This is a genomic window from Marinomonas ostreistagni (assembly GCF_016461785.1).
GTDB classification, from domain to species: domain Bacteria; phylum Pseudomonadota; class Gammaproteobacteria; order Pseudomonadales; family Marinomonadaceae; genus Marinomonas; species Marinomonas ostreistagni_A.
Window position 1 is genome coordinate 1 of record NZ_JAEMUH010000017.1, and the last position, 57,671, is coordinate 57,671.

Genomic DNA, 57,671 nt, shown 5'->3' on the forward strand with positions numbered 1-57,671 from the left:
ATACAACAACGGTTCAGTCTTTTATGTATCAATACGACGCAATTGACCAGCAGCTAGTGGAAGAGCGTGTGGCACAATTTCGCGACCAAACTCGCCGCTACCTGAATAAAGAGCTAAAAGAAGAAGAGTTTCTTCCTTTACGCTTACAAAATGGCCTATACGTTCAGCGTTATGCTCCTATGCTACGTATTGCTATTCCTTACGGAATGGTTTCCAGTACGCAACTTCGACTTTTAGCAGATATTACTCGTCGTTACGACCGTGGCTATGGTCATTTTAGTACTCGCCAAAACTTGCAATTGAACTGGCCTAAGCTTGAAGATGTGCCAGACATTCTTGCTGAGCTAGCAACAGTTCAAATGCATGCAGTACAAACCAGCGGTAACTGTATCCGTAATACAACAACAGATCAGTACGCAGGCGTTATCTCTGATGAGGTGGCTGACCCTCGCCCATATTGTGAACTGATTCGCCAGTGGTCTACTTTCCACCCAGAATTCGCATTTCTACCACGTAAATTCAAAATTGCCGTTTGTGCAACGGATTCTGCTGACCGTGCTGCAACTCAAGTGCACGATATCGGCCTTCACATCAAGAAAAACGAAGCTGGTGAGATCGGCTTCAAAGTCATCGTGGGTGGCGGTCTTGGACGTACACCTATGGTAGGTGTGACAATTTCAGAATTTATTCCTCGCGCAGACCTATTGACATATTTAGACGCTATCATCCGCGTTTACAACCAACAAGGTCGTCGTGATAACAAGTACAAAGCGCGTATTAAGATACTAGTTAAAGCACTAGGTATTGAAGAATTCCGTAAGCGTGTAGACGCTGAATGGGAGCATTTACGTGGTACTGAAAGCACAGTTCCGATGAGTGAATTCGATCGTCTAGCAAGCTTCTTTACTGAGCCAGAGTATGAAGTACTTGAAGATCAGCCTGCTGAGCTAGCGACAAAAATTGCGGAAAGCAACGGTTTTGCTCGTTGGTACGAGCGCAACACATTCGAACATAAAAAACCTGGCTACCGCATTGTTACGCTTTCATTGAAAAAACCTGGCATCGCACCTGGTGATGCAACAGCAGATCAAATGGAAAAAGCAGCGAACCTTGCTGATCAATACAGCTTTGGTGAACTTCGTGTAAGCCACGAACAAAACCTAGTACTGGCTGATGTTCGTCAAGACCAGTTGATCGAGCTTTGGGAAGCAGCGAAAGAAAATGGTTTTGCGACACCTACTCTAGGTCTATTAACAGATATGATCTGTTGCCCCGGTGGTGATTACTGTGGCCTTGCAAACGCAAAATCGATTCCGATTGCAGAGCAAATCCAAGAAACCTTCGACAACCTAGATTACCTATTCGATATCGGTGATGTTGACCTTAACATCTCTGGTTGTATGAATGCTTGTGGTCATCACCATGTGGGCAACATCGGTATCCTGGGTGTTGATAAAAAAGGTGAAGAGTTCTACCAAGTATCACTAGGCGGCGCGTCTGGTCACGATGCTTCAATTGGTAAGATCCTTGGCCCCTCTTTTGCACAAGAGCAAATTGGTGGCGTAATCCAGAAAGTTATTGGTGTTTACGTTTCAGAACGTACGGAAGAAGAACGCTTTATTGATACATTCCGCCGTATTGGAATTGCACCATTTAAAGAGGCCGCATATGCCAAAGATAATTAAGAACGGCGAGATCGTCGAGAACACTTACGTTTGGCAACAAGATGCCGAAGCTACTGCCAATGAAAACTCGATCGTGTCAATGCAAAAGTGGCTAGACAACCAAGATAGCGTCGGTAAAGTTGCTGGCATTTGGATCGATGCAGGTGAAGGTGTTGAGCCTCTTGCAGGTGTTGACTTAAACCAATTTGACGTAATTGGCGTAAACTTCCCAACGTTTATGGATGGCCGTGGTTTTAGTTACGCTCGACTACTACGTGAACGCCTAAACTACCAAGGTGAAATTCGTGCGCTTGGTGCATTCATGGCTGACCAGCAAGGCTACTTGATTCGTTGCGGCTTCAACAGCTTTGAATTTGCAGAAGACGTTAACCTTGATATCGCGTTAACTCTGAACAAACCATTCAGCGTTGCTTACCAAGGCGATGTAGCGGATCCACGCCCGATCTTCTTACGCCGCGGTTAACTAAAACGTTAGCCTGAAATGAAAAAAACCGAGCTTAATGCTCGGTTTTTTACTGCCCGTCGACCCGATTCCATCGGGGAAGCAAACTTTCAATCGCCATCAGGAGATGGCTCGTAGACCCAATTCCTATCAAGACCGTAAGATTAATCTGCTTCGCACAGCGAAGTCCTACAACAGCATCATCTCACAAAGTAGGACCGCGCTTTGCGCGGGAAAAGCATGCTCGCAACCTCTAGGGAGAAATAGACGCTTAATCGCCCTTCATATGTTCACTGTTGACCACGTGGTAAATAGGGTAAAGCACATCAGCACCTAGGATCTTAGAGCGCTCAGGTGACCAGCCAACAACTTCGTCAGGTAAATTCTGATTGTCTTTAAATGGCATTTCTAACGTTAATGACAAGCAGCGGTAGGTATTGCCAACCCATTTAGAAGCCACGGTCAGTGTTTCTTCACCGTATCGTACTTTTTCATAGCCGATTTCGTTTTGGAAATCAGGACTAACCGCAGTGAAAATTTCTTCGAATATGGATTCCATATCAGCAATACGTTGATCGAAGTTTGGCACACCTTCACAGCCATCAACGAAGTTTACTGGCAGCGTTTCATCACCGTGAATGTCCAAGAATAAATCAACGCCTGTTTCCGCCATTTTCTTCTGCACAGCCAGTACTTCTGGGCTACGCTCTTCTGATGCACGCTTCCATTCACGATTCAGGTTTACCCCTTTACTGTTCACACGCAAATTACCGTGTACGGCACCATCAGGGTTCATGTTTGGTACGATGTAGAATCGACATTGTTCCAACAGAGCACGTGCAACAGGGTGTGACTCGTCGAAGATACGTTCCAATAGCCCTTCCATAAACCATTCCGCCATGGTTTCACCAGGGTGTTGACGTGCGATGATCCAAATATTCTTCGCTAAACCTTGAGTCTTACTAATCTCAAGCATCGTGATATCACGCCCTTCAGCGGTTTCACCAATGTGGTGGGTAATGCAATCTTCGTAACTGGCTGCCCATGCCACCATATCTAAGTGACGTTCATAACTGTAAGGAGCAAAGTAAGCATAATACACACTGTCTTGCTCAGGTGTATGAGTGACTTCCAATACCCCCTCAACATATTCAGTTGGCACACGAAACCAGTGCTCTCGATCATATGAGGCGACCGCTTGGTAGCCTTCCCAACCGTCTGCAAAGGCCGCGTCAGAAGCATTCTCAAAACGGATGACACATTGCTCACCCATTCCACCTTGTAAACGGAAATAGAACCACTGGAAGAAATCAGAGTTTGTATCTTTCGGTATATTTACTCTAATATTGTCGGGCTCTGTGGCGTCGATTACTTCGATATTACCGCCATCAAAGAAACTGCTGATTTTGAGTCGGCTAGTCATTCACTCTTCCTTAACGCTAGGCTGTTAATTTTCATTATGGCAAGTTTACCCATATTCATAAGCGCTGTCGCTAACTCTACGGACGAACCACACTTTCCACTGTTATTTACTTGGTCCACACACGACGGTCAGATCAAAGAAGTCTTGGTAACCCCAGACGATGACTGGCTTCACGAGCATTCAATTGAGCCCAATCTACAAAACCTAGACGAGCAACAACTTTACGAATTTGGTTATGAAGCTCAGGACATTCTCAATGAATGGGCCGCTGAACTAGATACTGACACGATGTATGCAGTCGATGCAGAGTCGGTAGAGGCTTTAGTTGAAACACTTTACGATACAAAAGGGTTAGATCCTGCCTTTGAAATCGTATCCATTGAACAATGGTTTAATGAGCGTGATATCAACCTTCATCGCGCTCGCGAAGAACAAGGCGATAACACCCCTTTGCATCTGTTAAGCCCAGACGAACAAATCATGAGCCTGTTACAACTTGCAGCAGGCCATGACCTCCTTGATTTAAGTGATTTAGAAACCGAATAGTTTCAAAAGGCACTTTAAATATCGAACATAAACGAGGCGCTATAGCGCCTCGTTTCATATGCTTCTAAAGTGATTGTCATGACTAACTCGTACGACCCGACTCCGTTCGGGGAAGCTAAGTTATATCGCCATCAAGAGATGGCCCATAAAAATCAATTTTGATTAGGAACAGCTATTTTCATTACTTTGGAATTTCACTATGAAAGACATTCTGCCAGACCTGTGCGACCTATATCCTAAGCATGTACAAATTGCCGAGCCTATTTTTCAGGACTTTGGTGGCCGTGATAACTTCCATGGCGAAGTCGTTACAGTGTACTGCTTTGAAGACAATAGCCGAATTCGAGAACTTGTCCAAACCCCCGGTAAAGGCAAAGTCCTTGTGGTAGACGGTGGTGGAAGCCGACGAAGAGCGCTACTAGGTGACATGCTTGCAGAGAAAGCTGCAGCCAACGGTTGGGAAGGTGTGGTCATACATGGTGCAGTTCGTGATGTCGCTGCGCAAGCACAAGTTAATCTTGGCCTAAAAGCCTTGTGTGCTCACCCGATGCCAACCGAGAAAAAAGGCTTGGGCGAAGTAGGTAAAACACTGTCTTTTGCTGGTATCGTTGTCGCAAACGGTGATTACATCTATTGTGATGCAAATGGTATTTTGGCTGCCAAGCAACCTTTAGCCTTACCTTAAACAGGTAATAAAAAAGGGGAAGCACATCGCTTCCCCTCAAGTTCACACTAGGTGAATAAGCTCTGCTGAACAGCAGACTAACCTAAAGATAGTCCAATCGGTAAGGTTTCGCCAACCAATTTAGAAAGGTCGGCATCTGTGAGCTCAGAACTGTTCTGCTCTAGACGCTGAGACCATTGGGCGGGACATTTGTCTTTCTTAAGCTTATCGAGTACCTTTTTACGTAATGGCTTCAGTTCTTTACTTTCCTCATCAGCACTCAATTGAACCATCAAAACAGCAGCCAATCCCGCCTGCTTGCGTTTTTTCCAATCTTCTTTTAGCGCTTCTTGAGTCAACTTGATCGCCAACGCTTGGTCTAATTTGTTAGCCTCTTCATCCAGTAGAAGTCGGCGTGATGCTAGACGGCCTACCGACCACCATGCCGTGTCTGGCTCAGATGATTTTTTAAGGCGCTTAGAAAGCCAATCAATCGTTTCAAGCTTGCGCTCTTTAGGAAGTCGTTCGAGTGCTCCCACCATACGAATCATGTCATCACTGGATTTTGTGGTAAGCGCTTTTTGCTTTTCGCGAGAACGCTGCCCTGTAGGTGAGTAATATTGAGCAAACTGTTTGTATAGGCTTTCCTGCATCGATACAGAAAGCCCACCGGCAATTCGTCGATACAAGGTCCAATGCTGCCCCCATACCGGTGCTTGATCATGCTTAGGGCCTTGCTTCGTTGCATTCATCGTCTGCTCAACCCGAGCTTCATCGCCTAAAGCACCATAGCCTGGACGTAAGCAGAAACCAATCAACTGCAACCACTGACGCTCATGTTGTGGGGACTTGGTACGACCACTTTTTACGGCCAGCAATTTATCTGCTAGACGGCGTGACGTTGCCAAGTTCCATTCTTCGCGATCGCCAAGCAAGCGGTCTAAATCCTGCTTAAGGGACTTTACTAAATCTGGGTATTCTTTTTGGCCAGCAGTAGAGAAACATTTCACTAAATGCTCCTCAGCTTGACCCATATTGCTGTGTAACGGACCATCTTGATCGTTTGCAGCACTCTCTTCTGATGACTTAGCCACACCAAAATGCAGCACCCACTGATCTTCCGGTGCCTGCGAAAGCAGCTCTACTTTAAGAATACCCACTTCCGTCATGGTAGCAGACAAAGCCACTTCAACAGTATCGCTCGAGGCATTGCCATCTAGCTCAGTTACCAAGTTTGAGACAAAATGAAGGCCTGATTCATCAGACTTCAACTCCCCCACATCACAAGATAAATGGTCATCACAACGATACAGAGGAAATTGAACCTGTTCACCCATTTTCACTTTAAAGGTTTGCGATAGCTTGATTTGCTCTTCTTTTGGCGTACCTTTTGGCAGCAGTCCAAGGAACTGACCATCAGCAAGCTTCAATAACAAACTGTGAGCCACACCACTTTCGATCCGTTCAGACTCACCTGCTAAAGAGCGTAGGTACTGGGCGGCACCTTTCGCAACCGCATCGTTTGGCTCTGAAGCATCGCAGACAATAATAGGGCTATCAGACCATTGGTTAAGTTGCTCTAAAACACGATTTTTTAGAAGATCACTGTTAAACAAACCACCGTTAAACAACACCACATCAGGCATATTGGCGCCTGTTGCAGCGTTTATTTCATCTCGGTGGGAAGCAAGAAAAGCCGCTAAATGGCGGGTAAAGGCTGCATCACTTTCATAAGGCAAACCCAGAGTGTGAACAGCGTAGTCGCTTTTCTGTACTTTGGTATCAAGTGCCTCTAGCGGTAGAAACCCTGTTTCCACTTGCTCAACCAATTGAGCACGTTCAACCGTGAATTTCTGTGAGCCGCCAATCAAGCGACTGCCGCCACCTAAAACCGTTAAAGTAACGGATTCTGGTGCATCTTGCCCTAACAAAGACTCTTTAGCTTTACGGGTTTGCTGTACCAACGCCGCCAAACGAGAAGCAGACAATGCAGAGATCTGACGAGGGTCTAATTGGTAAGCAAGCGCCTGATCAAGATTGTCGCCACCCAACAGTAGATGATCCCCTACCGCGACACGTTTGAGACTAGTCTTATTCTGGCCAGTAGTATCAATACGAACCAAGCTAAAGTCCGTGGTACCACCACCAATATCAACCACTAAAAGCATTTTGCCTTTCGCTAAGACATCCAGGTTATCTTGATTGCGAATAAAGTGATAACACGCAGCTTGCGGCTCTTCGAGCAAGTACAACTCGCCAAAGCCTGCTTGTTGGGCAGCTTCAAGCGTCAGAGCTCGTGCTTCTTCGTCAAACGAAGCTGGTAGTGTCAACGCAACATCTTGCGCTTCAATTGGGCTAGCAGGAAAAGCATGATTCCACGCCGCTCGAATGTGCGACAAAATAAAGGCACTGGCTTGTAGCGGACTGACTTTACGCGGTGCTTCACTACCCCAAGGAAGGATCGCTTCGCGACGGTCAACTTGGCGATGGCTAAGCCAACTCTTAGCACTTTGAACCAATTGACCAGAGCGACGCTGACCAAGCTCTAATGCGCCGTGCCCCACAATCAAGTCTGTGGCCTGTCCACGCCATGGAAGAACAGGCTCGATTTTGCCTAGTTCATCTTTGGCTAATAGGTAAATCGCACTCGGTAAACGCGTGGATGGGCGAACCGTCCCATCCGCCATAAACTGAGGTATTTCCAATAATTTGGGCTCTGTCTCGCCCGCCGCAAGGTAAGACACCACACAGTTGGTGGTGCCCAAATCAATACCAATACGATATCGAGCGTTTGACATTAAGACTCCCTAACTTGGAATTCGATTGTCCATACTAGATCTGATGTCACATCGTGTGCTTGAAGCAGTAGAAGACCAAGCTCTGTCACACGAGCTGACAAGCAAACACGTACCATGTCGCCTTCTTGGTAATGTCCAGCGTCCAAAGCAATAGACAGAGGGCTAAGTTCACTTAAGGCCGGAACTGAGAAAGACGGAATAACTTTACCGAGCGTATCGACCTCAGCACCTTGTGATTGGAAGAAACGGAAAGTAACCGTTTCCCCTACCACAAGGGAAAACTCGTTTGGCAACATCTGCTCGTCAGAGCCTTCCTCTAGCCCAAATGGCGCCACACACAACGCATCAACGGGTGGAGCCATGCCTGGGATCGCAGGCATTGGACTTGCAACACCAATGTAGTAATTCGCCGCTAAGCCGCTTTTTACTTTAACGCCGCCTTCTTGCTGAACTTTCTCATAGAAAGCCGCACCTTTTGCTACTGCATAATCAAGGTGCGCAGGCGTTAGCATCGTTAATTCTGTGTGCTCACCAAGCATCTCCTGAAGACGCTGCTCCAGTAAATCACGGATTGGTTTCGCGTTAAACACACCACCGTTTAGCAGTACTTTATTAGGAACTACTTCAACGGTTGCAAGGAATTCTGAGATGTGGCGTGTGATCGCAGGGTCCGCTTCATAATCTAGGTTAATGGCAGCAAAACCTGAGCGTTGAGCAGCTTGAGCACGTTCACCTAAAGTGACTACTGGAAAGAAACCAGCCAACAATTGTTGCTGAACATCTTGCTGGGTCAACGTTGATTTAATGCTGTTATTAAACAAGCTACGACCACGACTGGGTACCACTACAGTGGCATCCACTAAATCTTGATTACCTAACAAGCGCTCTTTTGCTTCACGACAAGCTTGCGTTAAACCTGTAATTTGCCAAGGTTCAAGTTGCGTGCCTTGTTGCGCTAGTTGCCCCGCCAAATGGTACGTCAACGTCATGTCCATATTGTCACCACCCAGAAGGATATGACGACCTACCGCAACACGCTCAAGACCTAGACTACCGTCTTGATCAACCGCTTGAATCAATGACAAGTCAGTGGTACCACCACCTACGTCAACTACCAAAATATGATCGTCAACGTTTAGTGCATCCGTCCACTTAGGTTGATCTGCCAACCAAGCGTAGAAAGCCGCCAACGGCTCTTCGATAAGACGCGCACGAAGACCTGCTTTATTCGCAGCATTTTCTGTAATCGCACGAGCAGCAGGATCAAACGAAGCCGGCACGGTAATAACCACCTGTTGCTCTGCCATTGGGGCGTCAGGGAACTTATGATTCCAAGCATTTACTAAATGCTCAATGTACCATTCAGTGACTTGTGCAGGGGAAACTTTTTCGACTTCTTCGAGTGCATCAACAGGTAACACCTGCTCATCAGCGTTCACTCGTGAATGACACAACCAACTTTTCGCGCTCTGCGCCATACGACCTTGTGATTTACCACCTAGCTCTCGCGCTAAGGCACCAACGATAACGTCTACTTTGCCCCAAGGAAGCTGACGATCACTTTCTAGAAATTCCGTTGCGTGCGGGAAGTAAGCAAAAGATGGCAGCAATGCCAATTCTTCCACTCGACCCGCAGCGGTAAGCTGAGGAATCAATAACTGCTGAAGACTTGCATCTTCGCCCTGCTCTGCATAAAACACTGCTGAGTGAGTGGTACCCAAATCGATACCAATAAAATACTGTGCCACTTAAACCTCTACTTCCGCAGGCGCCAAAATATGTAGGCTGTCTGTGTTAGAAACTTTTGGTAGGTTGGTTGCCGTTACTTGCCAACCTGGATGAATCAAGGTACCTGCGTATGGGCCTTCACCCTGCACGCGACCTTCAAGCTTGATTGCTTTTGGATCATAGTCCGCAGCCACTTCAACACGGCTGTTTTCAGGTGCACCATTTACCACATCAACGGTAAAGTATTGACTAACCACCTTTGAACAACCTGCATGAATCTGACGAGCTGCTGCACCAACGTCAGCATCGCTGTAACCATCGATACTCTCTTTTACGAAGTCGATAAAGCGTGCTTCTTGTTGTAAAAGTTGGAGCAATTGAAGTGCACCGTCTTCATTAACGGTATCAAGTTTAGGCGCTTGAACTTCAACCTCCTTCACCACTTCAACCGTTTTCGTGATAACTTCGGGTTCTACTTCTGAGGCAAACTTTTGGCCTTCGCCGACCGCTGAACAGCGGGCAGCGTATTGACCATTGCCCATATATTTAAAAAATTGGCCGAACGCGCCAAAGAAGCGCGAAACAAAACCAATCGATTTGATTTCATCTGACATAGTATTTATCCGTTCTGCATTTCTTCAAGCTCGACCCAACGTTCCATCGCGTCTTCGAGCGCTTGTTCTGTTTCGCTAAGTTTCGCCAGAGTAGCTTGAACCTTTTCTTGGTCGCCCGTGTAAAAATCAGCTGATGAAGTCACTTCATTTAGTTCTTCTAGCTGCTGTTCTAAATCGGCTAATAGGTCAGGCATCGAATCAAACTCACGCTGAAGTTTGTAGCTTAGTTTGCTCTTTGTTTTGGCTGGTTCCGCGACTTTTTTAGGTGCTTCGGTTTTCTTTTCAGCCTTTTCCGGCTTTTCTACTTCTGCGGTCGATTCATCAGGGAATTTACCACCTTGACGAATCCAATCTTCGTAGCCACCGACGTATTCTTGAACATTACCTTCCCCTTCAAAAGCAATCGTACTGGTGACTACGTTATCTAGGAATGCACGGTCGTGACTGACTAGTAGCAAAGTCCCATCGTAGTTCATCAATAGCTCCTCGAGAAGCTCCAGTGTTTCTACGTCTAGGTCGTTGGTCGGTTCGTCCAATACCAATAGATTGGCTGACTTTGTAAAAAGCTTCGCCAGTAGTACACGGTTGCGCTCACCACCTGATAAAGCTTTTACCGGTGTACGCGCGCGTTCTGGCGGGAACAAGAAATCTTGTAAGTAACCAATGATGTGGCGGTTCTGACCATTGATTTCAATGGTATCTTTACCTTCGCCCACGTTATCTGCGACCGTTTTTTCAGGGTCTAGCTGATCACGTAGTTGGTCAAAATACGCAATTTCAAGCTTAGTACCTTGACGGACAGCTCCTTGGTTAGGCGTCAGCTGGCCAAGAAGAATCTTTAGGAAAGTACTCTTACCACATCCGTTAGGACCGATTAGACCAATGCGATCGCCACGGCCTACAACAAGATCCATTGGTTTAAGAATGACTTTGTCACCGAATGAATGGGCAACTTGAGTAAATTCAGCCACCAACTTACCGGATTTCTCTTTGCTATCCAGTGTCATTTTCGCCGTACCTTGACGGTTCACGCGCTCTTTACGTTCTTCACGCAATGCTTTCAAAGCACGAACACGACCTTCATTACGGGTACGACGCGCCTTGATACCTTGTCGAATCCAAGCTTCTTCTTCGGCTAATTTCTTATCGAATAATGCATTGGCACGCTCTTCTTCTTCCAAAAGCTTTTCTTTGTAATCTAGGAAGGCTGACAAAGAGCCAGTGAAAGACAACATATTGCCGCGATCAAGCTCAATAATACGGTTGGCTAGGTTTTCCAAGAAACGACGGTCGTGGGTGATGAACAGAATCAAGCCACGGAACTGTTTCAACTGACTTTCCATCCACTCAATGGTCGGAACGTCCAAATGGTTGGTTGGCTCGTCCAACAGCAATACATCTGGATTCGACAACAAAGCTTGAGCCAAGATAACGCGACGGCGCCAACCACCTGAAAGTTCTGACATGAGTTTGTCAGCAGGTAATGCCAAGCGTTGAATCATATGGTTAACTCGCTGATCAAGGTCCCAACCTTGGCGCTTATCCAATTCGTTTTGGATGCGTGCTAATTCATCATGATGGGCTTCGTCAAAATCGGCGAGCAGCTCATTGTAGCGTTGCATCAATTGGTGGATGTCACCACCACCTTCGCTAACAACTTCACGTACTGTCTTGTTATTCGCTGCTGGCAATTCTTGCGGCAACTGAGCAACGCGCATGCCGCCTTCTACGCGAATTACACCTTCATCAGGAATAATCTCACCCGCAATAATTTTTAGAAAGGTAGACTTACCTGCGCCATTGCGGCCGATGATCGCTACTCTTTCTCCGGCTTCTGCAGAGAAGCTAACTTTACTTAACAACGGATGATGGCCAAACGCCACGCTCACTTGGTCGAGTGTTAATAAACTCATAGTATTCCGTAAAAACAGGGTCAATTTAGTGTCGACATGTTACCACTGTTCGACAATAAAAATTAATAAAAGGCATTATGTTTGCTTTGTTTTTTAATGAAAAAATCAATAATCGACAGTAATTTTGAAATCTCACGACCTGTGCTGACATCATAAGATATCAATTAATGTAATATTGGTATGTCATGATTATTGCTTAGAGGCTTATAATCCCATAAAAATAATTATCATGGAGTGAGACATGCAGATCAAAAACAAACTTGGTCCAGCATTAGCTGTAGTAATCGTTGCAACAACAATTGTATGGATGCTAAGTGGAAGCAATGGCATCACTCACGCTCAGTCAGAATCAAACACACAAGATTCTTCCTCACCCGAAAGCGATCATGCTGATCAAGCATTTTTTGTCAAAGCCACAACGTCACAAGCCGTACCTGTAACTGAGTCTATTACTTTGAGTGGTCAAACCACCGCAGACAATATAATCACTCTCACAAATAGGATTGCTGGATATGTTACGGATGTTTTCGTTACGAAGGGTCAGAGCATCGAAGCAGGTAAAGTCTTATTCAAAATTGATGATCGCTCTTTGAAGGCTAGCCATCTTTACGCCAAAGCCCTTGTAAAACAACGTACACTTGAACTCCAAGGAGTTCTGCGTTTAAACAATCAACAATTAACCTCTCAGGTAAGTGTTGCGGAAGCAGAAGCAGCATTAGCAAGCGCAAAAGCAAACCTAATAGATCTAGAATTAGATATTGAAAAAACCTCTATGACGTCACATTCATCTGGCGTATTGAACAAATTCGCGATTGAAAAAAATCAGTGGTTAGACATAGGCTCTGACGTTGCACAAATCGTTGATGTTTCCCCTCTAAAAGTAACGACATTAATACCTCAAAAGTATATTGGGAAAACATTGGTTGGTAGCCCCGTTAATCTAAAGGGACCTAACAACATTGAGATAACAGGTATCATTACATTTATTGATACGATCGCTGATGAAGCGACACGCTCATTACCTGTTGAGATCACACTAGATGACGCTAAAGGACTCCCTGCAGGAATATCTGTTGATATCAACCTTCCTTTAAAAGAGTCCAATGCACACCCCATTTCTCCGGCTTTACTTTCTATCAATGATGATGGAGATATGTCGGTAAAAACCCTTGAAGGTAATACTGTCGTCAGTCGAGCGGTTTCAGTTATTAAATCTGATCGCAATCACGCCTGGGTTTCGGGCTTACCCAATACTGTAACCATCATTACCTCTGGGCAAGGATTCGTAAAGGATGGCGACTTCGTTAAAGCAGAAGTAACGGACGGAGTACAGGCTCAATGAGAACTATAATTGATGCTTCACTAACCCGATCTCGAACGGTTCTTCTTATATTTGTACTGATTATTTTATCTGGCGTTGTTTCATACATTGAGATACCCAAAGAAAGCACACCGGATATTACGATCCCAATGGCTTACGTGTCAGTCTCACTTGAGGGGATTGCTCCTGAAGACTCTGACAGTTTACTCGTTCACCCACTTGAACAAGAGCTTAGAGGCGTGGAAGGGCTGAAAGAAATACGTAGCACCGCTTCAGAGGGCCATGCCTCCTTAATACTCGAATTTGAATCAGGTACAAATATTGATCAAGCGATTATCAACACTAAAGACAAAGTGGATCGTGCCAAAAGTGAATTACCAAGCGATGCAGACGAGCCTACTGTCACGGAAATAAACCTATCTACCTTTCCTGTCTTGCGTATTAATTTATACGGTGACATAGATTTTCCACAACTAAGCCGTATAGCCAATAACCTACAAGACGACATTGAAGCTGTAAAAGGCGTACTTGAGGCCAATATTCAAGGTGACAGAGAACAACAAGCTGAAATCATTATCGATCAGCAAAAACTAGACAGCTACGGACTTTCATTGACCGATGTGTTGAATCTCTTAAGCAGCAATAATCGATTAGTGGCAGCGGGCAATTTGGACACTGGAGCAGGTCGCTTCCCCATAAAGGTTCCAGGCTTACTCCAAACTAAGGAAGATATTTTAAATTTACCCCTTAAGGTATCAGGTACAAACATCGTACAGATGAAAGATATCGCCACAGGAGAATTAACCTTCAAAGACGCCACTAGTTATGCACGTGCAAACGGCAAATCTAGTATTACACTTGCGGTTTCCAAACGAGTAGGCGCCAATATCATTGAAACCATTGATGCAGTCAAGGATGTCATAAATAACAATCAAGCAACATGGCCTGAAGAACTTCACTATTCTTTGACTCAAGACGAATCAGGACAAATTGAAACGTCTTTGAATGACTTATTTAATAACGTTCTGGCGGCTACACTTCTGGTGATGGTTGTTATCGTTTGGGCATTAGGTATTCGTTCAGCGATACTTGTCGGATTAGCCATTCCAGGGGCATTTTTAACCGGAATACTATTTCTAAACCTTCAAGGCTACACCATTAATATGGTCGTTCTCTTTGCGTTAATCCTTAGTGTTGGAATGCTAGTCGATGGAGCGATCGTTGTCACAGAATACGCGGATAGAAAACTGGCTGAGGGGCAAACCAAACAACAAGCTTATGCTAGCGCAGCTAGGAGAATGGCATGGCCTATCATAGCCTCTACAGCAACCACACTGGCAGTATTTATGCCTTTACTATTCTGGCCAGATATTGTCGGTGAGTTTATGCGCTATATGCCAATCACAGTCATCGCTACGCTTTCAGCTTCACTGCTCATGGCACTCATTTTTTTACCAACTATGGGCGCAATTTTTGGGAAAAGAGGCGCTTACTCTGACACTACCCTAGCCTCATTAAAACTCACAGAAGAAGGCAATCTAAATGACTTACAAGGGTTAACAGGTCGATATGGCAGACTATTAACCAAACTTGTAGAACACCCTATTAAGGTTCTTTTTATCGCAATTGCGGCGTTAATTGGGGTGATTACATTGTATTCACAGTTTGGTAAAGGTATAGAGTTTTTTCCCAATATCGAACCAGAAGTTGCCAACATCGAAGTACGCGCTCGAGGTGATTTATCTTTAATTGAAAAGGATCAAGTGGTTCAGCAAGTTGAGCTGTTAGCGTTGAATGAACCAGACTTTAAAAGTGTCACAACCACTACCTATAGTTCAGCGCCAGATAATGGATCTCCAGATGCTGTAGGCATCATCACACTTGAGTTTACTGATTGGTTTTCAAGGCGTCCAGCCTCTGAAATATTACAAGATTTTAGAGATAAAGCTAAAAGTATACCTGGCATTCTTGTTTCTACCGTTGTAGAACAAGGCGGTCCACAGTCTGGTTCCGATATTGAGTTACAACTTAGCTCTAATTATAGTGCTGTAATCAATGAATCGGCAGATCGAATTATAGAAGAGCTTAGAACCCGCCCTGAAATAGTCTCCGTTAATGACGATCGATCATTACCTGGTTTAGAGTGGCGACTAGAAATTGACAGGGCGGAAGCAAGCAAATTTGGCGTCAATGTAGACATGCTTGGCAACGTTGTTAAATTGGTGACAACGGGCATTACACTTGGCGACTTTCTACCGGATGGCGCTGAAGATAAAATCGATATTGTGGTGAGATTCCCGACATCGCAGAGAAACCTAGAACAATTAGATCAGCTCCATATACCAACAAATTCGGGGATTGTCCCAATTAGCAATTTTGTTCGTACTATTGCCGCACCAAAACAAGGTTATATTCATCGAGTTGATGGTAAAAGAGCTGTAAAAATTTCCGCAGACGTTAAAGATGGTCTAGTTGTTGACCAAGTTATTAAACAAATCCAACAAAAATTATCCAATTCGGATCTTCCTACTTCTTTAGATTACGAGTTCAGAGGTAATACAGAAGATCAGCAAAAAGCGGGTGCATTTTTAATGAAAGCTTTTGCAGTTGCCTTCTTTATCATGACAATCATTCTAGTCACCCAGTTTAATAACTTTTTTCAATGTTTACTCATTCTAAGCGCAGTTATTTTTTCAACTATCGGAGTCTTTGTGGGTTTGATGCTGAAAGGTGAACCTTTCGGCATCGTGATGAGTGGTGTTGGTGTTATTGCTTTAGCGGGTGTAGTAGTGAACAACAACATTGTATTAATCGATACGTTTAATGGCCTAAAACAACAAGGCATGGACGTAAAAGAAGCGGCTATCAGAACAGGGGTTCAACGTCTTCGCCCAGTCATGTTGACGACTATCACCACTATATTGGGCCTCCTACCAATGGTATTTCAGCTTAACATTGATTTTATTCACAGAGAACTCAGTATTGGAGCGCCCTCTTCACAATGGTGGACTCAACTCTCAACGGCCATAGCTGGGGGCCTTGCATTTGCAACGCCACTTACTCTTATATTGACACCTTGTTTGTTAGTATTGGGCCAAAAGAAAAAACGAAAAGAGATTTAGTCACATCAAAAATGACAAAAATCGTACAAAAATGCATACAAAAAACTGACAATTAGCTTGTGGTCAATGTATTGCATCGACATAATGAAATGACATTTTTTGCAAAAGTTAGGTAGTTTGATCAATGGATTTTGCATCGTTTATCGGTATTATTTCGGGTATTGCACTAATTGTTTCTGCAATTTTCTTAGGCAGTAGCGATTTTTCAATTTTCATAAATATTCCCGGCATAATGATAGTTATTGGTGGCACCATTGCTGCCACACTTCTTACTTTTCAATTCAAAGATACCATGGCAGCCCTGCGAGCTATGTTTATTGTGTTTGCTCAAGACAAGCAAGATCCACAGGCCATGATTTCTACAATGTTGCAACTTACCAAGATTGCACGACGCGAAGGCTTGGTAGCATTAAGCCGCGTAGAAGCCGACTCACCTTTTTTGAAACGAGCACTTGGTATGGCTTCAGATGCCTCTGATGAAGAGTACATACGCAAAACGCTTCAAGCGGACATTGACTCTTTAAAGATGCGTCACTTTGTTGTTCAGGATGTATTTAAGAAAATGGGCACTTATGCTCCAGCCTTTGGGATGCTGGGTACATTAATTGGTTTGATCCAAATGCTGTCGCAACTTGACGACCCAGAAACCATCGGCCCATCTATGGCCGTAGCACTTCTTACAACGTTCTATGGATCCCTATTAGCAACTGTTATCTTTAACCCTATTGCAGGTAAGCTAAAAGCCAGAACGATACTTGAAATCCAAACCTTAGAAATCATTAGGGACGGAACTGTTAGTCTCTTGGGTAGCAATAATTATTTGGCTGTATACGAACGCCTTTCATCTTATATCCCTGCGCATCAGCGTAAGCCAGCTGGAATCGGTGGAGAATAAAGCATATGACAGACCCTTTTCTAGAGGATGATGATACCGCAGGCTGGATATTCACCTTTGCCGACTTAATGTCATTATTGCTGGTTTTTTTCATTCTGCTTTACAGCTTATCCCGAATGACTGAAACAACCCTGGTTGCAGCACTTTCTTCTATCCAAATAGCACTTAACAGTAACGGCGCATTAATTAGGCAGGAACCCGTTCGTTATTCTGGCGGCGGCACTGAGACCATCAAACCCGCCGAACCGCAAATGGCTACAAATCAAGAACTGGTGTATGCAAAAGATCCTGTTGACGAGGAAGTGAGAGAAGAAGTCAATGAAATCGCTAATGATGTAGTCAGTAAATTTGTAGCCAATAATCTAGAAAGCCAAGTCATGGTTTTTGAGGACGGCGAAAAAATTACTATCCGAATTGATGGTCACTCTCTATTTGAATCAGGTGAAGCTGAGATTCTCTACAGCGCAGAACCCATCTATGAAACCTTGCTAGGTATCTTTAACCGTTACCCTGATTACAATATTAATATAAAAGGCCATACGGACAACATTCCCATTAACACTACGCGTTTTCCGAGCAACTGGGAGCTATCTGCCATTCGGGCAACCACAACCCTTCGTTACTTTTTAGAAAACGGAATTCCTCCAGAGAGAATGACTGCAACTGGCTATGCCGACAGTATTCCATTAGTAAGGAATGATTCAGAACAACATAGAGCAATGAATCGTAGAGTTGAATTTGTCTTACAGCGAGATAAAGATAAACCAATTGATAAAAGTAATAATTAATATGTTGCTTGGACTTGCACGGAGTACTGCATGACTGATGACAAAAACATTGAGTACTCATCTTCTGAGCGTAGAAATGCCATAAGAGTCGTCCCGAAAGGTCATAAGCTTTCGTTTACTCATAACACGGTGACAACACTCGAATGCATTGATATCAGTATGGACGGCGTCGCACTTATGAGCGATTTGGACTTAGCCATTAATAACAATGATCAAGTTGCTTTTATACTTGATCAAAATGATGTAGTGATTGGTAAAGTTAACGCTCGACTTGTATACAAGCAACCAAGTCGTTCTGGCTGGCAATTTACAGCCATGGAAGAAGAAGTTAGAGAATTTATTGATCAACTTGTTCTTGAGACACAAAAGAAAGCCCTCAGAAAAGCCGCACATGAACGCATTGTTAAAAATGAAAAGAAGCTATTAGATTTAGCTGATGATGAATATGATATGTAAACTTAGCTAAGCTACGCTTTTTAAAATGATAACGGGAGCTAAATCGCTCCCGCTCTTATTCAATACAACCTAAACTTTTTCTAGTGCTTGCTCAACATCAGCAATAATATCCTCGATATCCTCTAAACCAACAGAGAGGCGAACAAGGCCTTCTTTTATACCAGCGGCCAACTTCTCTTCATCAGTTAAACGCCCGTGTGTAGTGGTTGCAGGATGAGTAACAAGGCTCTTTGTATCACCTAGGTTACCTGTTATAGACATTAATTTAACATTATCAATAAATGACCAAGCTGCTTCACGACCGCCGTCTAGTTCAAAGGACATGACACCGCCAAAGTCTTTTTGTTGTGTTTTTGCTAGTTGATGGTACTTATGCGAAGGCAAACCACCGTAATTCACCTTCAACACTTTTGGATGCTTCTCAAGGAACTCTGCTAACGCTAACGCATTAGCAGAATGGGCTTTCATACGAAGCCCAAGCGTCTCCAGTCCATTCAAAAGCACCCAAGCATTAAATGGGCTCATTGCGGGACCCGCACTGCGCATAAATGCCACAAATTGCTCTACAATTTCTTTCGAAGAAATAAGTGCGCCACCTAAACAGCGACCTTGTCCATCGATAAACTTCGTTGCTGACTGCATCACAATATCAGCACCTTGAGTCAGAGGATTCTGCAATGCAGGTGTTGCCAGAACAGTATCAACACAAAGCAAAGCATTTTTGGCATGAGCAAGCTCCGCAACTTTGGCTACATTGACTACCTCATACAATGGGTTTGATGGGGTCTCAAAGTAACAAAGGCGTGTATTTTCATCGATTTCACGTTCCCATGCTTCGTAATCTGTCGCATCGACGTAGGCGATTTCAACATTGTACTTAGCCATGTACGCATTGAAAAATTTAACGGTTGAGCCAAATATATTGCGTGAACAAACAACCTTATCGCCAGATTTTAAAAGTGAGTACCCTAGCGTCATTAAAGCCGCCATACCTGAAGACGTTGCAATGGCCGCCTCCCCTTTCTCAAGAGCAGCTAAACGCTTCTCGAACATCTCGACAGTTGGATTCGTAAATCGTGAATAAATATTACCATCAAGTTCACCACCAAACTTACCAGCCGCCTCAGCAGCACTAGAGTATGCAAAGCTCGAAGTTATAAAAATAGCTTCGCTGTTCTCTTGCTCTAGGGTTTGACGAATACCCGCTCGAATAGCGAGCGTTGCATCTTTATATTCAGACATAGGTCACTCCAAGTTGACACTTTAAAAACAACTAAGCCAGGTCAGAGCCTGGCTTAGTATGAGCAATAACAAGCACTAAGCCAATGGTGTTACATTGGGTGCATTAGGTCGCTGTTTGAAGCTTCTTCAGTAGAAGCTTTCTTTGAATCACTACGCGCATCAGCCAAACCTTGTAAATAAGCTTGGTCAATATTACCTGTGATGTATTTACCATCAAATACAGACGTATCAAATTCACGCACATCAGAATGTTTCTCATCAATACACGCAGCAATCAAGTCATCTAAATCTTGGAAGATCAAACGATCAGCGCCAATTAATTGACAGATTTCATCTACGCTACGTTCATGCGCAATCAACTCTGTCGCTGCAGGCATATCAATACCGTAAACGTTAGGGTACCGCACCTCTGGCGCCGCTGACGCCAAGTAAACTTTCTTAGCGCCTGCTTCACGAGCCATCTCAATAATTTCTTGGCTTGTTGTACCGCGAACAATCGAGTCATCGACTAGAAGAACATTCTTATCTTTAAACTCGAATGGTACTGGGTTTAGCTTCTGGCGAACAGACTTCTTACGTACAGTTTGACCAGGCATAATAAAGGTGCGACCGATATAACGGTTTTTCACCAAGCCTTCACGGAATGGAATATTTAGCTCTTGGGCAATCTGTAGCGCAGCGGTACGACTCGTATCAGGAATTGGAATCACTACATCGATGTCATGATCAACCCATTCACGCTTAATTTTAGCCGCAAGACGATCTCCCTGATTGATACGTGCTTTGTATACAGAAATACTATCTATCACTGTATCAGGACGTGCAAAGTAGACGTATTCAAACAGACATGGACGGGGTGCTTTCGCTTCTGTACATTGACGTTGATAAACGTTGTGCTTCACATCAAAGAACATGGCTTCGCCTGGACGAATATCACGCTCAATTTTAAAGCCCGCTGCATCAAGCGCTACACTCTCAGAAGCGACCATGTACTCTGTGCCATTTTCCGTTTCTTTTGAACCATAGATAAGAGGACGAATCCCATCTGGATCACGAAACGCCAAGATACCGTAGCCAGTGATCAAAGCCACAACTGCGTATCCACCTTCGATACGTTTATAAACACGCTCTAATGCGTTAAAAATATCTTCTGGTGTCGGGACAAGCTTACCTTCTTCATGAAGTTCATGAGCTAATACGTTAACCAAAACTTCGGAATCAGATGTTGTATTGATATGGCGAAGATCCGATTCGAACACCTCTTGCTTAAGTTTTGCTGTGTTCGTTAAGTTTCCGTTGTGTGCCAACGAAATACCGTAAGGAGAGTTCACATAAAACGGCTGAGCTTCAGCTGAACTAGACGTACCCGCTGTTGGGTATCGTGCATGTCCAATGCCGATATTGCCGTGCAGTTTTTTCATGTGTCGTGTACGAAACACTTCACTCACTGGACCATTATCTTTGCGCAAGCATAATAATCCGTTATGGCTTGTAACCATACCAGCAGCGTCCTGACCGCGATGCTGAAGAAGCGTGAGAGCGTCAAAAATGGTTTGGTTAACCATAGACGTGGCTACGACACCAACGATACCACACATGTATATATACCTCGTGATTTGGGGAAAACGACTTCGCCGTCTATTTTTTACTTCGCAAAAATGCGATTAACTACTAAAAGTACGATCAATAAGAGAGGTGTCGAAAACATCCCCCCCTTTGCCTAAAATCTCACGTACCCAATCTTTCAAAACAACCAGCTGTGGAACTAACTGTGACGACTTCCACATATCCGACTTTTCAATTGCCGGACTTAAGCTTAATAGGGATATAAATGCTACGACGATCAAAGCACCCCGAACAAAGCCGAATAACATTCCAATGACTCTGTCGGTACTGCTTAAACCTGTCGCCTGCACTAAGGACCCAAGAATAAAATTAACTAGAGCACCAATCACTAATGTTGCTATAAATAAAGCTATAAACGCTACGATATAACGAATTTGATCATTCTGTACCTGGTCAACTAACAAAGATTGAAGCGGACTTGTAAACTTTACCGCTACAATAAAAGCAACAACCCAAGTCACTAATGACATGACTTCTTTAACGAAGCCTCGCTTTAAGCTCAATAGAGTCGATAAAACAACGACTGCAATGATTAACCAGTCAAGAGTTGTGATGGACTGAATCTGATCCATACCTACCTCTAAAATATGCTGCGCAGTTTACCAAAAGTTGCCAGTATTCCAAGCAGCAAGCTAAAAACAATTAAGAATTAGGAGCGTACTTCACAACGATGCCGCTGAGTTTAAACTCTTTCAGCACCTTTTGTTTCATCTTTTCTGACTCTTCACGCTTCAGCTCTGGCCCTACAAATACTTTGAAGAGCGAATTTGTGGTAATTACATAAGCTGAATAGCCGGCATCCTGTAACTTTTTTAAGGTACGCGCAGCATTTTCTTGCTTACCAAATGTCGCCACCTGTAAAGTCCAACGGTCTGCAATGGGCACAGGTTCTTTAGTCACTTTTACAACTTCAGGAGCTGTAATATTACTCTCTTCAGACTTAGCAATGACTTCTGATACTGTTTTAGGCTCTTGGGTTGGCACTACTTGAGCCTTGGTTTCTGAAGGCAGCAGCTCTATTTCGTTCACATCTACTGGCTCGTCTGCCATGTCCATTTCAGAAATAGGCTGCACCGGAGCAATCGCTATTTCAGGAAATTCTGGGCGCTCTGGAACGCTAATTTGAACATCCAATGAGTCAGGCCTTTCACCATCCAATATTAATGGAAGTAAGACTGCTGACGATGCAATAAGTAAGCCTGCACCAATTAAGCGATATTTCGACTTTGCATCCAACATTCAGTCACCTACTTAACAACATGTGTTGACAGGTATTCTGACACAGTTAAGAAAGAGCCAAATACGATAACAACAGAATCCTTTGTCTTTGCCATCTGTTTAGCCTGATCTAACGCTTCAGACATAGACGGATGACAAAGGACATCACCTTCCACATAGCGTGACAACTCCTCACCTTTGGCACCTCTTGGCCCAGGTAAATCGATAAAATTCCAAGCTATAAAGGAATCTTTTAACGTATCCATTACACTGGCTATATCTTTATCTTTTAACATGCCACAAACAGCAATCGCAGACTGTTCAAGTTGAGATATTTGCATTTTAAGTTGACTCGCTGCCTCTGGATTATGAGCGACATCGATATACACGCAGGGGGCTTCTTCAACTCGTTGAAAACGCCCCAAGAGAGTGGCGGACTCAAATAAAGCAACAAGGTCCACATAATTTACTTCTACATCCAGTTGGAGTAATGCTGCGATCACTGTTGCAGCGTTTTCCAAAGGGAGTTTTGGCAGTGGCAACTCAGAAAACTCTAACCCCAAGCCTTTCCATGTCCACTTTTTACCATCAATACTAAATGTGAAGTCTTTATGTTTTTGGAGAAGTGAAGCACCAACCTCTTCGGCAGTTTTGGCGATCGTTGCAGGTGGATTGACCACTCCTGATACCAAAGGCTTAGCTTTTCTGGCAATACCGGCTTTCTCATAGCCAATGCCATCAATCGAGTCACCCAGCCAGTCAACATGATCAAGCGCGATAGAAGTGATCACAGCTAGATCTGTATCGACCATATTAACGGAATCTAATCGGCCACCTAAACCTACTTCTAATACCCAGTAATCTAAACCAAGATGATCAAACACCCAAAGCGCAGCCAAGGTTGAAAACTCGAAGTATGTTAGGGGTGTATCACCACGTATCGCCTCAATAACTTCAAATGCTTCACAGAGTAAAGCATCTGAACATTCCTGAGCATCAATCTGAACGCGCTCATTGAAGTTGAGAAAATGAGGGGATGTGTAAGTACCAACTTTAAAGCCAGCATTCACCAAGTACTGGGTCAACATGGTACAAGTTGACCCCTTGCCGTTTGTTCCAGCAACAGTGATGACTTTTGCTTTTGGTCGACCTAGGTTCAAGGCATTTAAAACCTTTAAACCACGCTCCAGCTCGAGTTCGATCTCAGCTGGATGCTGGCTCTCAATGTATGAGAGCCATTCAGATAAAGACTTAGCGGACATTAATTAGGCTGCTTTGTTCGTCAAAATAGACAGGATACTATACAAACGATCACGCATTTCATGACGTGTAATAATCATGTCCAATGCGCCTTTATCCAGAAGGAACTCAGAACGCTGGAAGCCTTCTGGCAGTTTTTCACGTACTGTTTGTTCAATAACACGTGGGCCTGCAAAACCAATCAACGCATTTGGCTCAGCCACATTCAAATCACCTAGCATAGCAAGCGACGCAGACACGCCACCGAACACTGGATCTGTCATAGCAGAAATGTAAGGAATACCTTGTTGCTTCATTCTCTCAAGACCTGCACTGGTCTTCGCCATCTGCATTAAAGAGATTAAGGCCTCTTGCATACGTGCGCCACCTGATGCAGAGAAGCAAATCAATGGAATACGTTTTTCAAGACAGACATTGACAGCTTGGATGAACTTCTCACCGACAATTGAGCCCATTGAGCCGCCTAGGAAGTTGAACTCAAATGCCACCGCTACTACGGGCATACCATTCAAAGTACCTTCCATAGCAACCAAGGCATCTTTTTCACCGGTTGCTTTTTGCGCCGCAAGCAGACGGTCTTTGTATTTTTTGGAGTCTTTAAACTTCAACTTATCTTCTGGCTCAAGGTGAGCTGCGATTTCTGAGCGCCCTTCTTTATCAAGAAAAATATCCAAACGGCGTCGTGCATTCACACGCATGTGGTGTTCACACTTAGGGCAAACGTCTAAGTTTTTTTCAAGCTCTGGACGATACAAAACATTGTCACATTTTGGGCACTTTTTCCAAAGACCCTCAGGGACTCCGCCTTGTTGTGCACGCTTCGATTCACTGCGCATAATCGAAGGAACAAATTTATCTAACCAACTGCTCATTTAACTCTCCAAATTAATTACTAACTGATCGCTTTTGCTTATTTGTCCATTTCCGAACGCATCGGAGACAAGATTGAACGTAGCGCATCAGCAACTTGATCTTGTGAACTTTCCTTCGCTTGGGCGATGGCATTAACTAAAACACTACCGACGATGACACCGTCTGAACACTGGCTAACTGCATGGGCAGTTTGTGCGTCACGGATACCAAAACCAACACCTATCGGCAGACTTGTAATTTCTCGTAATGATTGAACATGTGACGCAACACTATCAACGTCTAATGTTGCCGAACCTGTCACCCCTTTTACCGATACGTAATAGACATATCCAGACGCCAAATCACAAATCTTTTTGGCACGCGCTGGGGTTGTTGTTGGCGATAAAAGGTAAATCAAATCAATGCTGTTACTGCGGAAGCATTCTACAACATCTGTCGCCTCTTCTGGAGTCAAATCTACCAATAAAATGCCATCAACACCGGCTTCTTTTGCTGCATCAGAGAAAGCTTGATAACCGAAGAACTCAATTGGATTCAAATAGCCCATTAAAACAACAGGTGTTTGCTGATTAACCTGACGAAACTCGGCAATAATTTCAAGCACTTTACGAATCGTCATGCCCGCTGCAAGAGCTCGCTCGCAGGCCAGCTGAATCACTGGACCATCAGCCATCGGATCAGAGAATGGCATACCTATTTCTAATATATCTGCACCAGACTCAACTAATGCATGCATCAACTCAACAGTATATGACGGGGTTGGATCGCCTGCTGTGATATATGGAATTAATGCCTTTTTGTTATCAGCCTTCAGCTGCTCAAAACAATGTTCGATACGGCTCATAATTACATCTCCAAACCATCAATTTCTGCAACTGTGTGGATGTCTTTATCACCACGACCCGAAACGTTGATCACAACAATTTTATCTTTCTCCATGGTTGCCGCCAGTTTCATACCATACGCAACAGCATGACTGGATTCTAATGCAGGCATAATCCCTTCAAGACGAGTTAGCTCACGAAATCCATGCATCGCTTCATCATCGTTAATCGCTACATAATTAGCACGACCTACATCTTTTAACCAAGAATGCTCAGGACCAACACCTGGGTAATCAAGACCCGCTGAAATAGAATGTGTACCAAGGATTTGACCATCTTCATCAGCCATGACATAAGTCCGGTTACCATGCAAAACACCAGGACGACCAGCACTTAGAGGTGCCGCATGACGACCTGTTTCAATACCATCGCCTCCGGCTTCAACACCATACATCGCGACACTTTCATCTTCGATAAACGGATAAAACATACCGATCGCATTAGAACCACCGCCAACACAAGCAACGACAGCATCAGGCAAACGCCCTTCTTGCTCTAGACATTGAGCTTTAGTTTCACGACCAATAACTGCTTGGAAGTCACGCACCAATTTTGGGTATGGATGAGGACCGGCTGCAGTACCGATAATGTAGAACGTATCATCAACATTACTCACCCAGTAGCGCATGGCTTCATTTAATGCATCTTTTAAGGTTTTTGTACCCGATTCAACGGGAATAACTTCAGCACCTAAAAGCTTCATACGATACACATTGAGTGCCTGACGACGAATGTCTTCAGATCCCATAAACACTTTACACTTCAAACCTAAGCGAGCCGCAACGGTCGCCGATGCAACGCCATGTTGGCCAGCACCTGTTTCAGCAATAATGTTCGGTTTACCCATGTGTTTGGCAAGTAAAGCCTGACCTATGGTGTTGTTGATCTTATGAGCACCTGTATGGTTTAAGTCTTCTCGCTTCAAGTAGATCTTAGCACCACCCACTTTTTCTGTTAGGCGTTCGGCAAAATATAATGGAGAGGGACGACCAACATAATGCGCTAAATCTTTATCAAAGGCCGCTTGAAACTCAGGATCATTCGACAAAGTTTCATATACTTCGGCCAAATCTTCCAATGCTGACATGAGAGTTTCAGATACAAACACGCCACCAAACTGGCCAAAGCGGCCGTGTTCATCTGGTAAATTCAAGGAAATTTTTGACTTATCCACGTTTAGCTCCATTTATAAACTGCATCACTTTAATGGGATCCTTGACCCCTTTCTGCTGTTCTACACCACCGCTCACATCTACGGCGTAAGGTTGAACTGTATTTACAGCGTCCTCAACATTTTCTGGAGTTAATCCCCCAGCCAAAATCAGGGGCTTTGACAATTCATCTGGAATCAAATGCCAATCGAATACTTCACCTGTACCACCTGGGACACCCGCCTTGTAAGCATCCAACAGCACTGCTGTTGCGCTGGCATAACGACAAGCCTCACTTAATATATCCATTTCAGGCTTCATACGAATCGCTTTGAAATATGGACGCTGCCATTGCTGGCATTGCTCAGGAGACTCATTGCCATGAAACTGCAGTGTCCAACGAGAGCTACCTGATACAACAGACTCAATTAAGGCATCCTCTGCATCAACAAACAATGCGACAGGTGTAATAAATGGCGGTAACTGAGCTACGATTTGGTTTGCTTCTTCTGGAGATATATAGCGAGGACTTTTGTCATAAAAAACAAAACCTAACGCATCTGCACCACAATCCGATGCATGCAATGCGTCCGCTAGATTTGTAATACCACAAATTTTAACGCGGCAAGACATAAGGCGGCTCCTCTTTAAATGGTAAAAAGTGAGGACCTAATGCAGGTTTTGGCACACCGAAATGGTCTGGAAATTCTGCATCCACAAAATACAAGCCATAAGGCGGTGCAGTGACCCCACCTTTTGCACGATCTTTTGCATCAAGCACTTGCTTTGCCCAATCAACAGGTTGCTCACCAGCACCAATCGTCATCAAGACACCTGCAAAGTTACGAATCATATGATGTAAAAATGCATTAGCACGAATATCCAACACTATGTACTGACCAAACTGATCAACCGAAAAGTTTAAAATTGTTCGAACTGGGCTATGTGCTTGACACCCCACCGCACGAAAAGACGTAAAATCATGTGTACCAATAAAATACTCACAAGCAGCTTTCATTGCTTCGACATTTAACGCTTTGTACGTCCAAGTCACGCCCTTGCCCATCACAGCTGGACGAAATTCCGATTGATATATAACGTAACGATATCGGCGACTAACCGCACTAAACCTAGCATGAAATTCTTGAGGGACATTCGCTGCGGCTTTCACTGAAATGTCGGGAGGCAGATGGGTATTCACACCTAGAGTCCAGGCTCTTAAAGGACGTTGAGCACTTGTTTCAAAATGCACCACCTGAGCACTAGCATGAACACCAGCATCGGTTCGACCCGCGCAAATCACACTGACAGTGTGATTTGCAATTTTTGACAGGGCAATTTCTAAATTTTCTTGGACAGTGGCTACATCAAACTTCTGAGCTTGCCACCCTTTATAAGCTGCTCCGTCGTACTCGACGACAAGAGCCAATTTATGTTTACTCACTTGGGAACATTCGCTCCATCATACTACTGGCTTCGGCAACCTGGCTTTCATTACCAGAATTGATTACGTCCTCTAGTATAACACGTGCACCCTCTTCATCACCCATATCCATATAGGCACGAGCTAAATCTAATTTCGTTGCAACCTCATCACCACTTGCATCAAAGAAATCGATCGGCTCTTCATCATCGTCTCCTTCGGATTCGAGATCTTCAGCTGCTTGTTCGGCACCAAATTCTGGTACATCTAAACCGCCAAAATCCTCTTCATTGGCTTCTGCCAACACTTCATCAATGCTTTCTGCCAATGCAGCATCAGGCTCAGCATCGAAAACGGCCGATTCATCTGCATCCTCTTGCTCATCGTCGGTTAAAAGGCTATTTACAAAGGACTCTTCCTCAGAGTAATCAGCATCATCAGATTCAACATCCGAGGCATCGTTAGACTCTTCTGACTGAACATCTAACTCAGATAATGTGTCTTCTAAATCAAAACCATCATCAGAGACCGATTCTTCGACTAAAGGATCTTCCCCCATTAAATCTTCGACAGGGTCAAGGTTTGTCTCTTCTACTTCAAATTCTGCAAATGGATCTTCATTCTCTTCATCCGCTAACTCATCCATCTCGGCACCAAGAGCATCATCAAAACCAGAGTCTGCTGCGACATCATCAAGCTCTGGTACCTCAAACTCATCAAAGGCATCGTCCTCTGGATTCACAACAGGCTCTACTTCTGAAGAGGCCACCGCTTCATCAAAGCCGCCAAAATCATCTTCTTCTGGAACATCAACCTCAAAGTCAAATGCAAAAGGATCTTCTTCCTCAATATGCTCTTCTGGCTCATCAAATGGCTCAGGCTCTTTTTGAGTCACCGTTTCTGCAACGGCTGCAGCGACAGGAGCGGCGGCTGCCGCAGTTGCAACTGGAGCAATATCAAATTCGTCATCGCTTTTGGATTCACTTTCTTTTGAAGGCTTATTTCGACCTGAGCGCTTTATTAACATGCCGACAAGTAAGCCGAGTAATAGAAGAACGGCACCCGCAATGGATAAGATGATGGGATTTCCGAACACCTTATTTGTCCATGAAGCCTCTTCAGCCGCCTCTTGCTCTCGACGAAGCTGGTCTGCTTCAAGCAACTGATCGACGGTATTTTTTTGCTCCTGCATAGCTTGTTGAGCGCTTGTAAATTGCCTCTGGAGCTCAGCCATTTGTTGATCTTTAAGAGTAATTAAGCGCTCTAACGTAGCAAGCTGTTCATTTAGCTCGCCAAGCTTATCGTTTAATTCAGCCTTTTCCCTGACTTCCTTATCTAAAAGCTCATTGGTTGCAGAGAGCTCTGACTCTAGCTCACCAATACGTTGAATATCCGCTTCATTCGAGCTTGCATTCTCTTCCGGCAAAACACTCTGACCCGAAGCTAAACGCAAAGTATCAGTCGCGACTTTGGCATCAGCAGGTTTGACATTACTCATTGCCTGAGTATTCATTTGCTCTTTGCTGATCAAATCATTTAAAGAACCAGCTTGTTTCAGCGCCATCCAAGCGGCATGCTGACGCTCAAACTCTTCTTCTGAAGTGGCCTTATTGAAAAGCGCAATTTGCTCTCTCGTTGGTAAGCGAAGCACCGCTCCTTCACGGAGCAAATTGATATTATTGGCATAAAACGCATTTTTATTTAGCGCTTGTATAGCCATCATTGTTTGGTAAATGGTTAGCTGATTGTTAGGTCGATTGGCGCCAGCAATGGACCAGAGTGTGTTTCCTTTCTCAACATTCAGTTCACCTTTTATTGGCATCTTCGCGGCTTGTTGAGATTCATTACGAAACACTTGATTGGATGAAGCTTGAGATTCAGAAGGTGTTACTGATTGAACCACCTCTGGTTGTGCTTTTTCTACTAGAGCGGAGCGATTTAAGGGCTCTCTGTACTCTCTAACTACCTGCCCGTTTGGCCACCCAGCAGCAAGAACGAAATTTAATTGTTCAACATCTAGAGGAGCTTGAGATTGAATCGCGACAGACAACTGTCCATTTTCACGAACTACATTAAAGCGAAGTTGTGACAAGGTCCTCGTCAGAGGTAATCCTGCTTGTCTAAATTCACTTTCCGAACCTAAGCGAATGGAAATGTCGTTTGGCGTTAAGCCATCTACATCAGTAAGTTGAATCCTACCACGGTATGGCTCATCAAATTGAGATTGGGAAGTCAGTTCACCTAATTCCAATGCATATCCGTTGGACATATACAGTGCGCTGGAAACGGCTAAACTAATCAGCGTTTTTTTGAGCATAAGCTTCCCTTTCTTGTTAAGAACTGACGACAAGTTTAGCTCAAGTATCTTATACAGGTGATCATTTATCAATAGCTTTAGAATCAATGGTTTGGCTAATGTCAGACTTTGACCATCGTCTAACATACAATTGGCAATCAATGAATAGCCACAAATCCTGCTTTTAACCTATAACATCAGAAATAGAAATGTTAAAAAGCCCTATCTATTATCTAACAAACACAAAAAAAGCCCTACAAATGTGTAGGGCTTTTAAAAGATATTACGCTGAAATCAAGAAGCAAATGCAATCCCTAGGATCACATCATGCCGCCCATTCCACCCATGCCGCCCATATCAGGCATAGCTGGAGCGCCACCTTCTTGTGGAATGTCAGCAATCATTGCTTCAGTTGTGATCATTAGTCCAGCAACAGACGCGGCTGCTTGAAGTGCTGAACGAGTAACTTTAGCTGGATCAAGGATACCCATTTCGATCATGTCGCCGTAAACACCCGTTGCAGCGTTGTAACCGAAGTTGCCTTCGCCCTGCTTAACTTTGTCTACTACAACAGACGCTTCGTCTCCCGCATTTGAAACGATCTGACGCATTGGCGATTCCATTGCACGAAGGGCTAGCGCGATACCAACGTTTTGGTCTTCGTTGTCGCCTTCAAGAGTAGACAGCTTAGACAGAGCACGTACAAGTGCAACACCACCACCCGCTACAACACCTTCTTCAACTGCTGCGCGAGTTGCATGAAGAGCATCGTCTACACGAGCTTTTTTCTCTTTCATTGCTACTTCAGTCGCTGCACCAATCTTGATAACGCCAACACCACCAGCAAGTTTTGCAACACGCTCTTGTAGTTTCTCTTTGTCGTAATCAGACGTTGAGTTAGCCATTTCTGCACGGATCTGTTCAACGCGAGCAGAGATAGAAGCATTGTCGCCTGCACCATCAACAATCGTAGTGTTTTCTTTTGTCAATGTAACACGCTTAGCAGTACCTAGTTGATCAAGAGTTGTACCTTCTAGCGTTAGGCCAACTTCTTCAGAGATAACTGTTGCACCTGTTAAGATAGCGATATCTTGAAGCATTGCTTTACGGCGGTCACCGAAACCAGGTGCTTTTGCCGCAGCAACTTTCACGATGCCACGCATAGAGTTAACAACCAAAGTCGCCAACGCTTCGCCTTCTACGTCTTCTGAGATAATTAGCAGAGGACGTGACGCTTTAGCAGACGCTTCCAAAGTAGGTAGCAAATCACGGATGTTAGAGATTTTCTTATCAACTAGAAGGATGAATGGGTTTTCAAGTTCCGCACTCATTGTTTCTTGGTTGTTGATGAAGTAAGGAGATAGGTAGCCGCGATCAAACTGCATACCTTCAACCACAGCTAGCTCGTCTTCGAAACCAGAACCTTCTTCTACAGTGATCACACCTTCTTTACCAACGCGCTCCATTGCTTCAGCAATGATCTTACCAACTGAGCTGTCAGAGTTTGCAGAAATTGTACCTACTTGCTCAATCGCACGAGTGTCAGCACAAGGTGTAGAAAGGCTTGCGATCTCAGCTACAACAGCAGTAGTCGCCTTGTCGATACCACGCTTAAGATCCATTGGGTTACGACCTGCAGCAACAGCTTTAAGACCTTCTGTAACGAAAGCTTGTGCTAGAACTGTTGCTGTTGTTGTACCGTCACCTGCTACATCGTTTGCTTGTGAAGATACTTCTTTAACCATTTGAGCACCCATGTTCTCAAAACGGTCTTCAAGTTCGATCTCTTTAGCAACCGTTACACCATCTTTAGTCACTAGCGGCGCACCGAATGATTTTTCGATAACTACGTTGCGACCTTTTGGTCCAAGTGTAACTTTTACAGCGTCCGCTAGTACGTTAACGCCTTTCAGCATTTTTTGACGTGCACTGTCTGAGAATTTTACTTCTTTAGCCATTTTCTCTAATCCTAAATTTATTAATTTACGCTAATCGTTGATTAAACAAACAAGACTTAGGCTTCGATAATGCCGTAGATTTCGTCTTCTTTCATGATAAGTAACTCTTCGCCATTTAGCTTAACTGCTTGACCAGAGTACTGACCGAATAAAACGGTATCACCTACTTTTACTGCAAGCTCGCGTAAGTCACCGTTAGACTGAATACGACCCGTGCCCACAGCCAAGACTTCACCCTGAGTTGGTTTCTCAGTGGCAGACCCTGGTAGAACGATACCAGATGCAGTAGTTGTTTCTTCTTCTTTACGGCGAACAACAACGCGATCGTGCAAAGGACGAATATTCATTGATCTATATCTCCAAAGTTAATCAATACCAGGACTCCCCTGGCCGGATTAGCCCCACTCTTCTGGCGGGATTCGTTATCGAATTGATTTATGCGGCTAGCCCATTTTTTTTCAAGGGCCAAAAACAACTATTTTTTCTCAATGTGATCTTTTTTTTCGGTTTCAGAGCGGTATTCACCATCGATGATATCCTCTCGTGTGTAATGACCTTGTGAATCACGGGTAGACCATGCCGCACGCATGTTCATGCGACTTTTTAGAAAATCTAGAGATACCTTAGCAGCAACTGCTTTTCGTAAGGGTGAAATCAACAGCAGTGCACCAATAGCATCCGTCACAAAGCCAGGAATTAACAGACAGACGCCGGCAAAAGCCAGCATGATACCTTCTGCCATTTCGGAGGCAGGCAGTTCACCTCGGCGCATTTTCTCTTGCGCACTGCGATGGGTTTCAAAGCCTTGGCGACGAATTAACGTAATACCGATAATGGCGGTCAAAAACACAAGTGCAATGGTGGTCAAGCTGCCGATTTGTGAGCCAACTTTTATCAATACGGAGAGCTCAACCACAGGAATTAATATAAAAAGCAATAATGCAAAACGCATGGTAACCTTCTTTCTTTCTGATTGTATCTTTGACTATTTAGGGGTGATTCTTGGCGAATCAAGAGACAGAGGCATTTAAAACACGTGTTCTATTTGTTCTTGCACACTTAGAGGAAGGTGAAATCACTTCATACGGTGAACTTGCAAGACAAGCCGGCAATGCGCGCTACGCACGGTTAGTCGGGCAGATTTTAAAAAAATTGCCCTCGGACACTCATCTGCCTTGGTATCGAGTTGTAAATAGCCAACACAGGATTAGTTTCATCGAAGGAACAGATGCTTACGAACGACAAAAAGTGAAATTAGAACAAGAAGGCTGGATTGTGGTAGGTCAAAAGCTCATGCAAAAAGAGGCGCACTAGGCACCTCTTCGAAAACATCATCTTGCTATGTTCATCACACAGTATCAGTCACGGAAGTTATTGAACTGCACTGGCAAATCAAGGTCCGCGCCACGCAATAACTGCATCACTTGCTGCAGATCATCACGTTTTTTACCTGTCACACGCAACTGTTCACCTTGAACTTGCGCCTGCACTTTGATCTTGCTGTCTTTGATCATTTTAACGATTTTCTTCGCTTCAGCCTGATCGATACCTTCTTTTAGCTTAATCTCTTGAGTCGCGCGTAAATTACCTTCAACCACTGGACCACGATCCAATGTCTTAAGGTCGATACCACGATTGACCAATTTCTGCCCCAAGATATCCATCATCTGACGCAATTGCATTTCTGCCTTGGCTTCAAGGACAACAGCTTGCTTATCTTTTACAGTAAAGCTCGCATCAATTCCTTTAAAGTCATAACGTGTTGAAACTTCACGATTTGATTGGTCTACTGCGTTCGTTACTTCGTGCCAGTTCAGCTCAGAAACGATGTCAAAAGATGGCATTTTGGCCTCCTCCATTCGATATTTACTCTTTGGGGCGGCATAATAGCAGGCTTACCGTTAAAAAACTTCTAATACGAGGCTTAAATGACAAAAGATGAGTGGTTAGTAGTCGGCAATGGCGCCATCGGCTTACTGTGGGCGAGCAAGTTACGCCAGTTAGGTGAGCCTGTTACCGTTCTATGCCGTCGCGATGTACCAAGCGACTTACTCACTGTCGAAGACTTAGATGAAGATGGATCTCAGCAATACACAGAATATGACATTCGTTTTATTTCCAAAGATCAGCTCGAAGGCAAATACACTAAGGTTCTCCTTTGCACTAAAGCATTTGATCTCGTTGCGGCCTATTTAGATATTCGCAAGCACACAAAAAAACGCGGTCTAGTTGCCACCCTATGCAATGGCTTAGGCGCTCAACATGACTTAATTGCACACCTTAAAAAACACCAGAATTTGTGGGCTGGTACCACTAGCGAAGGTGCTCAGAAGCTCAGCATCAACCGCGTTAAAAAAACGGGCCTAGGAGATACTTTTTTTGGGTTGTTAACGGATGCGGATGAAAACTTCTTTGGTAAAGAGTTTCCATACCCAGGTGTTCAGTGCGAAAACATTGAACGCAGACTTATTGAAAAACTGGCCATCAACGCGGTGATAAACCCACTTACGGCCATTTTCTCAGTTCGCAATGGCCAAGTTCTTGAAACGCCAATACGAGAGATTTTTGATGCCGCCGTGGCTGAACTTGCTCAGATCATGCAATCAAGTACGTTTAAGTATGCGGAACTGGTATCCGATTTATCACACGACCAATTGCACAACCGAATCGCAAACGTAGCTCGTCTAACCGCGCTAAACTGCTCATCTATGTTCGAAGACATTCGTAACCATCGTAAAACAGAAAACGAGTACATCTCGGGTTTTTTCCACCGTCAAACTTCAAACGGTCAGGCCCCCCTTCAAGACGCTTTCTATGCGGCTCTAAACGACCAGAGTAATTTGGAAATGCACAAAAAAAAGCTTCTAGAAATGTTCTAGAAGCTTCTTACAATTTCCATAAAAGCCACATCAGAACGCGGCACGTACGACCCGATTCCATCGGGGATAGAATCCTTTATCGCCATCATGAGATGGCTCGTACAACCTGCTTAGAACCTGATAGGCTTACTTTTTAAGCATTGTTTTATCTTTCGATAAAATGACTTTTTGATCTTTATACAGCGCACCTAGTGCTTTCTTAAACGTCGCCTTGCTAACTTTAAACGTTTTGAAGATGGTATCCGGTGCGCTCTTATCTGTCAGGGGCATTTCGCCACCGTTCAGCTCCATATGCTCGATAATTTCTTCTAACAAACCTGTTACCTTTTTATAACCTGTCTGCTGTAGGCTTAAATCAATCTTACCGTCTTCACGAACACGTTTGATAAATGCTTTTAAGTGATCGCCTTTGTAAACGCGACCCACGACATCTTGGAAAAACAAAACACCCCAGTAACGGCTATCGACAATACACTTATAGCCAATATCTGTACGATCACCGATAATAATGTCTACTTGCTCACCAGTACGGTACGAAGGCTCATCACGATTCAACAAGCGGTCAACTTTTGTCGTCGCAACAATTCGGTTCGTTGTCTGATCCAAGTAAACAAAAAGAAGATGAGCCTGACCTTCTTCGACGCGAGTTTTTTGTTGGCCAAAAGGCACTAACAGGTCTTTTGGCAGCCCCCAATCAAAAAATGCACCGACCTGGTTAACAGAAACCGCTCGTAACCCTGCAAACTCGCCAACCTGAACTTTTGGTACAAGAGTCGTGGCAATCAATTCGTCCTCAGAGTCTAAGTAAACAAACACTTCCAACTCATCACCGATGCGCAGACCGTTAGGCACATAACGTTTAGGTAATAGAATTTCACCTAGTTGATCTGCATCGAGGTAGACGCCGAAATCTTTTTCTTTCACTACGCGTAAGCGGTTCATGCGTCCGATATTGGTTGGCATATTGACTCCAAGGAATTAAGTAAGGCCGCGCACTATACACGCAACCAAGTAAAAGTAAACGGTGTTTAAACTTGTGTCATGCATTGCTGCATAAGTTTAGCCAAAGCCTCATGGCCAGTCTCTTCCATTAATTTAATATTACGATCAGGTATGGTTGCCGTATCGCCATAAAATTCAATGGCTTTTTCCAAACTCGCTTCACGTAATATATGCAACATTGGGTAAGGTGAACGGTTTGTGTAGTTACTGACATCGTCTTGCTCTGTACCCGAAAAGCAGTACTGTGGGTGGAATGTCGCTAACTGATACACCCCTTCACAGCCTTGCTCATACATTAACTCTTCTGAATCATCGACAAAATCCAAGTAGTTAACAAAGTCCTGAAACATCGTAGGAAATATCATTAATGTCGTTTCCACGTCAGGGTTTTGATCCAGAAAATCAATCTCCGCCATCAACTCCTCAAGTGCTATCATCGTTTGGCGAGATCGCACTACAACATACCGCACTGAGCCACGCTCCACTTCACGCTTTGCAAAGGGGCATACGTTCATAGCAACGATAAAAGAACTGACCCACTTTTGTGTTTGGGCGACCACTAACTCTTCGGTTAAGTGCATGAAATAAACCTCGTAATTTTTCGACATTTTATTTCATTCCCAATAAGCGGTCTAATGTCTAACAAGAATTAATGAAATTAAATGAAAGAAATCAACGCCCACAACAGGACAATGATACAATCACTCTACAATTTACGTTTTAATTGAGAGCATACATGTCCTTTTCCGAATTAGATCTGGATTTTACCATTACGCAAGCCATTGAAGACATGGGGCTTAGCGAACCAACACCGATCCAAGAGCAAGCGATCCCGCTTGCTATGGATGCCCAAGATATTCTTGCCTGCGCTGCAACAGGTACAGGCAAAACTCTAGCGTTTGCTGCACCTGTTGTGCAGCACATTTTAGACCGTGACGAAGAATCGAGCCTGGCGCCTAAATCGTTAGTGCTTGCCCCTAGTCGTGAGTTGGCACGACAAATATTCCAAGTGTTTGAACAACTTTTGACTCATACTCGTATCAAGTTACAAGTGATTGTCGGCGGCACACCTTACGGCATGCAACAACAGCAATTGAGTGAGCCTTGTGACATTCTAATAGCCACTCCGGGCCGTTTAGTCGAGCTAGATGAAAAAGGCTGGTTAGACTTCAGTGATTGCTCAATGTTTGTCATCGATGAAGCGGACCGAATGCTTGATATGGGCTTTATTGATGCCGTGAAACATCTTGCTAAACAGCTACCGAAAGAACATCAAACATTGATGTTCTCGGCGACCATTGATGGCGAAAAAATGAGTCGTTTCTCTCGCTCTTTACTAAATGAAGAAGCGGAAACCATTCAACTAACGGATTCACCACGCACAGTACCAAGCCAGATCAAACAGGTCGCACTGCGTGTTGACGATGACGCCCATAAAGAAGCGTTACTCAAACACCTACTATTGCAAGAACGCGTTCAGCAGGCAGCATTATTTGTTTCTAACCGTGACCACGTCGATGTATGGGTACAGCGCATCCGTAAATGGGGCCTACGATGTGACGGTCTTCACGGCGAAATGAAGCAAAGCGACCGTAACGATCACCTAAAGCAAATGAAGAAGGGACGCTTGCAAGTATTAGTTGCTACAGATGTGGCGGCACGAGGGATCGACCTTCCGGAAATTAATACGGTCATTAACCTTCGCCTACCGCGCCGGGCTGACTCCTATGTTCACCGTGCTGGCCGCGCATCACGCGAGGGAAATCCTGGTGAGTGCTATTCGTTGGTTGATATGCATGATTTGCCGATGATGGAAAAAATCCAGCGCTACATGCAAGCCCCTATCGCCTTCAGTAAAATAGAAGGTTTGGAGCCAAAGACTAAGATCCGCGCAGCAAGCGTGACTAAGTCGAAGAAAAAGCCAAGCAAGAAGAAAATTGCAGCCGGCAAAGCTAAGAAAAAGAAATAATCTTAAGCTAAACAAAAACAAAGGGAGCTATTAATAGCTCCCTTTGTTTTATAACTGTTACACAATCAATCTAAATACAACAATTTAGTCAAATTTGATGGTGTGCTGCTTATGACGTACTTTTGCTTCTAAGTAGTTGCGATTGTGCTGGTTAACATGCACTTGTGTCGGCACAAGCTCTGCAACATCAACACCGTTTTGAGTCAGTTGTTCAGCCTTGTCAGGGTTATTTGTTAGTAAGCGAACTTTATCAACACCTAGCGCCTTTAACATGCGCGCCGCGATACCAAAGTCACGGCTATCCTGAGGCAAGTGCAACATTTCGTTCGCTTCGTAAGTGTCATAGCCTTGATCTTGTAATGCGTAGGCTTCAAGTTTTGCATACAGACCGATACCGCGTCCTTCTTGGCGCAAATAAAGAATATAACCACCTTCTTCATTAATTCGATCGATGGCCTCATCCAATTGCTCACCACAATCACATCGGCCAGAGCCAAATACATCACCAGTCAAACACTCTGAATGAATTCGCACTAAAGGAGTTTCATGCTTTACCCCTGCAATGCCTGCAAAAGAAATAGCGATATGCTCTTTACCACTCTCATCGCCATTGAACGAAATAAACTCGGCCATGACGTCACCAGCTCGAACTGGAATCACTACTCGACGCTTAACCGTTAATTGATCCATTGATACTGCTCTCTTACATAAAAAATAATGTTCTATATGTGAACATTATAAAGGTTTTCAATCCCACAACTAAGGAAAACTATAATAAGTGCCCTAGTGGCAACGAAGTATTTTCCTTAATACTACGTAATAAGAAGCTAGATTGGACGCCACTAACACCTGGAATTCTTGTTAATTTTCCTAACAAAAAATCATGATACTTTTCCATGTCTTCAACTACGACTTCAACAAGGTAATCACAGTTTTGTCCGGTTACTAGGTTGCAAGCACGCACCTCAGGAAATGAGTTGACCTGCTCCTCAAATACTGTAAAACGATCAGGCGTGTGTCGATCCATACTGATCTGAATAAATGCCGTCAGTTTTAGCCCTAACTCAGATCGTTTAAGTAACATGACTTTTCGATCAACAATACCGCTATCCTCTAATGCTTTGACACGACGCAGGCAAGGTGAAGGGGACAAACCAACACGATCTGCGAGCTCTTGATTGGTCAAGCTAGAATCTTGCTGTAATTCTTGCAAGATTCGCACATCAATTCTATCCAAACTAACCATTCAGCCACCAAAAATTAATTTCTTAGAAATTTAAGCAATATTATTCCAAAATAAAGCCAAAAAACTGCTAAAAACGCAATCATTTTCCGGTAAAATTTAGATACACTATTTCTTGTCGAAAGATGCTAACCGCATTCGAACTAATACAGGCTACCAGCCTATCTACTTATGGAAGGAAAAGAATATGAGTTCTTTTGATCACACTAAATATCGTCCGTTTGAGCCGGTTTCAATCAAAAACCGCACTTGGCCAGACCAAGAAATCACAACTGCTCCAATTTGGGCAAGCGTTGACCTGCGTGACGGCAACCAAGCTCTGGTTGAACCAATGACTGTGGATCAAAAGAAAGAGTTTTTTAAGCTGCTTGTAGATGTAGGCTTTAAGGAAATCGAAGTAGGCTTCCCTGCTGCTTCACAATTAGATTTTGACTTTGTTCGCTGGCTGGTAGAAGAAGACCAGGTACCAGACGATGTATACATTCAAGTATTAACTCAAGCGCGCCCAGAATTGATTGAGCGTACTTACGAATCTTTGAAAGGTGCTAAGAAAGCTGTTGTTCACGTTTACAACTCAACGTCTAAAACTCAGCGCGAGCAAGTATTTCGTCTAGGCAAAGACGGTATCAAAGATATTGCTGTTAAAGGCGCTCAGTGTGTTAAAGAACACGCTGCAAAACATCCTGAAACAGAATGGGTATTCCAATACTCACCTGAAAGCTTCACTGGCACTGAAACGGACTTTGCAGTAGAAGTATGTGATGCCGTGATCGATGTATGGCAACCAACACCAGAGCACAAATGCATCATCAACTTACCTGCTACGGTTGAAGTCACCACGCCAAATCGCTTTGCAGATCAAATCGAATATTTCTGTCGTCATATTCGCAAACGTGACAGCATTATCATCAGCCTACATACGCACAACGATCGTGGCTGTGGTGTTGCCGCTGCTGAACTTGGTTTAATGGCAGGCGCAGACCGCATTGAAGGTACATTGTTAGGAAATGGTGAACGTACCGGTAATATGGATGTTGTGACCATGGCCATGAACATGTACAGCCAAGGTGTTGACCCTGAATTGAACTTTGCTGATATGGACCGCGTAATCAGCGTTGTTCAGTCATGCACACAATTGCCTGTTCACCCACGCCATGCTTACGCTGGCGAGTTGGTCTTCACGGCATTCTCAGGCTCTCACCAAGATGCCATTAAGAAGTGTTTGGCGAACCAAACAGATGATAAACCTTGGGATGTGGCTTACTTGCCAATTGACCCACGCGATATTGGCCGTAGCTACCAAGAAGTTATCCGTGTAAACAGTCAGTCAGGTAAAGGTGGCGTTGCCTTTGCACTTGAGCAAGAGTACGGCTTGGCCTTACCGCGTTGGTTACAAGTTGAACTAAGCCCAATCGTTCAGCGATTCTCAGAAGAAGATGGCGGCGTTATTGAAGCAGCGGACATGAAGCGCCTTTTTGAAGAAAACTTTATGACAGCTTCCGCTCCATACGCATTGGGTAACTACGAGCTTAGCAAGAAAGATCGTGATAGCGTGACCGCTGAGCTAACCCATAAAGATGGCAATATTTCAGTACAAGGTGAAGGCAATGGTGCGCTGTCAGCCTTTACCAGTGCACTAAGTGAACAATTCAACATTCGAGTAGACATTGTTCAGTACCAAGAACACGCTTTAACTGTCGGCAGTGATTCACAAGCGATTGCGTACATTCAAGCAAACATCGATGGAGAACGTTACAACGGCGTAGCCATTGATAACGACATTGTGTCAGCTTCTATCCAAGCAGTACTTGCGACAGTAAACCAAAAAGTTAGCGCTTCAGAACAGGCGAACGTTGCATAACCCCCGCAACGTTAGTTTGAAACTGGGGTGAGTGGCAAAACCATCGCCCCAGATATGAAAAAGCCGAGCATCTACCCTGCTCGGCTTTTCAAATTATTGCAGTACTCTAATATGACTATGCATCATCAATTACCACTTTATTGCGGCCTGAATTTTTTGCTTCGTACAAAGCATTATCCGCCCTTTTGATAAGTTCGAACTGCTTTTCATCCCCATCATACATACAAACACCGACACTCACGGTAAGGTCTAAGTCGTTAGACTCATAAATATAGGGCTGCTCCGACAATAGCGTACGGTATCTTTCGCAAGCAATAGCTGCTTCACGAACATTAGTATGAGGCAGAATCAAACCAAACTCTTCTCCACCAATCCTACCGAATACATCACCACTACGTTGATCACTGATTAGTCGATTAGCCAACTCTTTTAAAACGTAATCTCCAGCATCATGACCATAGGTATCATTTATCATTTTGAAATGATCAATATCTAACACGGCAACACTTAAAGGTTGATCGTGGCGCTTTGATTTACCCATTTCATCTTTTAAAGCATTCTCAAATGCTCTTCGATTTGGCAAATTTGTAAGATAATCCGTTGTTGACAATGCTTTTAAGCGGGCATTCGCAATAAGTAATTCTTTTCGCATTTCAGCCAATCGCGTCACTGCAATGATCTTAGCTAACAATACCTTATGTTGTACGGGCTTACTCAAAAACGCATCCGCACCGGCTTCAATACAGTACAAGATATCGTCTTCAGCATCCGAGCCACTTAAAAAGATAATGGGAATCCAGTTCGCAGCATAAGACCCTTGATGAGCACGAATCTCCGAGACAGCCTCTACTCCAGATTTATTAGGCATATTTAGATCAACAATGAGAACGTCTAACTCGCTTTCATGCTCAAGAAAATAACTGATTAACTCATTTCCATCAGATACTTCATATACGGTATGACCAAGTTTCTTCAAATGCAGTTTCAACAGCATTCGATCCGAAGGGGCATCTTCCGCAATTAATATATTCACACGAGTCTCCCAGACTGCCTTAAGGCTTCTAGAACATAGTCTAATTCTCTGGCTATCCCTGCAACTTGAGACGATGCGTCTTTGATCGCTTCGTTTTTAGCTTGCTGCTCCAAAGTTAGAGCAAGCTGGCTTAAACGCATTGCACCAATGTTTGCACTGACTGATTTTAAACTGTGGGCAGGCCGATAAAATTGCTCTTGCTCTGAATTCTCTGCAATAGCTTGGTTAAGCGCCTTCATAATACCTTCAGAATCTTCTACAAAAGCGAGAACAACCTCTTTGACTTGGTCCCCTAAAAGCTCTTCTAAGCCAGATAATACCGTATCATCTAAGGCCACGTGGTTTAGTACATCTTCCACTTCTATCTTCTCTTTTTCCGTGGTTACATTCGAATCAACATTCAGCCAGCTCGCTACAGCACGTATTAATTCACTTCCTTTAAATGGCTTCGTAATGTAGCCATCTCCTCCCGCCGCATAAACTTGCTCCATTCGATCAGGGTGAATGTCAGCGGTTAAGGCTAATATAGGCGTCTTCATAGCCAATGAAAGCTGCTGTTCTTTTTCACGAATTAATTTAATGGCTTCTAAACCATCCATTACTGGCATATGAAGATCCATTAAAATAATGTCTGGACTAAACTCTTCCCACCTCTCAACCGCTTCCACTCCATTCTCTGCAGTTTCGATTAACAAATCATAATGCGCCAACATACCTTTAACGACAGCTAAATTTGCTTTCATATCCTCAACGACCAACAGCTTCGCAGAAGGCATTTCAATTTCGTTATAGTTCTCATCACTAAGTGTAGCAATTGAATAACTTTGATCAATAATTCTGCTTTTAGCAAATGGCATGGTTAAAATAGTATCAAATCCCGCTTTTAAATCTCTTACACTTGCAGGTTTATTAAGGCAAACATCAATATCAGCGCCTTTTAGATCTTCACTGCTTAAGGTACCAGCAGATGAGATCATCATAATATGAGGTCGCATATCCTCAGATATCATATCCTTCAGTAACTCCGCTAACTTAACACCATCCATTTCGGGCATTAAGTAATCTAGAATCAATAAGTCATAAGGGACAGATTGCTTAGCGGCATCAACTATTTTATCAAGCGCTATAACAGCACACTGCTCAAATTCTGCCTCAATAGAACATTGATTTAATTGATTTCGAAGTATCGACAAGTTTGTAGCGTTATCATCCACTACTAACACTTTTTCAAAGTGATCAAGCTTAGTGGCACTCACAGGAGGCTCAACGTTCTCAGCTAAAAGTAAAGGTAAAGAAACCTTAAAGACACTACCTACATCTACTTGACTGGTTACACCAATCTCTCCTCCCATCAGCTCTACCAGTTGTTTGGTTATAGCTAGACCTAATCCCGTTCCACCAAATTTCCGAGTCGTCGAGTTATCAGCTTGTACGAATGCCTTAAACAGTTGCTCAATAGCTTCTTCAGAGATGCCTATACCAGAATCAAGCACCTGAATATCGATGATAACTTCATTTTCTTTCGTACTTGGTGACCCATCCAGACGAATAATTACTTGGCCTCGCTCAGTAAACTTAATCGCATTACCAACCAAATTTGTAAGAACCTGTCTAATTCGATAGGCATCTCCATGAACAAAAGCGTTTTCGTTTAAATTAAATTCAACAAGTAGTTCAATACCTTTTGATTCAGCTTTGACAACTAATAAACGAGAAAGATCATAAACTAACGCCTCTAAATCAAAGTCAATCTCATCAAGCGAAAAGTGACCAGACTCAATTTTTGAGAAGTCTAGGATTTCATTAATGAGTTCTAATAGGCTTTCACCTGAACTTCGAATAATACTTAAATAATTATGCTGCTGTTTATTTAAAGAGCTACTCGACATAATCTCAGCCATGCCTAGAACGCCGTTTAACGGTGTTCTAATTTCATGTGACATAGTCGCTAGGAAATTACTTTTTGCCTGGCTTGCTCGAATAGCTTCTTCCCTAGCCTCTTTTAAAACAGCTTCGGTTTCATAACGCTCGGTTACATCAATATTTGTTCCAAAAAGATACAAAGGCTGCCCATCTTGGTCAGTAGCAGTCCGAGCATTTGCTTTGATGTACCTAATTTCACCATCTTCACGAATAATACGGAAAACTATGTTCAAATCTTGATGTGCTTCAATCACTCGATCTGATTCATGTCGTACATATTCGAGATCTTCGGGATGAATTAGCGATTCCCAAAAATTATAATCAACTACTTCATCTTTCCTTGCTAAGCCATACAGCTCAAACATACGCTGATCCCAAATAAGAGATGCTCGCTGAATATCCATTTCCCAAACACCAATACCAGCTGATTCTGTTGCAATACTAAGTCTGTTTTGGGCTTTGTTAACTTCCGACTCTATTTTCAGGCGAGCTGAGATATCACGCGCGTGAATGATGTAACCTTTTAAATTGCCATCATCGTCCATTATTTTGCTTCGCACATTTTCAGCAATAAATTCAGCCCCGTCTGCTCGACGGTAACGCATTTGATACTCTGCAAGTTCCGGCGTATTCCGATCAGTGTAAGCTTGTGCGACGGTTAAAAAGTCATCGTTCTTAGCATATAAAAAGTCTGGGCTTTGGCCTATCAGATCACTTTCACGATACTTGAAGAGCTCCAATGTATGAGGATTTGCCATGACAATACGTCGATCACTATCCGTCACAACAATCGCTTCAGGAGCATCCATAAACAGCGAACGAAACAACTCCATTTGCTGATGGAGCGCATTTTCAGCAAGTTTCTGTTCAGAGATGTCATGGAAAGCCAGAACACTTACCAAGCTTTCATGTTCACCACCTTCAACTGGCGTACAGGAAAATTTGACCGGGAACTCGTCACCTTTATCCGTATAAAAATTAGCGCCCTTGCTGCTAATTTTGTGCCCCCGTTTAATCGCGTGAGTGATCAGGTTCTCATAGTGTGTTAGCCCTGGTGTTTTACGTGATCTATCCCTTAACAGATAAGTTATTGGTTGACCAATTAACTGCGCTTGATCCACTTGAATTAGGTTTGCTGCCGCAGGATTAACAAAAGTTATTTTGCAATTCTGATCAACCCCTACAATGCCATCATGAACAGATTCAAGTATTAAACGTTGTTGTACGTCGGCAGCTTTGGCAACTTTTTGTTCTTGATCTTTTGCCAGCTCACTTTGGAGCCATTGGCCAAACAGTTTAACGAGTTCATATTCATCTTCACTAAAATCCTGCTGCCTCGCATCTGGGCTTGAAAAGTTTAGCGTCCCCCAAACCGAGCTAGCGACTTTTAACGAAACGCCCAGATATGCCTCTAACTGGAAAGTTTGATAACAAGGATGCGTTGCAATCTCGCTTTGGCCTGCATGGTAAAACCCCGTCACTTCGCCTCGATTTAGTGTATGAACGCAATAGCACTCTCCAAGATCAAACACCATTCCCGGCTCAGGCCCACCAATCCCTTGCATTACTTGATAATTTTGACCCTCAACATGACTCACAATACCAACTGGCAAATTCAAAATGGTACAGCCTAACTTAAGGACAGCCTGAGTCTTTTCCTCAAGGCTGGAGTCCATATCCGTCGTGATTTCATAAAACTGCTTTAAACCATTGGTAATACGTTTCAGAGGGGTCTGATCTCTGATACAAATATTCACCCCAACTACTTCATTAGCTACGTATTTTGGTGTAAACGAGCATGTGGCGTAACGAGTATGGAGATCATTTGCATGACCTGTTAGCTGGACAGTTATATCTTCATAAACATGTTCTCCAGCTAACGCTTTTAAAATTAAAGGCTTTACCGTTTCAAATTGTTTCTGGCCAACTAATTCTTCAACCGTTGTACCAATTATTTCTTCACGGCTTTTGTGGAATGCTATTTCATAGTACTTGTTGACATATACATAATTAAAATTTTGATCAACGGAAGAAATCAAAAATGGTAGGTCATCCGTAATATTAGTGCATCCATCAATACTAGGAGAAAAGCTAGGAAGAGAACCTTTTGAGGAAAGCAGTGTATGTATTAAAGGTAAAGCCTCATGAATAATATGTGAGTCGACATAAAGAGGAACACCCAATGATGCGTAATTTGAAACATTAAACCACTCTAAAGACCGAATAGAATTTGATGACATTGGCTTAATTATGCCTTCCTCGACATACAAACCTTCTCCACTTTCAACGACAACAGCCCAATGTGATACAGCCCCCACCTTTTCAAGTAGTACCGCTAAAGAACGAAACTCAGAAAAAATGCCTGAAAACGAGAGAGTCCACTCAATGGGATGGGGAAACAGCGGGGGTTCATTAAAGTTCATAAACGTCTCTTTAGAAAAGAATTCGAATCCACTCAGAAACTTACTATTACATCCTAGACCATTACCAGCAACTTTTTCTTTTCTCATATCAAAAACTGCTTTGCATATTTATAATCACTCAAATAACCATAAAAAACTCATCAGCTTTCCTTTGTTTCAGAGCGCTTACACATGAACCCAAATCACCTTAAGCAATTAGCAGTCATCATAAAGCAAGGCTCCATTAGCTCAGCGGCCGAACAACTTTTTGTCACTCAGCCTACTCTCACTCGCGCCATTAAACAGCTCGAACAAAAAGTCGGCGCGCCACTGCTAACTCGAACCCGCTATGGTGTTGTTGCGACAGAAATAGGCGAACGCTTAGGAAAAGTTGGCGAGAAAATTTTATTAGATGCGGAACAAAGTGAAGAAATCATTCGCCAATGGCATAGCGGTTTCCATAACGAATTCACTATTGGCATTGACCCTCTTTGGGAATATGCCGCTGTCCACCAAACGACTCATGCATTTTTGCAGGATCCGCGATATGTCTTCCATTTAAGAACTGGCTCAGCGGCGGCACAAATTGAGCTACTTCTAAAGGGTGAATTGGACTTCATCATTGGCCCTGCACATCTGACCGTCGCGCAAAGAGGGTTACATAGGGAGGTAGTGTTTCGAGACAGAGCCGCTATTTTCGCAGGAGCGCGCTCTAAGTTGATCAGTCAAAATAATGATGTAATGACAAGCGACCTATCTAGAAGTAAATGGTTTATCGCAGGGGCTAACGCTGGCTTTATGAACCATCAGCACAACGTTGCGCCAAACAATGCCGCCAAGATTAGTTTCACTGGCAGCATCCATTCTGTAATGAGTCTTTTGAAAACAAGCGAGATGTTGGTTCAGCTGCCTGCTCGTCTTGCATTAATGAGCGGTGCACTGCAACCAGAGCAAATGCTCAATATTAAAGATATGCCAAGTCAACCAAGACGAGATATCGCTTTATGGTCGCGCATTAATGAAACCGAGCGACCAGACGCTCTACGAATTCGACAGTTGATCTTTGATCTTTTGCAAAACTTAGATCAATCAACTCCAGAGTTCGGCTTGGAACTGTAACCTCTGGTTAGCCATACCAACTAAAGTCATTAATAATCTTGTTAACCACATTTCTCGAACGCCCTACTACAATCATTCCCTCTCTCACTGCAGGTCGGTATGACCGGCCATCAAGCATCTGCACGATTCCACCAGCTTCCTGGATGGCCAAGATACCGGCAGCATGATCCCATGAATTTGGCTTCGGACTTATGAAGAAGTCAACGTTATCACTCAACATAGTTCGGTATTCATGGCAGCAACATCTAAGCGCAATCACTCTCGCGTATTTGACTTGTGTTTGGGCTGCCAAATTACGATCGTTTTTATCTTTAAACAGAAAGGGGGAGAATACGCCCACTAATAGCGGATCAGTTTCTTGTTGAGAAAGTACAATCTGCTTTGGTGCGTGGTTCGGCTTAACATACCAAGTCCCGTGCCCCTTAGAAGTCTCAATCCAATCATCATTGACCACATCATAAAGAAGCCCAAAGATTGTCTCGCCTTTAAAGGTCGCAGCAATAAGGACACCAAACGTCGACATACCATTCGCATAGTTCCAAGTTCCGTCGATTGGATCAATAATCAGCACCAAATCTGAAGAGTCCAGCAAGTCCAATACAGACTCATCTTCCGCAACAGCCTCTTCTCCAACAATCAAAGCATTCGGCAACGCTTTTTGAAAGCGTTCAGTCATCGCCTTCTCAGCAGCAACATCAGCAACTGTAACCAAGTCATCAAACCCAGATTTGGTATCAATCGCATCACTTGTTAGAGATCGAAATCTTGTCAAGATTTCTGTTTTAGCAACGTCTCGAACAATCTCAATAAGAATTTGCTTATCTTGTATTGAAAGCATGCATGCTCCTTGCGCTAATAATTTTTCTTTGTAGAAAAGATGATGACCTCACTCTATTACATTCGTTAGTCAGAAACCAATTACTACATTTGTTGTTCTCTTTATCAGTGGGCAAGTTTTAATACGACCACACCAGAAATAATCATCAGAATACCGAAATAACGCATTACAGAACTTGAATCACCAAAAAACAACACCCCAACTAAGAAAGTGCCCGCTGCACCAATCCCAGTCCATACAGCATAGGCCGTACCAATTGGAATTTGCTTTTGCGCTAGCCAAAGAAATAAACCACTGACCGCCATAAAGGCAATCGCCATCAGGATACCGGGCCACTTCACTGAAGAAGTTTGTGCGATTTTCATGCCTAACGGCCAACCTATTTCTGTCAGCCCAGCCAGTAACAAAAATAACCAGCTCATATCTACCTCCAAATTCAGAAGAACTGATAACGTTTGACCGACATAATATCTATAAATATGATGTTCGATAGTTAATAACCATCTAAATAATTCATATGCAAAATCTAGAACACATTCGAATGTTGGTTTTATCTGCGGATTTAGGCTCTTTTTCGGCATGCGCTAGAAAACTGGGTAAAGTGCAATCTGCTGTCAGTCACGGTATCAATGCGTTGGAAATTGATCTTAATGTCACGTTGTTCGATCGTAGCACTCGTAAACCAACGTTAACGCCAGCAGGAGAGCGTCTTTATCGGAGCGCCAAAGCATTACTGGCGCAATCGGATGAGTTCGAACAAATTGCCCATGCCGTTAACCGACAAGAAGAAGGTTTAATACGCTTAGCAATTGATGATGCTTTGGTAACACCAGAAGTACTCGAACTTCTTGAGCAATTCTCTAGACAATATCCACATACTCAGCTTGAGTTATTCGCTCTACCAACACCTGATATCATTCAACATATACAAACAAGAGAAGCAGATTTGGGACTCATGTTTTCTGAAATCAAAACATTTAAAGAAGTCGATTTTGGTTACATTGGTCAAATCAAAATGTTACCTGTTTGCCATGTAGAATCGCCCTTAGCAGCTCAGAAACAAGTAACAGAAACGGCTCTTTACCCCTACCGCCAAGTTGCTATTCGCGGTGGAAAAAAAATTGAGCCGTCAATGTTGGTTAGTATGACGCCAAATGTTTGGTGGTGTTCAAGCACTCAAATAGCCTTAGACTTAATTTTAAGTAAAATTGGATGGGGTTACTTGCCCTACCATCTTGTTAAAGAGGCGCTCAAAGACAAGCGTTTGGTAAAAGTGGACGTTGAGTTTGATCAGAAAATATGGGAAGCGCCAATCGATCTTGTCTGGCAGCGAGGCAGCTCAAAAGGCCCTGCTTTAACGTGGTTGCTACAACAATTCAAAGCTGCCTTTGCTAAAGCGAACGATTAGAAATACATTTTAGAATAGTCAACCTTTCTATCTCATTAATAGATAAACAGTTTTTATCAATACCGTACTAAACGTGCCCTCTACATCGATAGAAATAAAGCAAAACGGTTGACTTAACCAAAATGTTATCGGTAACATTACGATCAGTTACCGGTAACATGCTTCATGTAACTGGTTTCTTTATCATTCCTTCAAAACAATAAATAGCGGGAAGACTTCATGAGCACATTTGCCAAGACGTTACTCACGGCCACACTTACTGGCGCTTTATCTGTTTCAGCATTCGCTGCTGACTACACTTTTAAATTCCAATCATCTGACCCATCAGGTGACAAAAACTTCCAAATCCAAAAAGAATGGACTGAGCGTGTAGAGCTTATGTCTGGCGGTCGAATCAAGATCAACTTGCTTCCGGTTGGCAGTGTTTTTAAACACACCGAGACCCTTGATGGCATCAAAATGGGCATTCTTGATGGTCAGATTACCGCTACAGAATTCTTCTCTGGTAAAGACGCTGCTTTCGGTCTGATTGGTAACACCGTTGGTGCTTGGTCTGATACTAGCCAATTATTGCAATACATTAACTACGGCGGTGGTTACGAGCTAATGAATGAACTTTACGCTCCTTACGGCGTGAAATTCATTGGTGGTTCTACAACGGGTGTTGAATCATTCGTATCGCGTGTACCACTTGATGGCGTTGAAGACTTAAAAGGTCTAAAACTTCGTGCACCTGAAGGTTTAGTACAGCGTGTATTTGCTGCGGCTGGTGCAGCACCAGTAAACCTACCTGGTTCTGAAGTATTTACTGGTCTAAGCAAAGGCGTTATCGACGCTGCTGATTACACCGTATTCTCTACGAACCAGAAAGCGGGCATGAACGACATTGCGACACACCCAGTTCAACCTGGCTTCCACTCGCTACCATTGATCGACGTTTCAATGAGCATGAAAAAGTGGAACAAGCTTCCAGAAGATCTTCAAGCAATCATGACGACTTCGGTTCGTGATTTCGCTAACGACATCACAACTCAGCTACGCATTGCTGACCAAAAAGCAGTCAAAGCGGCTCAAGAAGATCCAAACATTACTATCCACGACTGGTCTGCAGAAGAGCGTAAGAAGTTCCGTGCGATCGCTCGTACACAGTGGGAAGAGTTTGCTAAGCAATCTCCAAATGCACAGAAAGTGTATGACTCCATTACTTCTTACTTAGAAGAAAACGGCCTTCTTTAATCACTACGAAGACCATCGCCAAACCAAAGCAGGAGCCTGCGAACTTGTAAATGACAAGTAAGCAGGCTCCTGTTTTAAACTGGATCCTACCCATGAGCAAAGAAACCTCCATTACAGATACTGAAGATACCTCAGAACAACCACGCAATCTTTTAGATAAAGCCATTGTTCGTATCGGCAATGCGTTAAGTCTGTTGTTTCTGTTTACGGTTGCCATTTCGTTTTATGAAGTGGTGATGCGTTATGTATTCAATGCCCCAACTATATGGGTACATGAATCTGCTTCCTTTCTAGGAGCATGCCTTTTTGTCTTCGGCGGCATTTATGCCTTAGCAACCAACAAACACGTGCGCGTTGTATTGATTTACGACGCGGTATCAGAGCGTACACGCCAATATCTAAATGTGTTTCATCACATTATGGGGCTGATTTTTGCTGGATTGCTTGCCTATGCCGCTTATCAGATGACCGAAAGCGCGGTGCTGTCTCCATTTGGCGACATTCATTTTGAGACGTCAGGCTCAGCGTGGAATCCTCCGTTTCCAGCGTACGTGAAAATTACCATTTTCATCACTATGTGCGTGATGTTCATTCAGTTCGCTCTTCACTTAATTCAAGAAGTACTGAACCTAAGGAAGTCATAAGATGTTTGATTTATCTAGCTTGGGCATTGGCTACGGCAGCCTTTTAATGTTGGTGTCCATGATCCTGCTGCTACTAACAGGTATGCAGTTGGCTATGGTGACAGGTCTTGTGGCACTGGTATTTGCAATCGGTTGGTTTGGAATTGATGCCCTACCCTTGGTGACTAGCCGTTTGTACAGTTTTGTCGGTGGCTACGTATTCTTAGCCGTCCCAATGTTTGTACTGATGGCTGCTTTACTTGATCGCTCGGGTATTGCACGAGACTTATTCGACGCCATGAAAGTACTGGGTCGTAAAGTTCGCGGTGGGGTTGCGGTTCAAACTCTTGTGGTAGCCGTGATTTTGGCCTCCATGTCTGGGGTAATTGGTGGTGAGACGGTACTGCTAGGTATCCTTGCATTACCACAGATGCTGCGTCTTGGATACAACCGCAAGCTTGCTATCGGCACCACCTGCGCGGGTGGCGCACTGGGCACTATGCTTCCACCAAGCATCGTATTAATTATCTACGGCTTAACTGCAAGTGTATCAATTGGCGACCTGTTCAAGTCGGCGTTCCTGCCTGCATTGATTCTAGCTGCGGCATACATGATTTATGTGTTAGTCATTTGTCGCCTACACCCTGAATACGCGCCACTGCCAACAGAAGAAGAATTAGCGCAAGACAGCGACATCAACTATTTCAAAGCACTGTTTTTCCCTGTGCTATCTGTTGCGGTCGTGCTTGGCAGTATCTATACCGGTATCGCTTCGGTAACAGAAGCTTCTGCGTTAGGTGTGGTGGGTATCTTTATAAGTGCTTGGATACGCGGTGAACTAAGTTTCGAGATGCTTAAGGACAGTGCGAAAGCCACCATGAGCACATGTGGCATGATCATTTGGATCGGTATTGGTGCGACGGCCTTAGTAGGTGTTTATAACCTAATGGGCGGCATCGATTTCGTCGAAGAAACGATCCTTGCTCTGTCCGGTGGCAGTGTCATGGGTACGATCCTGATCATGATGGCGATCCTTTTAGTTTTGGGTATGTTCCTAGACTGGGTGGGCGTTGCATTGCTTACCATGCCGATCTTTGTACCCATCATCACTAACCTTGGTTTAGACCCTGTTTGGTTTGGTGTTGTGTTCTGTCTAAACATGCAGGTGTCTTTCTTGTCACCTCCATTTGGCCCAGCCGCTTTCTATTTAAAATCTGTGGCACCAAAAGACATCAGCTTAGGTGAAATTTTCAGCTCTTTATTACCATTTATCGCCCTTCAGGTAAGCGTACTAGCATTAGTCATCATCTTCCCTGAGTTGGCAATTTGGTGGAAGTAAGCGGCCAACCAACCTGTAAAGACACAAGTTATTTCGCAAAGTGCCAGTTGGCACTTTGCTAGAGGGGAAAAAATGATTAATAAAATCATTGTGATGGGAGTTTCTGGCTGCGGAAAGTCTTCAATGGGACAAAAGATTGCAGCGTACTTAGGATTTCCATTTTTTGATGGTGATGATTACCACAGCGAAGCCAATGTCGAGAAAATGCGCCAAGGTATTCCACTTACTGATGAGGATCGATTTGGATGGCTAAAAACACTTAATAGTATTTTAAAAGATCAGCCAACAGCAGTCGTTGCATGCTCGGGATTAAAGCCTGAATATCGAGATATATTGCGTCACGGTGTTAATGACCTAAGGATTATTTATCTTCAGGGTGACTTCGACACTATTTGGCAACGTCATCAAAAACGTGACGGTCACTATTTTAATGGCAAAGAGATGCTTGAGAGTCAATTTGCGACCCTAGTTGAACCTAATGAAGAAGCAGATGTATTCGCAGTAGATATACGTATGTCAATCGAAGAAGTATTCCAGAGATGCATTACAGAAATTCAGATTCGTTAACCTAAACGAACTGCTTTTCGACATATAAAGATAGCTAACTTCTTATTATTCATTTATTTTTTGGCTCATTACACAATGCGCATAAGATGTGCATTGTGTTATTGTCTCAATTAACAAAGTAAACAAGATCCAAACAATGAAAAAAAAGCGTGCTACTTTACAGGATGTGGCGGACCGAGTCGGAGTCACGAAAATGACCGTCAGCCGCTTTATTCGCAACCCAGAACAAGTATCTGATGCATTACGTGATAAAATCGAAGCCACCCTAGATGAACTCGGTTATATACCTAATCGCGCACCCGACATTTTGTCCAAATCAAAAAGCCATGCTATTGGTGTCTTGTTACCCTCTTTGACCAATCAAGTATTTGCAGAAGTCATACGTGGTATTGAAACGGTGCTCGAACCAGAGGGGTATCAAACCATGCTGGCACATTTTGGCTACAGTCAAGAACTTGAAGAACAGCGCATCGCCACTCTACTTTCATACAATGTTGATGCGCTAATCATTTCAGAAAGCCAACACACACCCAAAGCACAGAAAATGCTGGACAATGCGGGGGTACCTGTCATTGAAATCATGGACTCTACCTCCAAAAGCCCGCTCCACACTATCGGTATAGATAACTGTGCAGCCGCTAGAGAAATGACCCAAACCATGATTGATCATGGACACCGAAATATCATTTATTTTGCTGCTCGAATGGATCAACGCACCCTACAAAAGATCGATGGTTATAAACAAGCCATGAACCAACACGGTCTTAAATGTGTTGTAAAAGAAACTCGAAGTGCCTCTTCATTTACTCTAGGCGCACAGTTTTTAGACGAAGTTTTAGCAGAGCATCCAGATATTGACGGCATCTTTTGTACCAATGATGACTTAGCCATCGGCGCATTATATGCCTGTCAAAAGAAAGGACTTAAAGTACCTGAGCAAATAGGCATTGCCGGTTTTCATGGGCATGACATTGCTCGTGCAATGGTCCCTTTATTAGCAACGGTGATTACCCCTCGCGAAGAAATGGGGCGACTCGCTGCAACAGCTCTGTTAGATCATCTGCAAGGTAAAAGTTCATTACAAAAAGTGGTCGAGCTATCGTATCAAATAGAATGTGGTGAGAGCATTAAGCCATAAAAAAAGGAAGTATGCGGGGTTTTGAAGAGTCGCACATACTTCCCTTAAAGGGTGATATTAATCATCATCACTAGCCTTTTTAAATGGTTCAAAAAGGCACCAAGTCAATAAGTAATCCCCCATTTATGATGACTTACCAACTCAGTGACAATGATAAAAATAGATCACCATTCCATAGAGGACTTCGCTTACAAGATAAGGCAGAACAAATTTGCAATGCGATGTCGAGAGACATAATAGTGCTTTTAAAAAAACCACATCTTGCTGATTGCGCCGACTATCACATCATTTACGACATAATTAGGATGTGAAATGGAATGCATAACTATTTGATTAATCTATTGATAACAAAACCCTATGAAGGAAGTATTAACAACATAATACTAATAGAGAAAAATGATATTAGCGTTGTAAGCATCAATGTACTTGAGCAAAAGCTTCGCTGCCCGTAGGCTTCACCAATGATTGGGTAGATACTAAACATTGGCACAGCTGCAAATAATAATGCTGAGACTTGAAGCACGTGCGGCATATTCGGAAAAAACATTAGCAAACAGAACACCGTTGCGGGGAATATCAATAACTTTGATACAGCTACGATCGCCATTCTAGTTTTACTACCTTTAATTGATACACCAACAAGAGACCCCCCTATTACAACTAATGCACAGGGGGCAGCAGCGGATGCAAGTAAGCCAAGTGAACCTTCCACAGAAGTTGGCATAGTCATACCAGACAACGACATCAATACACCAAGAAATACAGAAAGGATAATTGGATTGGTTGCAACACGTTTTGCAACGGTTAATAACACTTGTTTTTCTTCGTTTGAATCTTTTTTGAAGTATGTTTCCGCCAATATCAAACCAAGTGGCAAGAATAAAATATTCTCTACAACGAGTGACATGGCAAAAGCTTGGACGGGGGCATTATCCAAATACTGCAAAAGAATTGGATAGCCTATAAATGAACTATTTGGCATCATGGCCCCAATTCCTGAAATAGTGCTATTCCCCCCAGATTCATTAAGTAGGCGTTTACTGATAAAAAAGCTCATCAGAAATGCTGTGAGGCCACCGAATGCGTAGACCAATATATAGGCAAAGTCCACAACCTCTCGCAAGTCCAGTGATGAGATTTTTGTCACCATCACTGATGGCAAGGCAAAGTACAATACAAAGCGACTTAAAGCAGGAAGCGATGCTTGAGGCAAAAATTTGAGTTTAGTGCCTAGAAAGCCTAAAAAAATAAGTAAAAAAATCGGTGCTGTAGTATTAAGAACAACGTCCAAAGCCTATACCTGCCATCAAGAAATAATTAGCGATGCTAATTGAAAGGTAAAGCAAGAGATACATGCTTTAGGAATATTGAAGCACTATTACAAAAAAAGAATAGCTAGTCAGCGTTATCACTCATTCTTTTGGCTGTGAGCTTAGGTCCTTATGACTCGGCGATAAGGATAGACATTAATTTATAACGTAACGAACAAGCCAAGTCATTAAACTAAATTATGCTACTGACACCAGTTTAATAAGTTTTCAAATGCCTTTCCGAAATACAATTCATAACTATTCTTTTCGACATAGCCAATATGAGGTGTTGCAGTCACGTTCTCAAGACTTAATAGTGGATCCAGCAATGCTGGCTCATTATCAAACACATCTATCGCTGCTTGTCTTGTTGGGCAGTGCTGTAATGCTGAGAATAAAGCGTTATGCTCGACAAGTTCAGCTCGACTTGTATTAACGAAAAGAGCATTTTCTTTCATATGCGAAAGATCCTCTGCAGTAACACAGTGCTTAGTGTCCTCATTGAGGCGTAAATGCAATGAAATAATGTCTGCTCTAGAAAAGAAATCGGCTTTAGAGGATGCAGCACTGAAACCATCTAGCACTGCTTGATCACGTGACGCCTCTCTACCCCAGATTAGAACGTCCATTTCGAAAGCTTTGGCGTAGCTAGCAATACGCTTTCCGATCTTGCCATATCCCCAAATTCCGAGCGTCAAACCTTTTAAAGACCGACCCAACCCTAAGTTTCCTGAACTTTGCCAAATATGTCCCTTTAAGTTACTGCTATAACTGGGAATATGTCGTATCGCTGACATTATTAACGCCCAAGTCAACTCTGAAGGTGCTACAGGTGAACCAACTCCCTCTAGTACTTCAACACCGTAACGTTTGCATACGTCGACATCAATATGGTGACTGACCTTTCCTGTCTGACTGATCACTTTCAAGTTCGGTAGTTTTTGTAAGAGAGACTCTGTGATTAGCGTACGTTCACGAATAAGGACAAGCGCTTCAGTATTACTCAATTTTTCTATTAGTTCAGATTCTGTATAGGTCTGTTGAAGCACTTCGACCTCATGCCCGTCAAGCAAGGCAAAACAATTTAAATCTCGTACAACATTCTGGTAATCATCTAAAATAGAAATCTTCATAATTGCGTTAACCTAGCCTTGGTTTTTATTATTACCAATAGTGTATACCAAGATTATAAAAGAAACTTATGAATGCAGCTGTTCTAACAAACTATCTGCAATTTTCGCAGCATGAGTGAACTCAAAGTCTTCAAGGCTTCTCGATAATTCATTCAGTGCATCCGCAACGTCTGCAGCTTCGGAAAATTTTTCCAGCTCAGGCAAGAAATCTAGTGCTTGTGCGTCACCCGTTTCTGAATAGCGTTTGATCAAATTTAGAATAGATAACAATGATTCTGATCCATTTTGATCATTAGAACTTGTTGGTTTCTCAACTATGGAT

Annotated in this window: 51 protein-coding genes (1 of these 51 running past the window's edge); 20 read left to right on the plus strand and 31 right to left on the minus strand. The window is 43.4% G+C overall.

The window, feature by feature from the left end; all coding sequences use genetic code 11:
* The first annotated feature begins 23 nt into the window (after positions 1-23).
* Together JHD44_RS16065 and JHD44_RS16070 are read left to right on the plus strand one after the other, a co-directional pair.
* Positions 24-1,685, plus strand: coding sequence for a nitrite/sulfite reductase (locus JHD44_RS16065; RefSeq protein ID WP_199463854.1), 1,662 nt, complete (start codon positions 24-26; stop codon positions 1,683-1,685).
* Complete coding sequence (locus tag JHD44_RS16070; protein WP_199463790.1) at positions 1,669-2,148, plus strand: DUF934 domain-containing protein; 480 nt, start codon at positions 1,669-1,671, stop codon at positions 2,146-2,148. The genes JHD44_RS16065 and JHD44_RS16070 overlap by 17 nt, the downstream gene beginning before the upstream one ends.
* A 250-nt stretch (positions 2,149-2,398) precedes the next feature.
* Here the strand turns inward: JHD44_RS16070 and JHD44_RS16075 are convergent, their stop codons facing one another.
* Positions 2,399-3,550 carry a M14 family metallopeptidase gene (locus JHD44_RS16075; protein WP_199463791.1) on the minus strand — a complete coding sequence of 384 codons (1,152 nt, stop codon included), beginning with the start codon at positions 3,548-3,550 and terminating at the stop codon, positions 2,399-2,401.
* A 36-nt stretch (positions 3,551-3,586) separates the two neighbouring features.
* Between JHD44_RS16075 and JHD44_RS16080 the strand changes: the two genes are divergently transcribed.
* Together JHD44_RS16080 and JHD44_RS16085 are read left to right on the plus strand one after the other, a co-directional pair.
* Positions 3,587-4,096, plus strand: a complete 510-nt coding sequence (locus JHD44_RS16080; protein WP_199463792.1) for a hypothetical protein — start codon at positions 3,587-3,589, stop codon at positions 4,094-4,096.
* Positions 4,097-4,295: 199 nt separating this feature from the next.
* The gene (locus JHD44_RS16085; protein WP_199463793.1) at positions 4,296-4,781 is read left to right on the plus strand and encodes a putative 4-hydroxy-4-methyl-2-oxoglutarate aldolase; all 486 of its coding nucleotides are present in this window, start codon (positions 4,296-4,298) and stop codon (positions 4,779-4,781) included.
* 77 nt (positions 4,782-4,858) lie between these two features.
* Here JHD44_RS16085 and JHD44_RS16090 read toward each other — a convergent pair whose 3' ends face one another.
* The 4 genes from JHD44_RS16090 to JHD44_RS16105 are packed head-to-tail and all read right to left on the minus strand — an operon-like array spanning position 4,859 to position 11,813.
* Positions 4,859-7,558, minus strand: a complete 2,700-nt coding sequence (locus JHD44_RS16090; protein ID WP_199463794.1) for a hsp70 family protein — start codon at positions 7,556-7,558, stop codon at positions 4,859-4,861.
* Positions 7,558-9,306 carry an Hsp70 family protein gene (locus tag JHD44_RS16095; RefSeq protein ID WP_199463795.1) on the minus strand — a complete coding sequence of 583 codons (1,749 nt, stop codon included), beginning with the start codon at positions 9,304-9,306 and terminating at the stop codon, positions 7,558-7,560. The genes JHD44_RS16090 and JHD44_RS16095 overlap by 1 nt, the downstream gene beginning before the upstream one ends.
* The gene (locus JHD44_RS16100) at positions 9,307-9,900 is read right to left on the minus strand and encodes a DUF2760 domain-containing protein (RefSeq protein WP_199463796.1); all 594 of its coding nucleotides are present in this window, start codon (positions 9,898-9,900) and stop codon (positions 9,307-9,309) included.
* Between the two features lie 5 nt (positions 9,901-9,905).
* Entirely contained in the window at positions 9,906-11,813 is a 1,908-nt protein-coding gene (locus JHD44_RS16105) for an ATP-binding cassette domain-containing protein (RefSeq protein WP_199463797.1), read from the minus strand.
* 241 nt (positions 11,814-12,054) lie between these two features.
* Between JHD44_RS16105 and JHD44_RS16110 the strand changes: the two genes are divergently transcribed.
* The 5 genes from JHD44_RS16110 to JHD44_RS16130 all read left to right on the plus strand — a co-directional run bounded on the left by JHD44_RS16110 (position 12,055) and on the right by JHD44_RS16130 (position 18,395).
* Positions 12,055-13,155, plus strand: a complete 1,101-nt coding sequence (locus tag JHD44_RS16110; RefSeq protein WP_199463798.1) for an efflux RND transporter periplasmic adaptor subunit — start codon at positions 12,055-12,057, stop codon at positions 13,153-13,155.
* Positions 13,152-16,256: an efflux RND transporter permease subunit gene (locus tag JHD44_RS16115; RefSeq protein WP_199463799.1), complete on the plus strand. Its 3,105-nt coding sequence runs from the start codon at positions 13,152-13,154 to the stop codon at positions 16,254-16,256. Before JHD44_RS16110 ends, JHD44_RS16115 begins: the two co-directional genes overlap by 4 nt.
* 124 nt (positions 16,257-16,380) lie before the next feature.
* Positions 16,381-17,151, plus strand: coding sequence for a motility protein A (locus tag JHD44_RS16120; RefSeq protein WP_199463800.1), 771 nt, complete (start codon positions 16,381-16,383; stop codon positions 17,149-17,151).
* Positions 17,152-17,156: 5 nt separating this feature from the next.
* Positions 17,157-17,939, plus strand: a complete 783-nt coding sequence (locus tag JHD44_RS16125) for an OmpA/MotB family protein (protein WP_199463801.1) — start codon at positions 17,157-17,159, stop codon at positions 17,937-17,939.
* A gap of 30 nt (positions 17,940-17,969) precedes the next feature.
* On the plus strand, positions 17,970-18,395 hold the full coding sequence (locus JHD44_RS16130; RefSeq protein WP_199463802.1) for a PilZ domain-containing protein: 426 nt from the start codon (positions 17,970-17,972) through the stop codon (positions 18,393-18,395).
* 69 nt (positions 18,396-18,464) lie between these two features.
* On the opposite strand, the gene JHD44_RS16135 is transcribed toward JHD44_RS16130, so the two are convergent.
* The 14 genes from JHD44_RS16135 to JHD44_RS16200 form a co-directional block, all read right to left on the minus strand.
* Entirely contained in the window at positions 18,465-19,637 is a 1,173-nt protein-coding gene (locus JHD44_RS16135) for an O-succinylhomoserine sulfhydrylase (protein WP_199463803.1), read from the minus strand.
* An 89-nt stretch (positions 19,638-19,726) separates the two neighbouring features.
* Complete coding sequence (gene purF, locus JHD44_RS16140; RefSeq protein WP_199463804.1) at positions 19,727-21,235, minus strand: amidophosphoribosyltransferase; 1,509 nt, start codon at positions 21,233-21,235, stop codon at positions 19,727-19,729.
* Between the two features lie 66 nt (positions 21,236-21,301).
* Complete coding sequence (locus JHD44_RS16145; RefSeq protein ID WP_199463805.1) at positions 21,302-21,835, minus strand: CvpA family protein; 534 nt, start codon at positions 21,833-21,835, stop codon at positions 21,302-21,304.
* 70 nt (positions 21,836-21,905) lie between these two features.
* Entirely contained in the window at positions 21,906-22,502 is a 597-nt protein-coding gene (locus tag JHD44_RS16150; RefSeq protein WP_199463806.1) for an SPOR domain-containing protein, read from the minus strand.
* Positions 22,503-22,510: 8 nt separating this feature from the next.
* Complete coding sequence (folC, locus tag JHD44_RS16155) at positions 22,511-23,743, minus strand: bifunctional tetrahydrofolate synthase/dihydrofolate synthase (protein ID WP_199463807.1); 1,233 nt, start codon at positions 23,741-23,743, stop codon at positions 22,511-22,513.
* A gap of 3 nt (positions 23,744-23,746) precedes the next feature.
* On the minus strand, positions 23,747-24,613 hold the full coding sequence (gene accD / locus JHD44_RS16160) for an acetyl-CoA carboxylase, carboxyltransferase subunit beta (RefSeq protein ID WP_199463808.1): 867 nt from the start codon (positions 24,611-24,613) through the stop codon (positions 23,747-23,749).
* A gap of 38 nt (positions 24,614-24,651) precedes the next feature.
* Positions 24,652-25,458 (minus strand): tryptophan synthase subunit alpha, encoded by an 807-nt coding sequence (gene trpA, locus JHD44_RS16165; protein WP_199463809.1) that lies wholly within the window; start codon positions 25,456-25,458, stop codon positions 24,652-24,654.
* 2 nt (positions 25,459-25,460) lie between these two features.
* On the minus strand, positions 25,461-26,672 hold the full coding sequence (gene trpB, locus JHD44_RS16170; protein ID WP_418903737.1) for a tryptophan synthase subunit beta: 1,212 nt from the start codon (positions 26,670-26,672) through the stop codon (positions 25,461-25,463).
* Positions 26,665-27,282 carry a phosphoribosylanthranilate isomerase gene (locus JHD44_RS16175; RefSeq protein ID WP_199463811.1) on the minus strand — a complete coding sequence of 206 codons (618 nt, stop codon included), beginning with the start codon at positions 27,280-27,282 and terminating at the stop codon, positions 26,665-26,667. The genes trpB and JHD44_RS16175 overlap by 8 nt, the downstream gene beginning before the upstream one ends.
* Positions 27,266-28,093: a tRNA pseudouridine(38-40) synthase TruA gene (gene truA, locus JHD44_RS16180; protein ID WP_199463812.1), complete on the minus strand. Its 828-nt coding sequence runs from the start codon at positions 28,091-28,093 to the stop codon at positions 27,266-27,268. The genes JHD44_RS16175 and truA overlap by 17 nt, the downstream gene beginning before the upstream one ends.
* Positions 28,086-30,389, minus strand: coding sequence for a FimV/HubP family polar landmark protein (locus tag JHD44_RS16185; RefSeq protein WP_199463813.1), 2,304 nt, complete (start codon positions 30,387-30,389; stop codon positions 28,086-28,088). The genes truA and JHD44_RS16185 overlap by 8 nt, the downstream gene beginning before the upstream one ends.
* Positions 30,390-30,688: 299 nt before the next feature.
* Positions 30,689-32,326, minus strand: a complete 1,638-nt coding sequence (gene groL, locus JHD44_RS16190; RefSeq protein ID WP_199463814.1) for a chaperonin GroEL — start codon at positions 32,324-32,326, stop codon at positions 30,689-30,691.
* 56 nt (positions 32,327-32,382) lie between these two features.
* Complete coding sequence (locus JHD44_RS16195) at positions 32,383-32,673, minus strand: co-chaperone GroES (protein ID WP_199463815.1); 291 nt, start codon at positions 32,671-32,673, stop codon at positions 32,383-32,385.
* 128 nt (positions 32,674-32,801) lie between these two features.
* Complete coding sequence (locus tag JHD44_RS16200) at positions 32,802-33,278, minus strand: FxsA family protein (RefSeq protein ID WP_199463816.1); 477 nt, start codon at positions 33,276-33,278, stop codon at positions 32,802-32,804.
* Positions 33,279-33,328: 50 nt separating this feature from the next.
* Between JHD44_RS16200 and JHD44_RS16205 the strand changes: the two genes are divergently transcribed.
* Complete coding sequence (locus tag JHD44_RS16205; RefSeq protein WP_199463817.1) at positions 33,329-33,640, plus strand: MGMT family protein; 312 nt, start codon at positions 33,329-33,331, stop codon at positions 33,638-33,640.
* 44 nt (positions 33,641-33,684) lie between these two features.
* Here JHD44_RS16205 and JHD44_RS16210 read toward each other — a convergent pair whose 3' ends face one another.
* Positions 33,685-34,170, minus strand: a complete 486-nt coding sequence (locus JHD44_RS16210) for a YajQ family cyclic di-GMP-binding protein (RefSeq protein ID WP_199463818.1) — start codon at positions 34,168-34,170, stop codon at positions 33,685-33,687.
* A gap of 84 nt (positions 34,171-34,254) precedes the next feature.
* Between JHD44_RS16210 and JHD44_RS16215 the strand changes: the two genes are divergently transcribed.
* Complete coding sequence (locus JHD44_RS16215; RefSeq protein WP_199463819.1) at positions 34,255-35,205, plus strand: ketopantoate reductase family protein; 951 nt, start codon at positions 34,255-34,257, stop codon at positions 35,203-35,205.
* Between the two features lie 126 nt (positions 35,206-35,331).
* Here the strand turns inward: JHD44_RS16215 and JHD44_RS16220 are convergent, their stop codons facing one another.
* Positions 35,332-36,168 (minus strand): S1 RNA-binding domain-containing protein, encoded by an 837-nt coding sequence (locus JHD44_RS16220; protein WP_199463820.1) that lies wholly within the window; start codon positions 36,166-36,168, stop codon positions 35,332-35,334.
* 65 nt (positions 36,169-36,233) lie between these two features.
* On the minus strand, positions 36,234-36,788 hold the full coding sequence (locus tag JHD44_RS16225) for a DUF1415 domain-containing protein (RefSeq protein WP_199463855.1): 555 nt from the start codon (positions 36,786-36,788) through the stop codon (positions 36,234-36,236).
* Positions 36,789-36,943: 155 nt separating this feature from the next.
* Between JHD44_RS16225 and JHD44_RS16230 the strand changes: the two genes are divergently transcribed.
* Positions 36,944-38,176, plus strand: a complete 1,233-nt coding sequence (locus JHD44_RS16230; RefSeq protein WP_199463821.1) for a DEAD/DEAH box helicase — start codon at positions 36,944-36,946, stop codon at positions 38,174-38,176.
* An 84-nt stretch (positions 38,177-38,260) separates the two neighbouring features.
* Here the strand turns inward: JHD44_RS16230 and ribA are convergent, their stop codons facing one another.
* Both ribA and JHD44_RS16240 read right to left on the minus strand, forming a co-directional pair.
* Positions 38,261-38,866 (minus strand): GTP cyclohydrolase II, encoded by a 606-nt coding sequence (ribA, locus tag JHD44_RS16235; protein WP_199463822.1) that lies wholly within the window; start codon positions 38,864-38,866, stop codon positions 38,261-38,263.
* 79 nt (positions 38,867-38,945) lie between these two features.
* Positions 38,946-39,422, minus strand: a complete 477-nt coding sequence (locus JHD44_RS16240) for an Lrp/AsnC family transcriptional regulator (protein WP_199463823.1) — start codon at positions 39,420-39,422, stop codon at positions 38,946-38,948.
* 184 nt (positions 39,423-39,606) lie between these two features.
* On the opposite strand from JHD44_RS16240, the gene leuA reads away from it, so the two are divergent.
* Positions 39,607-41,280 carry a 2-isopropylmalate synthase gene (gene leuA, locus JHD44_RS16245; protein WP_199463824.1) on the plus strand — a complete coding sequence of 558 codons (1,674 nt, stop codon included), beginning with the start codon at positions 39,607-39,609 and terminating at the stop codon, positions 41,278-41,280.
* 115 nt (positions 41,281-41,395) lie between these two features.
* Here the strand turns inward: leuA and JHD44_RS19165 are convergent, their stop codons facing one another.
* Together JHD44_RS19165 and JHD44_RS16255 are read right to left on the minus strand one after the other, a co-directional pair.
* Entirely contained in the window at positions 41,396-42,313 is a 918-nt protein-coding gene (locus JHD44_RS19165; RefSeq protein WP_199463825.1) for a diguanylate cyclase, read from the minus strand.
* Positions 42,310-46,746 carry a PAS domain S-box protein gene (locus JHD44_RS16255; protein ID WP_199463826.1) on the minus strand — a complete coding sequence of 1,479 codons (4,437 nt, stop codon included), beginning with the start codon at positions 46,744-46,746 and terminating at the stop codon, positions 42,310-42,312. The genes JHD44_RS19165 and JHD44_RS16255 overlap by 4 nt, the downstream gene beginning before the upstream one ends.
* 84 nt (positions 46,747-46,830) lie before the next feature.
* Here JHD44_RS16255 and JHD44_RS16260 point away from each other — a divergent pair, with 84 nt between their 5' ends.
* Positions 46,831-47,757, plus strand: coding sequence for a LysR family transcriptional regulator (locus tag JHD44_RS16260; protein ID WP_199463827.1), 927 nt, complete (start codon positions 46,831-46,833; stop codon positions 47,755-47,757).
* 7 nt (positions 47,758-47,764) lie between these two features.
* Here JHD44_RS16260 and JHD44_RS16265 read toward each other — a convergent pair whose 3' ends face one another.
* Entirely contained in the window at positions 47,765-48,595 is an 831-nt protein-coding gene (locus JHD44_RS16265; RefSeq protein ID WP_199463828.1) for an inositol monophosphatase family protein, read from the minus strand.
* A gap of 104 nt (positions 48,596-48,699) precedes the next feature.
* On the minus strand, positions 48,700-49,017 hold the full coding sequence (locus tag JHD44_RS16270; RefSeq protein WP_199463829.1) for a DMT family transporter: 318 nt from the start codon (positions 49,015-49,017) through the stop codon (positions 48,700-48,702).
* 95 nt (positions 49,018-49,112) lie between these two features.
* Here JHD44_RS16270 and JHD44_RS16275 point away from each other — a divergent pair, with 95 nt between their 5' ends.
* The 6 genes from JHD44_RS16275 to gntR all read left to right on the plus strand — a co-directional run bounded on the left by JHD44_RS16275 (position 49,113) and on the right by gntR (position 54,906).
* Positions 49,113-50,003 (plus strand): LysR family transcriptional regulator, encoded by an 891-nt coding sequence (locus JHD44_RS16275; protein ID WP_199463830.1) that lies wholly within the window; start codon positions 49,113-49,115, stop codon positions 50,001-50,003.
* Positions 50,004-50,222: 219 nt separating this feature from the next.
* On the plus strand, positions 50,223-51,239 hold the full coding sequence (locus tag JHD44_RS16280; protein ID WP_199463831.1) for a TRAP transporter substrate-binding protein: 1,017 nt from the start codon (positions 50,223-50,225) through the stop codon (positions 51,237-51,239).
* A gap of 92 nt (positions 51,240-51,331) precedes the next feature.
* Entirely contained in the window at positions 51,332-51,883 is a 552-nt protein-coding gene (locus JHD44_RS16285; RefSeq protein ID WP_199463832.1) for a TRAP transporter small permease subunit, read from the plus strand.
* A gap of 1 nt (position 51,884) precedes the next feature.
* Complete coding sequence (locus tag JHD44_RS16290) at positions 51,885-53,201, plus strand: TRAP transporter large permease (RefSeq protein ID WP_199463833.1); 1,317 nt, start codon at positions 51,885-51,887, stop codon at positions 53,199-53,201.
* 72 nt (positions 53,202-53,273) lie between these two features.
* Positions 53,274-53,768 (plus strand): gluconokinase, encoded by a 495-nt coding sequence (locus JHD44_RS16295; RefSeq protein WP_199463834.1) that lies wholly within the window; start codon positions 53,274-53,276, stop codon positions 53,766-53,768.
* Positions 53,769-53,904: 136 nt separating this feature from the next.
* On the plus strand, positions 53,905-54,906 hold the full coding sequence (gene gntR, locus JHD44_RS16300; protein WP_199463835.1) for a gluconate operon transcriptional repressor GntR: 1,002 nt from the start codon (positions 53,905-53,907) through the stop codon (positions 54,904-54,906).
* Positions 54,907-55,261: 355 nt separating this feature from the next.
* Here the strand turns inward: gntR and JHD44_RS16305 are convergent, their stop codons facing one another.
* The 3 genes from JHD44_RS16305 to JHD44_RS16315 form a co-directional block, all read right to left on the minus strand.
* Entirely contained in the window at positions 55,262-56,197 is a 936-nt protein-coding gene (locus JHD44_RS16305) for an AEC family transporter (RefSeq protein ID WP_199463836.1), read from the minus strand.
* A gap of 222 nt (positions 56,198-56,419) precedes the next feature.
* Positions 56,420-57,349, minus strand: coding sequence for a D-2-hydroxyacid dehydrogenase family protein (locus tag JHD44_RS16310; RefSeq protein WP_199463837.1), 930 nt, complete (start codon positions 57,347-57,349; stop codon positions 56,420-56,422).
* Between the two features lie 66 nt (positions 57,350-57,415).
* Positions 57,416-57,671: the 3' portion of a response regulator gene (locus JHD44_RS16315; protein WP_199463838.1), read on the minus strand. Its footprint extends 2,087 nt past the window's final position; the window shows 256 of its 2,343 coding nt (coding positions 2,088-2,343); its start codon lies off the right edge, out of view; it ends in the stop codon at positions 57,416-57,418.

Bases quoted from the DNA above. Each gene is read 5' to 3' on its own strand.
- JHD44_RS16065 (WP_199463854.1), top strand. From the start codon at position 24: ATGTATCAATACGACGCAATTGACCAGCAGCTAGTGGAAGAGCGTGTG.
- JHD44_RS16070 (WP_199463790.1), top strand. From the start codon at position 1,669: ATGCCAAAGATAATTAAGAACGGCGAGATCGTCGAGAACACTTACGTT.
- JHD44_RS16075 (WP_199463791.1), bottom strand. From the start codon at position 3,550: ATGACTAGCCGACTCAAAATCAGCAGTTTCTTTGATGGCGGTAATATC.
- JHD44_RS16080 (WP_199463792.1), top strand. From the start codon at position 3,587: ATGGCAAGTTTACCCATATTCATAAGCGCTGTCGCTAACTCTACGGAC.
- JHD44_RS16085 (WP_199463793.1), top strand. From the start codon at position 4,296: ATGAAAGACATTCTGCCAGACCTGTGCGACCTATATCCTAAGCATGTA.
- JHD44_RS16090 (WP_199463794.1), bottom strand. From the start codon at position 7,558: ATGTCAAACGCTCGATATCGTATTGGTATTGATTTGGGCACCACCAAC.
- JHD44_RS16100 (WP_199463796.1), bottom strand. From the start codon at position 9,900: ATGTCAGATGAAATCAAATCGATTGGTTTTGTTTCGCGCTTCTTTGGC.
- JHD44_RS16105 (WP_199463797.1), bottom strand. From the start codon at position 11,813: ATGAGTTTATTAACACTCGACCAAGTGAGCGTGGCGTTTGGCCATCAT.
- JHD44_RS16110 (WP_199463798.1), top strand. From the start codon at position 12,055: ATGCAGATCAAAAACAAACTTGGTCCAGCATTAGCTGTAGTAATCGTT.
- JHD44_RS16115 (WP_199463799.1), top strand. From the start codon at position 13,152: ATGAGAACTATAATTGATGCTTCACTAACCCGATCTCGAACGGTTCTT.
- JHD44_RS16120 (WP_199463800.1), top strand. From the start codon at position 16,381: ATGGATTTTGCATCGTTTATCGGTATTATTTCGGGTATTGCACTAATT.
- JHD44_RS16125 (WP_199463801.1), top strand. From the start codon at position 17,157: ATGACAGACCCTTTTCTAGAGGATGATGATACCGCAGGCTGGATATTC.
- JHD44_RS16130 (WP_199463802.1), top strand. From the start codon at position 17,970: ATGACTGATGACAAAAACATTGAGTACTCATCTTCTGAGCGTAGAAAT.
- JHD44_RS16135 (WP_199463803.1), bottom strand. From the start codon at position 19,637: ATGTCTGAATATAAAGATGCAACGCTCGCTATTCGAGCGGGTATTCGT.
- purF (WP_199463804.1), bottom strand. From the start codon at position 21,235: ATGTGTGGTATCGTTGGTGTCGTAGCCACGTCTATGGTTAACCAAACC.
- JHD44_RS16145 (WP_199463805.1), bottom strand. From the start codon at position 21,835: ATGGATCAGATTCAGTCCATCACAACTCTTGACTGGTTAATCATTGCA.
- JHD44_RS16150 (WP_199463806.1), bottom strand. From the start codon at position 22,502: ATGTTGGATGCAAAGTCGAAATATCGCTTAATTGGTGCAGGCTTACTT.
- folC (WP_199463807.1), bottom strand. From the start codon at position 23,743: ATGTCCGCTAAGTCTTTATCTGAATGGCTCTCATACATTGAGAGCCAG.
- accD (WP_199463808.1), bottom strand. From the start codon at position 24,613: ATGAGCAGTTGGTTAGATAAATTTGTTCCTTCGATTATGCGCAGTGAA.
- trpA (WP_199463809.1), bottom strand. From the start codon at position 25,458: ATGAGCCGTATCGAACATTGTTTTGAGCAGCTGAAGGCTGATAACAAA.
- JHD44_RS16175 (WP_199463811.1), bottom strand. From the start codon at position 27,282: ATGTCTTGCCGCGTTAAAATTTGTGGTATTACAAATCTAGCGGACGCA.
- JHD44_RS16185 (WP_199463813.1), bottom strand. From the start codon at position 30,389: ATGCTCAAAAAAACGCTGATTAGTTTAGCCGTTTCCAGCGCACTGTAT.
- groL (WP_199463814.1), bottom strand. From the start codon at position 32,326: ATGGCTAAAGAAGTAAAATTCTCAGACAGTGCACGTCAAAAAATGCTG.
- JHD44_RS16195 (WP_199463815.1), bottom strand. From the start codon at position 32,673: ATGAATATTCGTCCTTTGCACGATCGCGTTGTTGTTCGCCGTAAAGAA.
- JHD44_RS16200 (WP_199463816.1), bottom strand. From the start codon at position 33,278: ATGCGTTTTGCATTATTGCTTTTTATATTAATTCCTGTGGTTGAGCTC.
- JHD44_RS16210 (WP_199463818.1), bottom strand. From the start codon at position 34,170: ATGCCATCTTTTGACATCGTTTCTGAGCTGAACTGGCACGAAGTAACG.
- JHD44_RS16215 (WP_199463819.1), top strand. From the start codon at position 34,255: ATGACAAAAGATGAGTGGTTAGTAGTCGGCAATGGCGCCATCGGCTTA.
- JHD44_RS16220 (WP_199463820.1), bottom strand. From the start codon at position 36,168: ATGCCAACCAATATCGGACGCATGAACCGCTTACGCGTAGTGAAAGAA.
- JHD44_RS16225 (WP_199463855.1), bottom strand. From the start codon at position 36,788: ATGCACTTAACCGAAGAGTTAGTGGTCGCCCAAACACAAAAGTGGGTC.
- JHD44_RS16230 (WP_199463821.1), top strand. From the start codon at position 36,944: ATGTCCTTTTCCGAATTAGATCTGGATTTTACCATTACGCAAGCCATT.
- ribA (WP_199463822.1), bottom strand. From the start codon at position 38,866: ATGGATCAATTAACGGTTAAGCGTCGAGTAGTGATTCCAGTTCGAGCT.
- JHD44_RS16240 (WP_199463823.1), bottom strand. From the start codon at position 39,422: ATGGTTAGTTTGGATAGAATTGATGTGCGAATCTTGCAAGAATTACAG.
- leuA (WP_199463824.1), top strand. From the start codon at position 39,607: ATGAGTTCTTTTGATCACACTAAATATCGTCCGTTTGAGCCGGTTTCA.
- JHD44_RS16255 (WP_199463826.1), bottom strand. From the start codon at position 46,746: ATGAGAAAAGAAAAAGTTGCTGGTAATGGTCTAGGATGTAATAGTAAG.
- JHD44_RS16260 (WP_199463827.1), top strand. From the start codon at position 46,831: ATGAACCCAAATCACCTTAAGCAATTAGCAGTCATCATAAAGCAAGGC.
- JHD44_RS16265 (WP_199463828.1), bottom strand. From the start codon at position 48,595: ATGCTTTCAATACAAGATAAGCAAATTCTTATTGAGATTGTTCGAGAC.
- JHD44_RS16270 (WP_199463829.1), bottom strand. From the start codon at position 49,017: ATGAGCTGGTTATTTTTGTTACTGGCTGGGCTGACAGAAATAGGTTGG.
- JHD44_RS16275 (WP_199463830.1), top strand. From the start codon at position 49,113: ATGCAAAATCTAGAACACATTCGAATGTTGGTTTTATCTGCGGATTTA.
- JHD44_RS16280 (WP_199463831.1), top strand. From the start codon at position 50,223: ATGAGCACATTTGCCAAGACGTTACTCACGGCCACACTTACTGGCGCT.
- JHD44_RS16285 (WP_199463832.1), top strand. From the start codon at position 51,332: ATGAGCAAAGAAACCTCCATTACAGATACTGAAGATACCTCAGAACAA.
- JHD44_RS16290 (WP_199463833.1), top strand. From the start codon at position 51,885: ATGTTTGATTTATCTAGCTTGGGCATTGGCTACGGCAGCCTTTTAATG.
- JHD44_RS16295 (WP_199463834.1), top strand. From the start codon at position 53,274: ATGATTAATAAAATCATTGTGATGGGAGTTTCTGGCTGCGGAAAGTCT.
- gntR (WP_199463835.1), top strand. From the start codon at position 53,905: ATGAAAAAAAAGCGTGCTACTTTACAGGATGTGGCGGACCGAGTCGGA.
- JHD44_RS16310 (WP_199463837.1), bottom strand. From the start codon at position 57,349: ATGAAGATTTCTATTTTAGATGATTACCAGAATGTTGTACGAGATTTA.